The organism is Ruminococcus sp. YE282 (genome assembly GCA_900101355.1).
Classification (GTDB): domain Bacteria; phylum Bacillota; class Clostridia; order Oscillospirales; family Acutalibacteraceae; genus Ruminococcoides; species Ruminococcoides bromii_A.
Map to the genome: position 1 here is coordinate 1 of FMUV01000020.1, position 43,705 is coordinate 43,705.

The following is a 43,705-nucleotide window of genomic DNA, read 5'->3' on the forward strand; positions in this document are numbered from 1 at the left end:
AAGTTTTTCCACTCGCCGTTGCCCTTGTCCCAAGCGCCTTCTGCCATTACATAAACCTTGCCGAGTTCAACCTTAAGGTCTGCTGTCTGGTTCCAAACGTCTGACCAGTTGTTCTCTGTTGTTGCAGGGTTCGTTCTTGTGAAGATGATGTTTGTATATCCGTCAGGAACTACTACTGCATATACGTTGTCAGCATACTTTGTAGCGCTAACCCATGTATTGCCGTTGTCATTCCAGAGGTAAGCTGCAAAGCGAGCATTTGCCTGAGCCCAGTTTGCATTAACCTGGAGATATGTTGTGTTTGCAGGAGCTGTTGTTGGAGCTACTGTTGTAGCCTCTGTTGCAGGAGCTGCTGTTGTCTCAACCTGTGAAGTTGATGTTGACTGATTGTATGTGCTCCATTCACCATTGCCTTCATCCCAAGCACCCTCAGCAATTGTGTAGAGGTTTTTGCCGTCTGTTGGAATTGAAAGGTCAGATGTCTGATTCCACTTTGTATCCCAGTTGTTTTCTTTTGTTGCTGGGTTCATTCTTGTGAAGATTACCTTGTTGTAACCTGAAGGAACTGCTACTTCATAGTAACCGTCTCCATCAGTGTCGGTAGCATCTACCCAAGTGTTACCGTTGTCGTTCCACAAATAAGCAGCGAAACGAGCGTTTGCCTGTGTCCAATTTGCATTGGGCTTAAGATAAACAGTTGTTGTACTGCTATCTGTTGCAGCTGATACGCTTACGCCTGTAACGCACATGCTGAATACCATAACTACGGCTACAAGCAAAGCTGTCAGCTTTTTGAATGAAGTTGTTTTCATTCTAAAATCTCCTCCTAAAATATTTTTGGCTTTTTACAGTCCTAAGCCTATTATTATTATACAGCTTGTGTATTTCCAAAACAAGTCTTAAAAATTTACAATCTTCGAGATATTTAATTTCCAAATTATTGTTTGTTTCAACGTACGATATTAAAATTATCACAATATATATTTTCTGTAATCGAATAATATGGTAAAAAGTATATTTATGATTTTTCTATCAAAAGCAGAGCGTTTTTGACGGAATTTCAGTTTATTCAAATTAATTAAAATAAGATTTTAGTTTTCGGCGTATAGACGTATATCTGTATATAAATAAAATAAATTCTGAAAATTACCAATACACAACGATATATAATCAAATCGGAACACAAAACAACGGCGGCTGCAAAAAGCAGCCGCCGTTAAACAATTGATTAAATTTTCAGGAATTAAAACACATTACTTGAAGTCTTCGCCAACACGTCCTGTGTTTTTACCTGAAGAAAGATACATACTTATAAGTGTTGCGTCAATAACAGTAACCTTTCCATCGCCATCAACATCTGCAAGTTTCTCCTGAAGTCCTGTAAACTTATTCATATCTGCGATATACTTCTGGATACTTGTAGCATCGGTAATATCAATCTTACCGTCAAGGTTAACGTCACCGTAAACATATTCAATGCCGCTGTAACCGCCTTCGTAAATCAAAGTGCTTGTATCAATAGCAGTTGTATAATCACAAATCTTACCGTTTCTGATAACAGCTTCTTCTGAAGACTGGTCAATCATATGAGTCTTGCTGTCAAGGTTTCCGATTGTCAGATAATCAACGCTAAGGTTAACTGATGTATCGCCCTTTCCGACAACATCAAATGTTACAGAAACAAATCCAACCTTGTCACCGTTTGATGACTTAAGCTTGTTAAGTGTCAGCGATGTGCTGTTGCCCTTGATTGTTCCTTCTGACGGAACATTTGCGTGTCCGCCGTTAGTTACGCAAGGCATAAAGTTTGAAACGTTCTGATTCTTAGACTCGTTATACTTGAGTATGCTTGGATCATATGTGAGTACCCACTGGTTATTTTCCATACTCTTATCAGACTTGATATAGTATGTAACTGTAATAGTATCTGTATCTTTGTCAAATGTCTGAGTATATGTTGGGAAGAAGTTTGACTTTGCAGTAACAGTCAATTCTTCGCTTTCATTATACAATCCCTTGTATACGCTTGTCTTTGCATCAACTGCTGTCTCATGACCGCAGATTGTGCTGTTGTCAACAATAATTTCATCTTCATTTGCTGAATTTGAAATTGTGAGATATTCAACATCAAGATTTACTGATGTATCACCTGAACCGATTACATCAAATGTTGCAGTAACAAATGCAACTTCCTTGCCGCTTGCTGATGTGAGGCTGTCAAGAGTATAGTTTACATTATTACCGTAAATTGCACCGCTGATAACATTACCGTCTTCATCAGTTGGATTGAGATTTGCATATGTTCCGCTTGCGTTAGGCATCAAGAACTTAACATTGCTGTTCTTCTCTTCATTGAAGCTTAAAACATTAGGATCATATGTAAGTTTCCACTGGCTGTTAAGCAAGCCCTTTGTAGATTTGAGATAGTAGGTTACGGTAACTGTGTTTGTAGCTGCATCGAACTTCTGTATTGAAGCAGGGAAGAAGTTTGATGTAGCATTTACAGTAACTCCCTCAGAACCCTGTGTAGGTCTTGTAGCGTCAGTTGACGGCTGAGTTGAAGTTGGCTGTGGTGAAGTAGGCTGAGTTGAAGTTGGCTGTGGTGAAGTAGGCTGCGGTGTGGTAGGCTGAGTCGGACGATCGCCGCTTGTTATGTTGCCCTTTGACATATTGTATGAATATGCTGCAGAAGAAATATTGTTTCTTACTGCCTCAACCTTAATTGTAGTAGATGAGGTCAAAGCTGTTGTTGTTACCTGGTATTCACCTGTAACATCGTCAGCATCTGCCTTATAAGTGTTAGAACCGATTGTAACTGTTACAGCTGCACCCGGAGCAACATATCCTTTGATTGTGCTCTGACCAACAACTGCATAAGAAAGTGTTGGTGTAGCAAGCTTAAGACCTGCTTTTGCAGATTGAAGTTTAGCGATAGCATCTTCAATAGCCTGCTCGTCTGCTTCGTCACCCTGTGCAATAAGTGCGTCAACAGAAGTCATAAGTGAGCTTACATTACTCCAGCTTGCTGCTGTATAATCGTTGGATGACATAATTTTAACTTCTCTTGCTTCTTTTCTGAGAAGTGCCATGCCGCTTAACGGCTGTTCGTTCCTTGTAAGCTTATATGTGGTGCAACCTGCGTCTGTAATTTCAATTGTTACATCGCCTGATACATCAGTGATATCAGCAGTTTGTCCTGCATTGCTTCCGATGTTAGCAATTACATTTACTGATTTCTTATTCGGAATTGTAACAATATAATTGCCGTTTTCGTCCTTTTCTGTTGGCTTTGTTCCCGGCCAAGCTCCAAGGAGTGCAGTGTCTGTATCATCCCATACATATAAATACGGAACTGTGTTGCCATAAGGCTTGAGGCGAATTGTAACGCTCTCATCCGTTGGTTCTGAAGGATCTCCGGAACCTGTTGAAATAGTCTTTACATTCTGATAAGAACCGTCTGTTACTTCAAGAGTAGTCTTGCCGTTTAAGTTGGTCAAGTTCTTGCTCTGTGCGCCGCTGCCGTTGTTAAGAACAACACTATATGATTCTGTTGTGTCAAGTTCGATATAATAGTTGCCGTCTGCATCCTTAGATGTAAGTTTTGTTCCCGGCCAAGCTCCGCAAAGAGCTGTGCTTTCGCCTGTCCATACATATGCATACGGTGCGGAACCATTCCAAGTCTTAACTGTAAGCACTGCTTTTTCAGGAGGAGTTGTTGGTGTTGTAGGATCTTCAACGTCACCCTGAGCAACCTTTTGGAAGCTGAAGCTTGACTGTGAAGTTCCTCTGTCATTTGTTGCTTCGAAAGTAACTTTAATTGTATCGCCTTCGTAAGCTGTGTCACCGATTGTAATCTTGTCGCCGTCTTTAACAATAAACTTGTTGCCGCCGTCGATTGAGCATTTTGCTGTTTCGCACTCTTTGAGTGAAACTGTAAGAGTCTGAGTACCTGCAAATTTCGATTCGCCCTGTACTGACATAAGCGGTCTGCCGTCAGGCTCCTGAATAAGGATTGTACCGTTTGCACCGCTGTTGAATGTTACCTTGCCGCCGCTAACCTGTGCTGAAGACTGGTCATATGCGTTTACAAGGAACTGGCCGTCTGACCAAAGTGAAGAAACGTCAACTGTAACGCTCTTATTTGAGCTGCATCCGATAACGCCTGCAACCTTATCTTTTACGCCGTTCTTGTTGTATGTTCTGCCAAATGCTACGCCGTTTGTTGCAGAAAGCTTGGAGTTTGCGCCGGCACCGACTGAAACGTGGTTTTTACGGAAAGTGCCAACCTTCTGCCAATGCTCAAGAACATTTTCATCAAGGCTGTCCCAGTTCATATCGCTTCTGAGTGAGTGACCTGAACCGCCGTATCCGTCGAATGCAACGCCTGAGTACAACGGACGGTTTGACTCATCACCGTAGTAAATCTGTACTCCGCCCGGAAGAAGAAGGAATGCAGAACCGTTGTAAATCATTGTCTTTTCATCTCCGCGAGCAAGTGTCTCGTCGTGTGAAGAGATAAATGAAAGTGCATTAAAGCCCTCTTTTGTGTTAATGCTGTCAGCATATCCCTGATATACGTCAGCAATCTTTGAACTGCCCAATCCGCCGGCACCGCAGGTTGAGAAGTTAATCATAGAGTCGAATCCGCCCTCTGAATAATATGCGTCATAACCTACGCCGTGCTCCCAAGCTTCACCTGTCATCCAGAAGTCTTCCTTCCAGTTAGCACCCGGCTTGTTAGGATTGTTCTGTCTCCATGTTTTAAGAGCTGATACACAAGCAGTTTTAAGTTTATTCCAAGATGACTTTTCAACGTGCTTTGCAGTATCACAACGGAAACCGTCAACACCGTAATTTTTTACCCATTCAGCAAGCCATGTTGAAAGGTAACCTGTAACTGTGTTTGAGTTGCCGTACTTAGATACTTTCTGATTATATGTACCCTCTTTTGTCCACTTTGTCTTTAAGAGCTGTGGAATTGAAACTGATTTTGTCTGCTCAGTTCTAAAGTCTGGAAGACCTTCAAGTGACCGTGTAAAGTCGCTTCCGTCTGAATCTTCCGAATAACCCGGAAGTCCGCTGCGGATCCAGTCATTTCCCCACCATCTGCCCCAATCGGCAGCTGATGACTTAAAGTCAATGTGGCTGTTTACTTCGCTTACACCGTTGAGCTTATACTTAAAGTCTGAAGCGCCGCTAAGCAATGTACCAAAGTTATACTCTTCCATATCCTTTACGGTGTTATAACCTGAGTGGTTCATAACTATATCCATGATAACTCTGATGCCGTGCTTGTGTGCAGTATCAACAAGAGTTTGAAATTCCTCGGCAGTACCGAAGTTTTTATCTGTTTCGGTATAGTCAAGAACATAGTAACCATGGTATGAATAGTGTGCAAATCCCTTACCGGAATCGCAATATCCGTGAATCTGCTCATAAGGAGCCGAAATCCACAAAGCATTTACGCCGAGGTTATCAAAGTAACCTTCCTCTATTGACTTTGTTACACCTGCAAAGTCACCGCCGTGGAATGTACCGGGATTTGTATCCCATCCTGAAAGAGGATTTCCGTTTGCGTCAGTAGCTCTGCCGTATGAGTGGTCGTTTGAAGTGTTTCCGTTTCTGAAACGGTCTGTAAGAAGGAAATATACTGTTGCATTATCCCATGTAAAGCCATCCTCCTCAACGACCGAACCGGCTGCGGTAGATGACAGCGAAACTGCGTTATCATCAGTTATTTCAGCTGCACCTGCTGTTGAAAACGCGAAGGAAACGCAAGTCAGTAGTGTGCACAGTGTTAAAAACACACTCACACATCTTAAGACTCCATTCTTCTTCATGTGTTTTTCTCCTTTCAAAACTTCTAAAAATATGCACGAAATATGAAAAATTTTTTCCGTACGTTTCAATCTTAACACATATAAAAGATATTTTCCACAAATTTTGTAAAAAATTTTAAAAACGGCATACTCACCAATAATTGCCAAGTCTTTTTATGCATAATTACCTTGCATAAATAAACACCTAAATTTGACATAACAAAACGTGCAAAAGCTAAAAAGCCATTGCACGCTTCATTTTATATTATAAAAATATAGTATTATATACAATATATATGCATAAATATCAAATGTTCTTCTTTATTGTACTCAAAGCTCCCTTTTCTATCCTGCTGACCTGTGCCTGGGAAATTCCTATTTCATTTGCAACTTCCATTTGTGTCTTGCCTCTAAAAAACCTGAGTGAAAGAATCTTCTTTTCTCGATCAGAAAGATTTGTAATTGCCTCCTTGACTGCAATTTCTTCAAGCCATGTGGAGTCGTCGTTCTTATCGCCGATTTGGTCCATAACATAGATAGTATCGTTTCCGTCCGAAAAAACAGGCTCATAAAGCGAAACAGGTTCCACAATCGCTTCTAGCGCAAGAACAACCGTCTCTTTCGGCACTTCCATAATTTTTGCAATTTCCTCAACTGTCGGTTCTCGGTTATTCTTTACGGTCAACTGTTCCTTTATCTGCATTGCGCGATATGCCGTATCACGCATTGAGCGCGAAACCCTGACGGAATTGTTATCACGCAGATACCGACGAATTTCACCTATTATCATCGGTACGCCATAGGTAGAAAACCTAACGTCAAGTCCCGGATCAAAATTGTCAATCGCTTTTATAAGCCCTATTACTCCAACCTGAAACAGGTCGTCCGGGTTTTCTCCTCTGTTGGTAAATCTCTGAATAACCGACAACACAAGCCTGAGGTTGCCGTTTATCATTTTATCACGGGCTATTTTTTTCTCCTTTTCACTGCCTGTCTTGATTATATTAAGCAGTTCACGCTTTTCGCTTTCTTTTAACAACTTTAACTGAGAAGTATTTACTCCGCAGATTTCTACTTTTCCGTTCTGCACAACAAAACCCCCAAGCAATAATCTATGATTAAATTATTGCCCAAAGCGGGAATTTTATACTATGCATAATCAAGCCAAGTATAAAAAAAGCAAAACCTCCCTGAAATTCAGAGAGGTTATAATCCAATAAAACTGTTAAATTTACTGTTTATTATGCCGAAACAAGGGCACTCATTAAAAATACCGAACCTATTCCGCAACAAAGACCCAAAATCATTCCTGCAATTACATCTGTAAGATAATGTACCCTTAAGTATATTCTTGAAAATCCGATTAATATTGCAAGTACTAAAATAGGCAAAAACGTTATAAGCCTGCATCTCAAAAGAGCAACACCGACAACCGCAAACGAAGCGGTTGTGTGACCTGACGGAAATGAATAAAACCTTGGACGATCGATAAGCTGTTCGTCATCGCCAAGGTTGTGGCACGGTCGCACTCGCTTGACAATATGCTTTATAATAATTTCTCCCATAAGGTGAGCTATTGCAAGCGCTAAAACAAAGTTAAGTCCGGTAAGCCGCCAATCTGGGTGAACAAGGAACGGTATACAGACCATCCACCATATAAATCCTATATTTGCCGAGCGTGAAGCTACTATCATTATTTTATTGAGTACAGGTTTATGGATTTTGCCAATTTTCTCAAGAACCCTGTTGTCAATGTTCTTAATTCTGCCAAACATAAACATTACTCCCGTAAATATATAAAAAAAACTTTTTATTCAATATTAATTTAATTATATCACACGGGATTAGATTTGAACAGAGTTTTTTGCAAAATGTTAATATTTGTTAAATTTAACGAAATCTGATGTTCAACAAATGTGCAATTGACGGTATACTGCTTCCCTGCCAGCTTGTGGTTGGGCTCATAAGTGCACCGGTTGCCATAAAGAGGATGTTGTTCAAAGTTCCGCTTTTTACTTCGTTTAATATTTTTGAGCAGAAAACAGAGCCTGCGCATCCACATCCCGAACCGCCTGCGTGAACATCCTGTTTTTTTCTGTCAAAAATCATAAGTCCGCAGTCGTTGTGTTTTTCTTTAATATCGTAACCGTCTATCGAAAGCAAATCATACAGCGAGAGACTTCCGACCTCTCCCAAGTCGCCTGTTAAAATCAGGTCATAGTCATCCGGCGATGTGTGAGTATCAACAAAATAATCCTTTAATGTCTGTGCAGCGGCAGGTGCCATGGCGGCACCCATATTATTCGCATCTTTAACACCCAAATCTACTATTCTGCCAACAGTAGCCTTTGCAACACACGGTCCCTTTTTGTCATTCCTAAGCACACAGCTTCCCGCACCGGTTACTGTCCACTGAGCAGTAGGAGTACGCACTCCGCCGTATTCAAGAGGAAAACGATACTGACGTTCCGCAGAGCAAAAGTGAGATGAAGTAACGCACATTGCAATATTAGCTGCCCCGCTTTCAACAAACACAGAAGCCATAATCAACCCCTGAGCCATTGTTGAGCACGCACCGTATTGACCGAGATACGGAATATTAAAATCAAGAAGTCCGAAACTTGAACCAACGCATTGGTTTAACAAATCCCCGGCAAAAATATAATCAACCTCGTCTGCCGTTACCCCGCTTTTTTCAAGAGCCAGAGAAACCGCCTCGGTTTGGAACTGACTTTCTGCCTGTTCATAGGTGTCCAATCCGTCATAGCTGTCAAAAATTAATTTGTCAAAACAATCGCCCAAAGGTCCCTCGCTTTCCTTTTTCCCGGCAACGGAAGCGTAACCTATAATTGTTGGCATTTCTTCAAAACCGATAGTTCTTGCACCAATTCTTTTAATCATAAAAAACTCCCTTTCGCTAATATTATCTGCGAAAGGGAACGTTTTATTTATTAATTTTTTATTCAGATTAGCCTGTGTGTGACGGCTCGTCCGGCTCGGATTCTGATGATGATTCACTATCAGGCTTTGATGAGGATGACGATGAAGATGACGAGGAATTTTCGGAATTTGATTCCGAGCTTGACGAAGAATTATAATTTGTATCGTTAGAGCTTCTGTTATCTGAACTGCTGCTGTGCGAAGAACTGTCCTCGGTTTTTGCACCGGAATCATTGGCTGCGTCAATAAATACTACGCCGTACTCGTTATCATAAGTTGATGAACCGAGAGACTCACGGTCAACTTCCTGACCGTCTTTATAATATACTCTCCAAGCCTTAACCGAATAGCTTGAGCTGCCTTGGTCGGTAAGCTTGTTTTCAGTCTTGATTGTGTCGTATGAACTTGACTTATATCCCCAAATAGAAACGGAAAGCGTTGAATCCACTACCTTACATTCCATAAACATCTGATAGTCGGTAGGATTTGACAGCTTCAAATCAAGGTTTGGATAATCAATTGTTGCGTCAAGTCCTGTCGGAACATAAGAGGAAGCCCATTTGTGACAATATCTTTCTTCAACCTCCATATTTGCTCTGATTGCGGCATTATATATAGTAGAGCTTGACTGACAGATTCCGCCGCCGATACCGTCAACCAACTTTCCCTCGGAAATTACGTGAGCCGACTTATATCCGTTTGACTCCAAATTGGAGTCACCCGTGCAGGCGTTAAATGACCATGTATCACCCGGGTCAATAACAGATCCGTTGCAGGCTTCAAGCGAAACCTTCATATTTGAAGTTCCGTTTGCAGTATTGGTCGAGTGCGTTTCATATGTTGCAAGCTTTACAACATTTTTCTTGATGTCTGCCACCGTTATGTCGGCGTCGATTGATTCGGTCTTTGCAACAATTCTGTATTCGCTGCCTTTGCCGCTCAAAGCACCGCTCAGCTGATTGTTAAGGTCATCGGAGTCAATCTTAAGCCCCTGAACAGCCTCGGTATATTCAAAACGATCGTCTGAATATGGGTGAAACTTTGAAACATAAGCGTTTGTCGCCTTTTTTTGATTGCTGTCTGCAATTTCATTGGCACGTGCTTTTACAGAATCAGCATCAACGGTTGCAGTAACCTCATAAGTCATTTTCTCGGTAGAATCCGTTGACTTGCTTTCTTTGTTAAGGGAATCGCTTTTTGCTTTTTCAAGAATTTCATCTATATTAAAAGTATATGTAAAATCGTCTTGGGTAAGCGCAGTATTTTCTCCGTCAATATCTATATTAATGTTTTTGGGATTAACAAAACTCTTTTCGCTAAGCTGAAGAAGCGCCTTAGCCTGTTTCATATTTTTGCCAGCAAGCGAAATACCCGAAACATACACATTGTCTCCGAATTCAAACTCCTTAACCTGGGTTTCGCCTGTCTGTCCTTCCCCTGTTTTTACCTGCATAACGCAAAATCCCACAATACCGGCAATAATAACTATGACGGCAAGCGTAGTGGATGTTATTGCAGCTATTCTTTTATTCTTTTTGTTTTTTGCGGCAATATGATCTTGTAAAGGCGTGTTCTTTTTAGCCTTACCGCTTGAAATATCTACCATATCATCATCTTTGACATATATAATATCATCATGATAACCGTTTTTCAAAATACCCACCTCTTAACCGAAAATGCATTTTATATTCAAAAGTATACAATAAACCTATTTTCTATATTATTTTATATTCTACTATAAATCTTTCTAAAAATAAAGTGGTAAATTAAAATAAAATAAATTAACCAGAAAAATTTTTTTGCATATTTTATCCGCATCATAAAAAGTAATATACCCCTCCCGCTCAGAATTGCCCAAGGTTTTCCAACAATAATACAAAAATAACCATTGAAATATTATTCCAATATTAGTATAATAATATAACCGATTGAAAGGAAGTTTAATTCCCGATGAATATTCTAATATTTACTGCTTCTACCGGCGGCGGTCATAAACGTGCCGCTGCTGCAATTGAAGATAAAATCAGAACCATCAGTCCGGCAACTACCGTCAATGTTGTTGACGCACTTGAAAGCATTGGAAAAGCCTACAACAAAACCGTCTGCGGCGGATATCATTTTATGGCTACCAAAGTCCCGAAATTTTACGGAAAATGCTATAAAATCACCGACAGAAAAACTTTGATGTTCAAAGGTGTTATGAAATCAAACACTATGATGTCAAATAAACTCCTTAAAACAATTCAAAAATACTCCCCAGATGTTATTATAATATGTCATCCGTTTGTCACAACTATGATTTCAAAGCTGCGTGCGGAGGGCAAAACAAACGTAAAGGCAATCGGTCTTATAACCGATTATGATTCTCACAGAACTTACTTTGTACCTAACATTGACGCATATGTTGTTGCCGAGCCGTATATGGCAAAAAAGCTTGAGTCTGACTACGGAATTGACAAATCACGCATATATCCTTACGGCATACCTGTTTTTGACAAGTTTTCACACCCGGTACTTTCAAAAGAAGAAGTCTGTCGGCGTGAAGGTCTTGACCCGAATCTACATACTATCCTGCTTATGGCAGGCTCATTCGGTGTAAACAGTGTTGCCAAATTTTATACACAGCTTGCAAAAGCTCAAACAAACGCCCAGTTCATTGTAATAACCGGACGAAATAAGCGTCTGTATGACCATCTTCAAAGGCTCGAAGAAAGGCTCGGTTCGCTCAGCAACACAAAGCTTTTATATTTTGTTGACAATGTTGAAGATTATATGCATATTTCGGATTTGATTGTCACAAAACCGGGAGGACTTACGGTTACCGAAAGTTTGGCATGTCGTCTTCCCCTTGCCATTTACAGCGCTTTCCCCGGGCAAGAACGTGACAATGCCGATTTCCTTATATCACAGAATGCGGCAATCAAGCTAAATCCCGAACACGGTTCGGAACAAATTTTCGACCTGCTTAATTCTCCCGAAAAGCTTGAAGAAATGAAAAAGAACTGCGAAAAACTTTCAATTCCAAATTCAGCGGAAAATATATTTAAACTTGCACGAAAGTTATATAACGAAAAATAAAATATTTTCAGTCAAAGCTCCCCTTAACGGCATAGCCGCTAAGGGGATTTTTATTCATTTTCGGTGAGTCTGATTGCAACTGCTGTCATATCATCTTCCCTCTCACCGTTTCTGCGCTTCATAGCTTCATCAACAACAGCCTGAGCCAAATCCTGTGTGCTTCCCTCGTTCCAGGACTTTATCAGCCTTTCAAGCCATTTGTCATCACCTGTTATCACACCGTCTGACACCATAACAACTACATCTCCCGTTGAAAGATTAACAGTTTCGGTTGAAAATTTTATGCCGCTCAGTATTCCTGCCGGAAGCGAGGGCATCTCTCTTTTTATTATCCTTGTGCCCCGTTTTATATACGTAGTGGGCGCACCTGCTTTTTTCAAAGTCAGTTTTCCCGAAAACAAATCTATACCTGCAACGTCAACGGTTGACAAAGATTCATCTTCACTTTTTATCATCAGTGCGGAATTTACTATCTGCAAAGAACTGTCGGGAGTTAAACCAGAACGCAAAAGCCTTCCCATTATGGAAACAGCCATATTGCCGTCCACAGCCGCACGGCCGCCCGTACCCATACCGTCACAAACCAAAGTATAGGTGTTGCCAAATCCGTCGTTAAAGTAGTCAAGGCAGTCTCCGCACAGCTTGCCGTTGTTTGCAATGTGCTGGTCCGAACCGATTTCAACATCATACACGGGCATTTCACACATTGCAAGCCTAGTGCGGTTGCCCTCGTTTACTACCGTTGGCAGGTCAAATCTTCGTCCGCAGCATTTGGACACCTCACGCATTACAGTGCTTTTTGCAATTTTTCCGTCCGCCTTAACATTAATTTCAACATTCATTCTACCGTTTTCGCATACAAGGCACACACATTCGATTACACTTATTCCAAGTTCTTCAAGCGCAGCCGTTATTCGATCTGCACAATCACTGTCGCACCTCATAGAATACTTAAATTCCTGTGACAAGTCATTAAGAATGTCGCTTATTCCCGAAAATTGTCCCGCAACCACACCCCTAACTTCGGCAACACGCTGCTGAGCCTCAAGTGCAGAAAGATACTCGCGGTAGTTCTTGTTCATGCTGTCTGCAATTTCGCCTTTTTTGCAACAGTTCTTCACAAAAAGCTGTCCCACATCATTTTCCGTAAGCCTGCCGTTTGCCGAAAGTACGTTCTCAAGTCTGAAAAAATCATCTTTGGTAATATTTTTCTCGTGCTCATAGCAGTAGGTTCTCAAGCCACAGCCTGCACAAACGTCTTTTGCCACATTTTCACAAACCCAGTCAAAGGTGGGTGAATAGAGCTCTTTTAACCTGTCAGATACTTGGTTTACATCATTCTTAACATTAAAAATCGCTTTTGAAACAAACCCTAGCCGCATTACAACATTTTTTCGCAAAGCCTCCCCTAATGAAGCGTTCTTTTCATTTGAAAACACCGGAGAAATTATGTTGCCTACTTCCTTTGGCAGCAGCATAAATACAACGGAACCGATTAAACTTTCTATAAATACAGAAGCAAGCGAGGTGTTTCCGCCAAATGCCAGACTCATTACGGAATTTGCTATAACAAATGAAATTGCACAGCCAAATTTTCCTATGGGTGCAAACAATCCTGCCATCAATCCGCCAAAGGCGAAACCTCCGCAGACAAATCCCTGCGTTCTGCTTGCGATGCTGAAAATTGCACCGGTTGAAACTCCGCTCACGGTACCTCCGTTTACTCCGCCGTATCTTGCACACAAAAGCACAATTATAACCGCAATTATTCTGCCGAGAGATATGTTTTCATAAGTAATGCTGCCAAAGGCAAGAATAAGTACACATCCGGTCATAACAAGGCTTGCGCTTTCCTGTTGGGTATATGCCGTAAGACTGCGTTTTTCCTGAGAAAGCCTTACCGTAACACCGATAAAGTATGCCGCCGCTGCCGCAATCACGGCTTCTATTACACAATCGGCAAAACTTGAAAGTGTACTTGTACTTCCGAACAATAACGCCGCACCCGTTGCAAGAATGGGAACAAACGCCGTAATCGGTGCAAAAATACGGCTTTGGCTTATACGTTCAATACTTCCAAACAACCATCTTATTCCGCCGATTGTCACTATAACGGCAAGATAACGAAAGCTGTCCCTCGGATTTAACAAAACATAACCTAACGCCGTACCAATCAGCGACGGGAAAAGGTATTTTTTCGGAGCAGCTGCGGCAAATGAAGCACCAAACGGGGCAAGCGTACCGAGTACCGCTCCTCTTGATATTACAATACCGCATAAAAAGTATGCCGCATACCATAATGCATTTTTTGTAAATTCAAATTGTTTTTGTCTGTTTGTTCTCTTTACGGTTTTAAGGCTATCCATAATTTCAACTTCCTTTTAAATTTTCGGGCCGATTCCGATTAAAGGATGGTCGGCACTCAGCGTTAATATGTCTATATTATAGATTCTGTTTTGCAATCGTTTTGTCGTTGTATGGATAAACCTTTTTAAAAGCTTTTGTAGAAAATCAGTCAATATCTGAAAAACAGTAAACACAAAAAATTATTATATTGTATATTAAGAAGTTTTGAACTATAATGTAATTATAAAACTGAAAGGATTTTTTATATGGTAATAATGTCGGTAGACCTTGGAAAATCAAGAACGGGAATTGCAGTTTGCGACAAGACAGAATTTCTTGCGTCACCATATACTGTTATTTTTGAAAAATCACCGAATAAACTGCCCGAAAAGGTCGCACAAGCCGCAAAAGAAGTCAAAGCGGAGCTGATTGTTGTGGGACTTCCCAAGAATATGGACGGAAGCGAGGGTGAAAGCGCACAAAATGCAAGAGATTTTGCAAAAAAAATTCAATACCTTACAGGACTTGAAACCGTAATGCAGGATGAGCGCGGAACAACCATAACAGCGCATAATTTTTTAAACACCACCAACACAAGAGGAAAAAAGCGCAAAAATGTTGTTGACGAGGTTGCCGCAACAATAATTTTGCAGGATTTTTTAGATAAAAGGAAAAATAAAAATCTTTAAACATACAATATATACTTTAAATAGTATAATAATTTACTTAGAAATATATTTTATAAACATAATAACAAAACGGGCTGTCGAAAGTAATTCCGACAGTCCGTTTCATATAGGAAGTAAAAATGAAATATTGTTATGACCAGTTAAGAGTATCGTTATATACGTTGATATAATCCTGTGCAGAGCGGTCCCAGCTGTTGTCGCTCATCATAGCACGCCACATCAGTTGATGCCAACCTGCGTCATCTTGGATACCCCAAAGCGCACGTCTGACCGCAAGCTGCATATCAGCGGTATAGTAATTTTTGAATGTAAATCCGTTTCCGTAGTTATCCGCACTGTCAAAAACAGAATCTTTAAGTCCGCCTACTTCACGCACAACAGGAATTGTGCCGTAACGCAGAGCTATCATCTGGGAAAGTCCGCAAGGTTCCTGCTTTGACGGCATAAGGAAAATATCCGCACCCGAATAAATCTTGCGGGCAAGCTCAGGCACAAAGCCATGACAGAAACAAAGTCTGCCCGGGTATTTAGCCTGCATATAGTTGAAGTAATCTTCGTATTCCTTGTCGCCGGAACCGAGAATTACAAACTGCATATTCTCAGTATCCATAAGTTCTTCAAGTCCCATTCTCACAAGGTCAAGTCCCTTGTGGGCAACAAGTCTTGTAACCATAGCAACCATCGGAATATCCCAACGCTGTTCAAGGCAAAGTCTTTCCTGAAGCGCACGCTTGCACTCGCCCTTGCCGCTCATATCATCCTTAGAATAGTTGCGGTACAGCTGATAGTCGGTTTCCGGATTATAACTTACCACATCAATGCCGTTCTTAATTCCGCAAAGTTTGTAGTGGCGAAGATTAAGTTCATCGTGAAGTCCGTAACTGTACCATGGGTCCTTGATTTCGGCAGCATAGCTCGGAGATACTGTTGAAACACGGGTTGAGGTTTCAATTGCGCCCTTCATCATGTTAAGTTTGCCGTTCATCTCAAGAATTTTGGTTTCGGAAGCAGGGATTCCAACGCACTCGGTGTTTACTTCCCAACCGTACTCGCCCTGATACTGAATATTGTGAATAGTAAAAAGGCTCTTTATGTTGTAGTACCAAGGTCTGTGTGAATAGAATAAATAATAATACACAGGTACAAGGGCTGTCTGCCAGTCGTTGCAATGAATCATATCAGGATGGAAATCTATATACGGCAGCATTTCAAGAATTGCGCGCGAGAAAAACGCAAATCTCTCGGCATCATCATAATGTCCGTAAAGCGTAGCACGCTTAAAATAATACTCGTTATCAATAAAGTAATATGTGCAATCGTTCCACCTTGCCCAAAACAAACCGCAATACTGATGACGCCATGCAACAGGCACGGTAAAATTAGTAATAAAGTTCATCTGGTTTTTCAAATCCTGCGGAATTGTACCGTAAAGCGGCACAACTATTCGGCAATCCTGACCTTTTCTGCAAAGTGTATGCGGCAAACTTCCCGCAACATCTGCAAGTCCGCCGCTTCCGCAAAACGGATTGGCTTCTGACGCACAATATAAAATTCTCATAATAATTCCTCCGATTTAAACAACAGATTTTTTTGCAATATAAATAGGATAGGATTCAAAGCCCATCAGACTTCGTCCGTCCTTTATAGTAACGTCCTTATCTATTATAACATAGTTAAGATTGGTATTTCTACTGATTTTTGTATCCTGCATAACAATGCAGTTTGAAAGCTTTGCGCCTTCGTCCACAGTTACGCCCTTTGAAATCACACAGTTCTCAACTTTGCCGTTAATAACACAGCCCTGTGCGATAATTGAGTTTTTAACACTGCTCATAAGGCCGTATCTTGACGGAGCATCGTCCCTTACCTTTGTATAAATAGGTCGTTTTTGGTTAAACAACTCGTCCCTGACTTCCTTTTTCATCAAATCCATATTAAATGAAAAATAGTCGTTAATTGAACTGATTGCGGCGCAATAGCCCTTGTTTTCATATGCGTATACTCTGAATCGTCCCAAAATGCTTTGAATAAGTCTTTTGGCGTCAAGCTGATTAAGACTTATTGCACGTCGGATTTCCTCAAGCAACAAATCTTTTTTTACTAAAATCGTACCGTAAACCTGATTAACCTCATAATCAATGTTCTCGGGCTTTAAAAACACCTGACTTACCCTGCCGTCGCTTTCAACGTTGATAGTCAGCGGACGCTCGTAACCGTTTGGAACAATTCCTCTTTTATAAACCAGGGTAATATCCGAATCATGCTTTGAATGAAAATCAAACAAGCCGTTATAATCAAAATTTGTCACAACATTGCCGGGTGAAAGCAAAACATAATCTTCACGGCTGTTCTCAATATATCCGTGCATATTATATATGGTTTCAACATGATTTGAAAATGTTCTGCCGTTATACGGCGTCAATATGGTAAGATTACTCCTTCTCTTTGACAAATCATATGCGCTGCCCGAACCGACATGATCCATAAGTGACATAAAATTGCTTTTGGCGATAATTCCTACATTATTCACACCGGAATTTGACATATTTGAAAGCACAAAATCAATCAGCCTGTACTTTCCGCCGATTGGAACACTTGCGGTGGTTCTGGATGCTGCAAGTTCGGGAATTTTATAGTCAAGCGTATCTGCAAAAACAAATCCGAGCACGTCATTACTTCTCATCTGCCGACACCTCCGTATCGCTGTCAATCATTTCTTTTGCTTTGACAACCGCATTATCGTCAATCTTGGTATTTGCCCCGATAACGGCTATTCCCCACTTTTCTTTATCTTCAACCTCTTCGGGACGTTCTCCGACCTTTGCGTTTTTGCCGATAACAGTATTTTCGGCAACTATCGCAAACTGAACGTTTGCGCCGTCCTCAATAACCGCTCCCGGCATAATTATTGACGAATTTACAGTTGCGTTTTTGCCGATTGTAACACCTGCAAAAAGTATTGAAAACTCAATATTGCCGTAAACGTTACAGCCGTCGGCAACAAGCGAATTTTGTATAACAGCGTCGCTCGACACATAGTGCGGCGGCATCATCGGGTTGCGTGAATAGATGTCCTTAAGGTCAAGAGTCACATTTGGATCAAGCAAGTCCATATTTGCTTCCCAAAGGCTGTCAATTGTTCCAACGTCTTTCCAGTAGCCCTCAAACGGATATGCAAACATTCTTTCGCCTGCATTAAGCATTGCCGGCAAAACATCTTTTCCGAAATCGTGACTTGAATCTTCTTTTGACTCGTCGTCAACCAGGTATTTTTTCAGCTCTTTCCAACTGAAAATATAAATACCCATTGAAGCATTTGTGCTCTTGGGGTGTTTTGGCTTCTCATCAAATTCATAAATCTCTCCGTCAGCCTTGGTATTAAGTATACCAAAGCGTGAGGCCTCTTCAAGCGGAACATCAATTACCGCAATTGTGCAAGCGGCATTCTTCTCTTTATGATATTCAAGCATCTTGTTATAATCCATTTTATAAATATGGTCGCCCGACAAAACAACGACATATTCCGGGTCATAACGCTCAATATAATTGATATTTTGATAAATTGCATTTGCCGTACCGGAATACCAGTCGGCACCCTGAATAGCCTGATAAGGGCTAAGACAATTTACTCCCGAATGCATTCCGTCCAAATCCCACGGTTGTCCGTTTCCTATGTATTCATTAAGCACAAGCGGCTGATACTGGGTAAGAATACCAACAGCCTCAATGCCTGAGTTGACACAATTTGAAAGGGGAAAATCAATAATGCGATATTTTCCTCCGAACGGCACTGCCGGTTTGGCGAGCTTTTTTGTCAGAACACCAAGGCGTGAACCCTGACCTCCTGCAAGAAGCATTGCCACAACTTCCTGTTTTGGAAACATCTTAATATACCTCCAATTATATATAATTAAGTAAACACCGATTAAACTATATGCATTAACGTTACATTTAAAACCTAAAAGTAATGCTGTGAGCAATTATCATATGAATTTATTCGGTGGTTACGCAAATAAAATCAATCTGTTTTTTCGGCAAGTTTTAAATATATAACGCTCATTGGCGGAAGCGTCAGGCTCAAGCCCTGATTGCAGCCGTGTATCTTCATTTCAATCGGCTCAATATTTTTGCCGTTTGTAATTCCCGAACCGCCGAACTCTTCCGAATCGGAAGAAAATACCTCGTCGTATTTTTTGTTTTCAGGAACGCCGATATAATATTTTTCGTGCTTGACCGGCTGAAAATTGCACACGGCAATAATGTCGCTGCCGTTGCTGTCTGTTCTTTTAAAAGCGATAACGCTGTTTGTATAATCATCGTGATGTATCCAGTCAAAGCCTTTCCAGCTTGAATCAAGCTCATAAAAAGGCTTATTGGAAACATAAAATTCGTTAAGCTTTTGGAAAAACAGCTTTAACTTCATATGTTTTTCATAGTCAAGCAAATTCCATTCAATGGCTGAATTTACATCCCATTCGTCGAACTGACCTATTTCATTGCCCATAAACACAAGTTTTTTGCCCGGATGAGCGTACATATATGTAAAGAAAGCCCTCACTCCCGCAAATTTTTGGTCGTAATCGCCGGGAATCTTATTAATGAGCGAACCCTTTCCGTAAGACACTTCATCATGTGAAATCGGAAGCAAAAAATGCTCGGAAAACGCATAAAAGAAACTGTACGTCAGGTTGTCATGATTAAACGGTCTCCAAAGCGGGTCAAGCGACATATAGTGCAGCATATCATTTGTCCAGCCCATATTCCACTTGTAATCAAATCCGAGTCCACCCTCTTCAACGGGGTGGGTAAGCTTAGGCCATGATGTGTTTTCTTCGGCAAAAGTAAGTGCCTGAGGTTTAAACAGATGCAAAGCTGTATTTAATCTTTTAACAAAGTTAATTGCTTCAAGGTTTTCCTTTCCGCCGTACCTATTAGGAGTCCATTCGCCATCGTTCTTGCAATAGTCAAGGTAAAGCATAGAAGATAATGCGCCGACTCTAAGTCCGTCAAAGTGGAACTTTTCAACCCAAAACATTGCAGAGGAAATCAAAAAGCTGAGTACTTCGTTGCTTGCATAGTTGAACAGGCAGGTTCCCCACGAAGGACGTTCGCCAACCTTAGGGTCTTCGCTTTCAAACAAAGCCGTACCGTCAAATCTGGCAAGGCCATAGGAATCTTTCGGAAAGTTTGACGGAACCCAATCCATAAAAACTCCGATATTTTCGCTGTGAAGCTTATCAACAAAGTACATCAGTCCGTCAGGCGCACCGTATCTTGAGGTTGCGGCAAAGTAACCCGTAACCTGGTAGCCCCAGCTTTTATCATACGGATATTCCATTATCGGCATAAGCTGAACGTGTGTATAGTGCATCTCTTTAAGATACGGAACAAGTTCATCAGCAAGCTTCCGATAATCAAAGAAGTTGCCGTCAGGGTATTTTCTCCACGAGCCGATGTGAATTTCATAAATATTCATCGGCTCATTTTGTGAGTTACTTTCTTTGCACCTTGAATACCATTCATCGTCAGTCCAATTATATTTATCAATGTTAAATACTTTTGAAGCATTGTCGGGACGTGACTCTGCGTGAAAAGCAAATGGGTCAGACTTCATTATTTTTTCAAACCACGGAGTCTCAATACAATATTTATATGTATCAAATTCCTTGATTCCTTCAATAAACAATTCCCATTCGCCGTCGCCGATTTTGTACATATAATGCGAATTTTTATCCCAATTATTAAAATTTCCAACAACAGCCACGCTGAGTGCATTTGGCGCCCAAACTCTGAATACAACGCCGTCCCTGCCGTCCCAGTTTACGAGGTGTGCTCCAAAAAAATCATATGCACGTACGCTGTCGCCGTCATGAAAAAGTCGCTGAGCGTTTCGGTCCTCGTTCAAGCTGTAATTCATATATTCAACTCCTCGGTTAAAATATTTCTAAAATTAATAAATTATTCCTAATTTATATAATACCAAAAAAATATGTGGATTTCAAGCAAATTCAAAAATTACTATACTAATTTTTCGTGTATTTTTTATAAAACTTCACTAAATTTTACAAAATCTCAGTTTTTAATATATTATTACACAAATTTTTCGTAAGAATCATCACTGTAATTACAATATTTTATCCTTTTAACCTGTTAAGAACAAATTATTACCATAAGCAGCAACTTCTTGTTTAGAGGTTAGATTTTCAGCAAACAGCATAACAAGTTTGTAAAGTAGCATTTGCCTTGCCAAAAAGAAAATGTACGGTTTTACATCTTAATTTTAGCAAACAAAAAGAGCTGCCCTTGCGGACAGCTCCGATATACTGAAAGTTAATTTTAATTAACCGAGTTCAGCAAAGTATTTGATTGTTCTAACCATCTGGCTTGTGTATGAGTTTTCGTTATCATACCAAGAAACAACCTGAACCTCGTAAAGGTCGTCGCCAACCTTGTTAACCATTGTCTGAGTTGCATCAAAGAGTGAGCCGTACTTCATACCGATTACATCAGAAGAAACGATTTCGTCCTCGTTGTAACCGAATGACTCGTTTGCAGCAGCCTTCATAGCAGCGTTGATAGCTTCAGCTGTAACGTCAGCCTTCTTAACAACTGCTGTAAGGATTGTTGTTGAACCTGTCGGAACAGGAACACGCTGAGCAGAACCGATGAGCTTGCCGTTGAGTTCAGGAATTACAAGACCGATAGCCTTTGCAGCACCTGTTGAGTTAGGAACGATGTTAGCAGCACCTGCTCTTGAACGTCTCTTGTTGCCCTTTCTCTGTGGACCGTCAAGAATCATCTGATCGCCTGTGTAAGCGTGGATTGTTACCATGATTCCGCTTTCGATAGGAGCGTAATCGTTAAGAGCCTTAGCCATTGGAGCGAGGCAGTTTGTTGTGCAAGAAGCAGCAGAAATAATCTTGTCTTCTTTTGTAAGAACTTCGTTGTTTACATTGTAAACGATTGTTGGAAGATCGTTGCCTGCAGGAGCAGAAATAACAACTTTCTTAGCGCCGGCATTGATGTGAGCCATAGCCTTTTCTTTTGAAGTATAGAAACCTGTGCACTCCAAAACAACGTCTACGCCAATCTTGCCCCAAGGAAGGTTGTTTGCATCTGGCTCTTTGTAAATCTGAAGAGTCTTACCGTCAACTGTGATTGTGTTAGCTTCGTCATCAGCTGTTACTGTGTGAGCGTCATCACCGATTTTGCCTGCATAGCCACCCTGTGCTGTATCATACTTAAGAAGATATGCGAGCATTGAAGGCTTTGTAAGATCGTTGATAGCTACTACTTCGTATCCTTCAGCACCGAACATCTGTCTGAAAGCAAGACGACCGATACGGCCAAAGCCGTTAATTGCAACTTTTACTGACATAATTAAAATTCCTCCTAATATTTGAGTTGATTTTATTATATTACATTTTTTTAGTTTCTTCAATAGTTTGACAAACATTTAACAAAAGTTTTTTCAAATTTCACAAAATACACAAAAATATCTTCCTGAATTTCTAAATTTAGGTCACTTTTTCAAAGCTTGCCGTCAAAATAGCCACACTTAATTCATAATAACAATATTGCTTTGTGATATAAAGATACTTTTTCTTGACAAAGCACCTGTTTTATTATAGAATAAATATTAGAATTCCGTTTTTATGGGCTTCTGCAAAAAGCAGTATATTTTTTGCTTTTTGTCATTTTTTAATCAGACTCTTTATAGAGCCGTTATATTATAGATATTTTTTATTAATTTTACAGCTTATTGACAAATATTAACAAGCGATATTGATAAATGCATTTCTGTAATATTTCTCATAATATTCAGAAAACGCAGAGAATTATTCACTCGTTTGCGGTTTTATGCGCCTTATTTGATTTTTTATGCAGTTTTGGTGTTTGGCGCAGTTTATAAGTATGTCGGCTGTTTTGAATGGCATTTTGACTTTATTTGCTTTATATCTTATAAAAAATATTATCATAAACACATTTATTTAAAATTAAAACTGAATATCTTGTAACGGCACCTTAAAGGTTTTTTGATTGGGAATTACTATGGAATTAACAGAAACTGAACAAAGGAGGTGTCAAAAATGCAGTTATTCGTTGCAATAATCTGCATTGTTGCTGCATTGGTTGTCGGCGGTGTAGTCGGTGTTTTTACCGGTATCAAAGTAAGAAAAAACACTGCGGAAAAGGAAATCGGCAGTGCTGAAGAAGAAGCAAAGAGAATTGTTTCCGAAGCTATTAAAACCGGCGAAGCCAAGAAAAAAGAAGCTGTTCTTGAAGGCAAAGATGAAGTTCACAAGTTCAGAACCGAGAGCGAAAAAGAAATTTCCGAAAGACGCAAGGAAGTTCAGCGACAGGAACGCCGCGTGCAGCAAAAAGAAGAATCGCTTGACCGAAAGCTCGACCATATGGAGCAAAGAGAAGAAAAGGTCAACAAAAAGCTTAAAGAAGCTGATGAAAAACTTGAAGAGATTGAGGCTCTCAAGAAAAGTCAGTTTGAAATGCTTGAAAAAATTTCGGGTTATACAGCCGAGCAGGCAAAGAGCTATTTGCTTTCTCAGCTTGAGGATGAGCTTGTTCACGAAAAATCCGTTAAAATTATGGAGTATCAGGAACAGCTCAAGGAAGAAGCCGATGATAAGGCAAGAAATATTATCTCTCTTGCAATTCAAAGACTTGCAGCCGACCAGGTTGCCGAGGCTACTATTTCGGTAGTACCTCTTCCTAATGATGAAATGAAAGGTCGCATAATCGGTCGTGAGGGCCGCAACATCAGAGCAATTGAAACTTTGACAGGTGTTGACCTTATAATAGATGACACACCGGAAGCAATTACGCTTTCGTGCTTTGAACCTGTCAGACGTGAGGTTGCAAGAATTGCGCTTGAAAAGCTCATCTCTGACGGACGTATTCATCCGGCAAGAATTGAAGAAACCGTTGAAAAGGCAAGACGTGAGGTTGACGCAACCATTAAGCGTGAGGGTGAAAGAGCCGTGCTTGAAGCCGGAGTTCACAACATTCACCCCGAAATTGTCAAATTGCTGGGCAGACTTCGCTATCGTACCAGTTACGGTCAGAATGTTCTTAACCACTCTCTTGAGGTATCATACCTTGCAGGAATGATGGCAAGCGAACTCGGACTTGACCCGACAATTGCAAAGCGTGCCGGTCTTTTGCACGATATAGGCAAATCAATCGACCACGAAGTTGAGGGTACTCACATTCAGATCGGCGTTGATATTGCAAGAAAATATAAGGAAAGCGACGCAGTTATCCACGCTATTCAGGCTCACCACGGTGACGTTGAGGCTAAAACAATCGTAGCCTGTCTTGTTCAGGCTGCCGATGCAATCTCAGCAGCACGCCCGGGTGCAAGACGTGAAAATGTAGAAAACTACATAAAACGTTTGCAAAAACTCGAAGAAGTTGCTTCTTCATTTGACGGCGTTGACCGTACATTTGCAATTCAGGCAGGCCGTGAAGTTCGAGTAATGGTTAAACCGGAAATTGTTAAGGACGAACGTATGGTTCCGCTTGCAAGAGAAATCTGCAAGAAGATTGAGGAAGAACTTGAATATCCGGGACAAATTAAGGTTAATATCATTCGAGAGAGCAGAGCTTCGGATTTTGCTAAATAAAAAATAACGTAATAAAAATACCTAATGCAGACAGTTTTAAATCTGCATTAGGCTTTTTTATGCTAAAAAATAGTATCCTTGTTCAAACATTAAATTAAAACACAAAACCGGGACTGAATCCAGCCCCGGTTATTTTTTATAATATTAACCTGTTATCAGATTAAGTCTGACTCATCAGCAATCGGAACAGGTTCGGAAGCAGCATCAGCCGATGAATTGCTTTCAAGCTGAACACCTGCATATCTCTGCATACCTGTACCGGCAGGAATTACCTTACCGATAATTACGTTCTCTTTAAGACCAACAAGGGGGTCTACCTTGCCCTTGATTGCGGCGTCGGTAAGAACACGTGTTGTTTCCTGGAACGAAGCAGCGGACAAGAAACTGTCTGTTGCAAGTGCGGCCTTGGTGATACCGAGAAGCATCTGAGTAAACTGAGCCTCACGGAGTCCGTCTTCACCTGCGGCAATGCGCTTTTTAATCTGTTCGTTCTCATAGAGAACCTCGTTCTTATCATAAACCTGACCCGACATAAAGCCTGTGTCGCCTGCATCGTCAACTCTGACCTTACGCATCATCTGACGAACGATAACTTCAATGTGTTTATCGTTGATTTCAACACCCTGTAAACGGTAGGTACTCTGAACTTCCGAAATCAGGTAGTTCATTACAGCCTCAGGTCCGAGAATGTCGAGAATATCGTGTGGATTTACAGCACCATCGGTAATCTTGTCACCTTTCTTAAGTTGCTGTCCCTCCTGAACTTTAACACGGAATCCAAATGGAATCAGATAAGTTCTTTCATCGCCTGTTTCCTTATTGAAAACTACTGCGTGACGGGCATTTTTAATTTCTTCAAAACGAACCTCACCGTCAATTTCTGTGATGATTGCAAGGCTCTTAGGTTTACGTGCCTCAAACAATTCCTCGACACGCGGAAGACCCTGTGTGATATCTTCTGCCGAAGCAACACCGCCCGTATGGAATGTTCTCATTGTAAGCTGTGTACCGGGCTCACCGATAGACTGTGCGGCAATGATACCAACTGCCTCACCGACAGTTACAGGCTGACGGTTTGCAAGGTTTGAACCATAGCACTTTCTGCAAGCACCGTGTTTTGCACGGCAGGAAAGTACCGAACGAATCTTTATGCTTTCAACGCCGGAATTTACAATAATATCAGCATCCTGCTCATTCATCATCTTATCCTTTGAAACAAGGACATTTCCGTTTGAATCGCAGAAATCATCAAGCAGATAACGACCGATAAGTCTTTCGTGCAAACCTTCGATAACGTTGTTTTCGCCTGCTTTAATATCAAATATTTCAAGTCCTTCGGTTGTACCGCAGTCCTCTTCACGGATAATAACTTCCTGTGAAACGTCAACAAGACGACGTGTAAGGTAACCTGAGTCGGCGGTACGAAGAGCCGTATCGGCAAGACCTTTACGGGCACCACGAGATGAAATAAAGTATTCGAGAATGTTAAGACCTTCACGGTAGTTAGCCCTGATAGGAATTTCAATTGTTTTACCTGAAGTATTGGCAATAAGTCCGCGCATACCTGCAAGCTGACGAATCTGGCTCATACTACCACGAGCACCTGAATCAGCCATCATGAAGATTGGGTTATAACGGTCAAGGTTCTTCTGAAGTGCGTCGGTTACATCGTTTGTAGCCTTTTCCCAGATACGAAGAATCTCATCATAACGTTCTTCGTTGGAACGGAGACCCATCATATATTCATCACGAATCTCGTCAACTTCCTGCTCGGCTTTTGCAATAATCTCTTTCTTTGCTGGCGGAATAACCGCATCACAAACGGCAACGGTAATTGCGCCCTTTGTTGAGTATTTATATCCCTGAGCCTTGATTGAATCAAGCATAAGGCTTGTTCTTGAAGTTCCGTTGATTTTAATACATTTATCAATAATCTTTTTAAGTCCCGACTTGCCTACAAGGAAATCAACTTCAAACTTGAACTTGTTTTCAGGAATGCTTCTGTCAACAAATCCCAAATTTTGAGGAATCGGGTTATTGAAAATGATTTTACCGATAGTTGTATCAACAAGAGCCGACTGCATTTTGCCGTCAATCTCCATCTCACGGCGAACCTTGATTTTTGAGTGAAGCTCAATTACGCCGGTCTGATATGCCATCATAACTTCATCAACGTTGCGGAATACTTTGCCCTCGCCACGCTCACCGTCTTTGTCAAGAGTGAGGTAGTAAGAACCAAGAATCATATCCTGAGTAGGAACAGTTACAGGCTGACCGTCTGACGGTTTGAGCAAGTTGTTGGCAGCAAGCATAAGGAATCTTGCCTCTGCCTGAGCCTCTGCGGAAAGCGGAACGTGAACAGCCATCTGGTCGCCGTCAAAGTCGGCGTTATAAGCTGTACAAGCAAGCGGATGAAGCTTGAGCGCACGGCCTTCAACAAGTACGGGCTCAAATGCCTGAATACCGAGACGGTGAAGTGTAGGCGCACGGTTAAGCAATACAGGGTGACCCTTGATTACAACTTCAAGAGCGTCCCAAACGTCGTCTTTTGCACGTTCAACAGCTTTTCTTGCTGATTTAATATTCTGTTCAGCCTTTGTTTCAACAAGGCGTTTCATAACAAACGGCTTGAAAAGTTCAAGTGCCATTTCTTTAGGAAGACCGCACTGATACATTTTAAGTTCAGGACCGACAACGATAACCGAACGTCCGGAGTAGTCAACACGTTTTCCGAGCAAGTTCTGACGGAAACGTCCCTGTTTACCCTTTAACATATCAGAAAGTGACTTAAGCGGACGGTTGTTAGGACCTGTTACAGGTCTGCCGCGTCTGCCGTTATCAATCAAAGCGTCAACAGCTTCCTGCAGCATTCTCTTCTCGTTGCGGATAATAATCTCAGGCGCATTAAGCTCAAGGAGCTTTTTAAGTCTGTTGTTTCTGTTGATAACTCTGCGGTAAAGGTCATTAAGGTCGGAAGTTGCAAAACGTCCGCCGTCAAGCTGAACCATAGGACGAATATCCGGCGGAATTACCGGAACAACGTCAAGAATCATCCATTCAGGACGGTTGCCGGAAAGTCTGAAACTTTCTACAACGTCAAGTCTCTTAAGAAGTCTTACACGCTTCTGACCCGAAGCGGTTTCAAGCTCTTCTTTAAGCTGTGAGGACAATGCCTCAAGGTCAATTTCCTCAAGGAGTTTTTTAATTGATTCAGCACCCATACCCGCTTTGAAGTCGTCCTCATACTTCTCGCGCATATCGTTGTATTCAGCCTCTGAAAGGCACTGATATTTTGAAAGGTCACGGCAGTCGCCGGGATCTGTTACTATATATTGTGAAAAATAAAGTACATTTTCAAGGAGCTTTGGAGAAATATCAAGCATAAGAGCGATTCTTGACGGAATACCCTTAAAATACCAGATGTGAGAAACAGGAGCTGCAAGCTCAATGTGTCCCATACGCTCACGTCTAACCTTTGAACGTGTAACCTCTACGCCGCAGCGGTCGCAGATTTTGCCCTTAAAACGAATCCTTTTATACTTTCCGCAATGGCACTCCCAGTCCTTTGTAGGTCCAAAAATACGTTCGCAGAAAAGACCGTCACGCTCAGGCTTTAATGTACGGTAGTTAATGGTCTCAGGCTTTTTTACCTCGCCGTATGACCAAGCTCTGATTTGCTCAGGGGAAGCAAGTCCGATTTTAATTGAGTCAAAAACATTATTATCTATCATTGCGCTGCCTCCTTACATTTCGTCTCCGCTTAAGTCATCAAAGTTGAACAAATCGTCATCGTTATCAGCTTCTTCATCAGCAAGCGAATCGTCAAACATATTGCCGTCTTCGCCGCCCTCATCAAGGGTGTAGCCGTCCATAGAAGTCATTACGCTGTCTTCTTCAAACTCTGACGGTTCTGTTGCGTCTGCAATTTCTTCATCCTCGTCAAACTTCTGCTTAATGTCAATTTCTTCGCCGTCTGCATCAAGCACACGAACGTCAAGCGACAATGACTGAAGTTCTTTGATAAGAACTCTGAATGATTCCGGGATTCCCGGAGCAGGAATGTTCTGTCCTTTAACGATAGCTTCATATGTTTTAACACGGCCAACAACGTCATCGGACTTAACAGTAAGAATTTCTTGAAGTGTATAAGCGGCACCGTAAGCTTCAAGTGCCCAAACTTCCATTTCACCAAAACGCTGACCGCCGAACTGAGCTTTACCGCCCAAAGGCTGCTGGGTAACAAGTGAGTAAGGACCTGTACTTCTTGCGTGAATTTTTTCATCAACAAGGTGATGCAGCTTGAGATAGTACATATAGCCTACTGTTACAGGGTTATCAAAGCGTTCGCCTGTTCTGCCGTCGATAAGCCATGTCTTACCGTCTTCGCTGTATCCTGCGTCTTTCAAAGCGGCAAAAATGTCCTGCTCGTGTGCGCCGTCAAATACAGGCGTCATAATCTTCCAGCCAAGGGCTTTTGCCGCATAGCCGAGATGAACCTCAAGTACCTGACCGATGTTCATACGTGAAGGTACGCCCAACGGGTTAAGAACGATGTCAAGCGGAGTACCGTCAGGAAGGAACGGCATATCTTCAACAGGAAGTATTCTTGAAACGACACCCTTGTTTCCGTGACGACCTGCCATCTTATCGCCTACGCTGATTTTACGCTTTAATGCAAGATAAACTCTTACAACCTTGTTTACACCCGGCTGAAGTTCGTTGCGGCTTTCTGCACGGGTAAATACCTTAACATCAACAACAGTACCGCATTCTCCGTGAGGAACACGAAGAGATGTATCTCTTACTTCTCTTGCCTTTTCGCCGAAAATAGCTCTCAAAAGTCTTTCCTCGGCAGTAAGCTCGGTTTCTCCCTTAGGAGTAACCTTACCGACAAGAATGTCGCCTGCCTTAACGTCGGAACCAATCTGAATGATACCGTCTTCGTCAAGGTATTTGAGCATATCCTCACCAACGTTCGGAATATCTCTTGTAATTTCTTCCGGACCGAGCTTTGTATCTCTTGCCTCTGTATCAAATTCTTCAATATGAATTGAAGTATAAACGTCGTCTCTTACAATTTTTTCGCTGATAAGTACAGCATCCTCGTAGTTATAACCTTCCCAAGTCATAAATCCGATAAGCGCATTCTTACCAAGTGCAATTTCGCCGTTGCTTGTTGCAGGGCCGTCGGCAAGAACTTCGCCTTTCTTAACACGCTGACCGCGTGATACAATCGGATGCTGGTTAAAGCAGGTACCCTGGTTTGAACGCAGGTACTTGATTACTTCGTAATCCTGAACCTTACCTGAGTCATACTGAACGCGTATATTTCTTGCGTCAACGCTCATAACAACACCGTCGTCCTCTGCAAGTATACAAACACCGGAGTCTGTTCCTGCCTTGTATTCCATACCTGTACCGACAATCGGAGCATCTGCCGTAAGAAGCGGAACTGCCTGACGCTGCATGTTCGCACCCATAAGAGCACGGTTTGCGTCATCGTTTTCAAGGAACGGAATCATCGCGGTAGCAACAGATACAACCATCTTAGGAGATACGTCCATATAGTCAAATCTTTCGGCAGGAAGCTCGACAAATTCGTCACGGTAACGTCCTACTACTCTTGAATGAACAAATCTTCCGTTTTCATCAAGCGGTTCGTTAGCCTGGGCAACATAGAAGTTGTCTTCCATATCGGCTGTCATATAGGTAACTTCATCGGTAACAACGCCTGTTTCCTTATTGATTTTACGATAAGGAGCCTCGATAAAGCCGTATTTGTTAATCTTTGCAAAAGATGCAAGATATGAGATAAGTCCGATGTTAGGACCTTCAGGAGTTTCGATTGGGCACATACGACCGTAGTGGGTGTAGTGTACGTCACGAACCTCAAATCCTGCACGGTCACGGGAAAGACCACCCGGACCAAGGGCTGAAAGACGACGCTTGTGAGTAAGCTCTGCAAGCGGGTTTGTCTGGTCCATAAACTGTGAAAGCGGTGAAGAACCGAAAAATTCTTTAATTGCCGCAGTTACAGGACGAATATTTATAAGCGAATTTGGAGAAAGTGAATCCATATCCTGTGACTGGGTTGTCATTCTCTCTCTTACTACTCTTTCAAGTCTTGAAAAACCGATTCTGAACTGGTTCTGAAGAAGTTCGCCGACACAGCGGATACGTCTGTTGCCCAAGTTATCAATATCATCGGTATTGCCTACACCGTGTGCAATACAGTTAAGATAGTTAATAGTAGCAAAAATATCTTCAACGGTTATGTGGTTAGGAACAAGCTCAGGCTCACGGTCTGTAAGCATTTCCTTAAGTTCTGCCTCGTCCTTAGCTTCGTCGAGAATTTCACAGAGAACGTCAAAACGAACATTTTCTTTAATTCCGCACTCTTCCTCGGCGTCGAAGTCAACATACTTTTTAATGTCAACCATTCCGTTTGAAATGACCTTAACGATTGTGTCATCAGAAGCCTTTACAAATGCAACCGATACGCCTGCATTTTCAATCTCAAGAGCTTTTTGCTTTGTGATTTTTTCATCTCTGAGAGCCATTACCTCGCCTGTGCGCGGATTTGCAATCGGCTCTGCAAGCACCTGGTTCTCAAGACGGTTTGCAATACCGAGTTTTTTATTATACTTATATCTGCCGACTCTTGACATATCATATCTGTTAGGGTCAAAGAATAAATTATTGATATGATTCTGTGCGCTGTCAACTGTCGGAGGCTCTGACGGACGAAGTTTTTTATAAACCTCAATAAGACCTTCTTCAATATTTGAAGCGGAGTCTTTTTCGATAGTAGCCTTCATACGCTCATCATCGCCGAAATATTCAAGAATTTCAGCGTCTGTGCCAAGACCCAAAGCTCTGATAAACGATGTTACGGGAAGTTTTCTGTTTTTATCAATACGAACATAGAAAACGTCGTTTACATCAGTTTCATATTCAAGCCACGCACCGCGGTTAGGAATTACGGTTGTTGAATAAAGTTCCTTACCGGTTTTATCGTGGTCCATTTTATAATAAACGCCCGGGCTTCTTACAAGCTGAGAAACAATTACACGCTCGGCACCGTTGATAACAAACGTTCCGCTTGGCGTCATCAGCGGAAAATCGCCCATAAATACGTTGCTTTCTTTGATTTCACCTGTCGATTTGTTGAGCAGGCGGGCGGTAACTCTAAGTGCGGCTGAATATGTTGCGTCACGCACCTTACACTCAATAACGCTGTAATTCGGATGATCAACATCAAGTTTGTAATCAACAAAATCAAGCACAAGATTATCCTGATAATCGGTAATGCCCGAAACATCCTTGAAAACTTCCTTGAGTCCTTCCTCGAGGAACCATCTGTAAGATTCCTTCTGCACCTCGATAAGATTCGGCATATCAATAACTTCTTCAATCTTGCCGAAGCTCATTCTTTCGGTGTTGCCAAGCTTTACGGGTTTGACATTAACCATAGGCGTATCACTCCTTAAACATTTTGAACAATCGGGGTTTCGTTCTGCCTTAATATGCAATAAAAAAACATCTTGACACCAAGTTCATTTTGTGATAATATCCCTTTGTTGGAAGATATTTTTTAAAAAATATTGCATACCGTCGGTATATATCCCCATTATGGTACATTTTACAATTGTATATTCCCATAGGGCGATTGTCAAGGTGTTTTTTGAAAAAATTTATAAAAATTTTAATATTTTAAACAGTTTTTGAATTTTACTTCTCTCAAATAATTATTTTTGATGAGAATTATTTTTTTAAGAACAAAAGCAACGCCCGACAACGTGTACTGATTAGGTGGTGCACATATCCGGAAAATTAACCCAATAATTGTATGATATAAAATGAATATCAGAAACAAAAAGCAACATAAAATACTTAATCACATAACATCTGCAAAATGTTCTCATTATATTTAAACATAACCGCAGCACCGACAGTAATTGATTTACAAATAACAACTTTTATGATATAATCTATTGAGTTTTTATTTTAAATGATTTTGATTTACGGAGCACATATGGCAATATACAAAATTGCGGATTTAAATATAAAAATCGACCCTAAATACAGTTCCACTCTTGAACGCCTTAAACCGTATCTTGTAAGTGAGAATGTTTTTGACATTGAAATCATAAATTCCGACAGCGAAATCGCAGACTTTGCAAAAACCTCTTCTTCTCTATGCACAATGGAACTTGCGGAAAGCTTTTTGATTCTCAACAAGCTTTGCGTTGAGATTTTTGAAAACTTTAACGGATTTTTCTTTCATTCCTCAAGCCTGATGATAGACAACGAAGCGTATGTCTTTACGGCAAAAAGCGGAACGGGTAAATCCACCCATACTGCGCTTTGGCGCAAGCGGTTCGGCGATAAAGTAAAAATGATTAATGACGACAAGCCTATCATTCGTAAACACAACGGAAATTTTTATATTTACGGCACTCCGTGGATGGGCAAATCTGAAATCGGAAGCAATGCAAAAGCTTTGGTAAAGGCTGTTTTCGTGCTTGAAAGAGGAACCGAAAACTGCGTAAAAAGGGTTTCTGTCGGAGAAGTTTTCGGCAGTCTGCTTGAAGCGACGCTTGTGTTTCACGAAAAAGATAAAATGATTCGTCTGCTTAATATGTTTGACGAGTTCTTCTCTTCAACTCAGCTTTTTAAATTAAAATGCAATACGGATATTTCGGCGGCGGAAGTCGCCTATAATGCGGTAAATTCTGCAAAGGACTTGATTATATGAACCTGAATGAAGTTGTTTCGGTTAAAAATATGCGTGAAAGCGACGCACACACGATTGCGGAACATACAACCTCCGCCGAGCTTATGCACAGAGCCGCTCAGGGAATTTTTGATGCGGTTCAATTCAACGGCAAGGTTGCAATTGTCTGCGGAAAAGGCAATAACGGCGGTGACGGCTATGCCCTTGCCTGCATACTTCTTGAGCACGGCATAACTCCGACTGTTTTCAGAGTATCCGACAAATTTTCGCCCGACGGGCTATACTATTATAAAACAGCCGTTTCGCACGGAGCCGAGGAAGCCTCGCTTGCCGTTCCGGCTGCACTAAACGGATTTGATATTGTTGTTGACTGCCTGCTTGGAACCGGATTTTCGGGACCCGTAAAAGATGAAATTCAAAACGCCATTGAACAGATTAACGCATCGGGCGCATATGTAATCAGCGCCGACATTAACAGCGGCATCAACGGCGACACAGGCGTTGCGGAAATTGCGGTAAACTCCGACCTGACGGTTTCAATCGGAGCATACAAAACAGGAATGTTTTTGAACGACGCACCGTATTTTATTGATAAACTTACAAATGCCGATATAGGTATACATATTTTAAGGGAAGAATACAAATTGATTGACTTTGAACACCTGCATATGTTTGAAGGCTACGGCTCCTGCGTTATGACAACCGAGGAGTTTTTTGAAAAAACAGGCTATTCGCCCGAAACATGCAGCATAGCGGAATGTATTGCACAACTCAGCCGTGACGAGCGAAAAACCTATGTTGTAAAAACCGAACACTCGGCTGTAATCGCCGACTTAAAGTATGTTTATTTTTGTGCCGACTACATAAAATAGCAGTGAAAGGAAGATAATATGAGGAATTTCTTGCAAAAAATTACAATATTTATGCAGGGCAGATACGGAACAGACACACTCAACAACTGCCTTACAGTCCTGTTTTTTATTATCTGGTTTGTAAAGATTTTCATATTTAATCGTTTGGCAAGGCTTATTATTCTGGCATTTCAAATTGCATTACTTGCACTTATATTATTCCGAGCACTTTCACGCAACATAACGAAGCGGAGCGCAGAAAACAGAAAATTCGTTCCCGTATACAATGCCGTTAAAAACTGGTGTCAGCTCACTTGGAAAAAATTCAAGGACAGAAAAGAATACCGTTATCTCAAATGCCCCGTGTGCAAAGCTCAGCTGAGAGTAAAAAATCAAAAGGGCGTTCATACCGTTCGCTGCCCACGCTGCGGAAGCGAATTTGAGAAGAAAATATAATGCGGTAATTAACCGAAATTATTAGCGCTTATCCGTCTTTTGCGGCTTGACTTTTGATTGTGTTGCCGTTATACTTTATATACATTTATAAGAGTGTATCTTTACACTCGGAAAGGATACGACTATGGCTGACGAAAAAAACATTGAAGAATTTGAAAACGAGGACGCCTTGATTACTCTTGTTGACGATGAAGGCAACGAAGTTGAGTTTGAATTTCTTGACGTTGTTGAATACGAGGGCGAAGAATATATAGTTCTTATTGAAAATGACGAAGATGCAGATGAGGTTGTCATCCTCAAAATCAATCCGATTGATGACAACACCGAGGAATATGTAAGCATTGACGATGAAGACTTGCTCCAAAAGTTGTTTGACATCTTTAAGAAAAAGTACGAGGGCGAAATCAATTTTCAGTAATCAATTATCATAGCACAAATCACTCAGGGAGGAGCTTAATCAGAAGTATCCTCCCTGATTTTGAATTTTTGGACGCAATCATCGTAGGCATTGTTATGTATATTATAATGTTGTTGTTGGGAAGCGGACTCTTTGGGTTAAACAAACTCGCGCACAAGAAACACAAAAACAAAGGTTAAAGATAATGGCGGTATAACAACTTTATGTGTTATACCGCCATTGTTTTGCGTAAATTATGCTGTTTATTATTATGATTTTGTCGGGAAGAAAAATCCAACCGTCATATCAAGATAATTCATTCCGCTGTATTCCGGATATTTTTCACTAACCGCTTTTTTCATTTCTTCGGCATTAGTGCATGCATCAGCAATATTCTTTAGATCTTTAAGATAATCAATCTTTGTTTTAACGTCTTTTAACTTTTCAGGTGTGTAATGTGATGTAAGCACAAGGTTAAAATCCTTGCTGATATAATAGTTTAATTTTTCAATAATTCCGTCCGCATGAGAACAGCCTGCAACAATTGAGTGGCAGTCATGTCCGAGCATGTGTGTATAAACGCAGTTAATTTCAGGAATCTCAACGTCAAAAGCCTCTGAATTTGAGGTTATTACAAGCTTAATTCCCGCAATCTCAAAATCGCCGTCATCAAGGATATTATCTGCATTGCATATAGACGCATCAGAAATATCTCCAAATGTTGTTTTAAAATTTGCTACCAGCGCAGCTCCGCCGCCGTTGCTGTTATAAGCAACGGATGAAGCAGTACCGTAAGCAGGAACATCGGGCAAAAACGATGCACCGGCACCGTGATAAGCTACCAGCTTTGCAACAACATCAATGTTTTCTTTTTCAAGATACTCTGTAAGCTCTTTAATATTATCGTAAAAACATGGCAACTCAATTACAATACCCTTTGAATTTTTTGTGATTATAAAGACCTCGTTATCTATAAAATCATTTGTTTTATATGCGTACAACTTTACTTCACCAAAGTCATATACACAAACTTCACCTTTGTTCAGCTTAACTGATTTTGCTGTGTTTTTATCCATAATAAAAATCTCCTCTATTGTACAAATATTGCAATTTGGGAGGCGGCCGTTTCCCTCGGCTCTTGTCTATATTATACTTGCTGTCTGCACAATTGTGAAGTACGCACAATATTGTGGCATAGTTACCTGAGAGAAACTATTGCATACTAATGCCGTTTTTCACTGTTTTGTATTTTTGTATACTTACTTTCTTTTAGAAACTTGCTTTATATTTTATACAATTATATAATAGAAAAAAGAGTAAAAACAAATGAATGTTATAATAGGAGATATAATTATGACTTGCGAAACTGCCACAAAAGAACTGCCTGCTTGCCCTGTTGAAACCACACTTACCTTAATCGGAGATAAATGGAAAGTGCTGATATTACGCGACCTGCTTAAAGGTACAAAACGTTTTGGCGAACTGAAAAAATCCATTGGAAATGTATCACAAAAGGTGCTAACAGCACAACTTCGTGCTATGGAAGCAAGCGGATTGCTCACACGCACGGTATATGCAGAAGTTCCGCCGAGAGTAGAATACACTTTAACAGAACTTGGACACAGTCTTCACCCGATTCTTGAAGCTATGCAAGATTGGGGAGAAAATTATAAGGCATCTCATTAAAACACAAGAGTTTTTAACACAAATAAGCCGCACCGATTACAGGTGCGGCTATAATAACATATTGCAGATTTAATTTTACTCGCAAACTTAAACATCGGAAAAATTACTTGCGTTTTCCTTCTTTTTGAATCCGTTCGGAATCAAACTTCCGACAAAAGCCGCAAGAAGTATCCACGGAATTATTCGTGCGTCAAAACACAACAACAGCAAAAACGTAACGGCAAGAGGTTTTTTCATGGTAGTGCCAAGCAAACCTGCTGTGATTACCGCCGCACAAAACGCAACATCAAGACCGAACAGCAAGGCTATTCCGTAGCCAATGCTTACTCCGCAAAAGATAACCGGAAAAAAGTGACCGCCTTTCCAGCCTGATTTAATGCACACATTCGTAACAATAAGCTTCAGCAGTCCCGTTACAATAAGCAACCATGGTGCAAATTCACCGAAGCCGTCTTTTATTTCGGTTATTCCCTCTTCCCCGGAAAACATAACAAGAGGAAAATACGTTCCGACGATGCCGAGAATTGCTCCGCCGAGCGTTGTGCTGATTATAACACCGCATTTTCTTCCGATAAACGAGAAAATCTTTTCGGATATTTTAGAAAATACAATAAAAAGAAGTCCGAAAATTGCTCCGAGTAAAGCAAGCGGAACGCCCCACAATCTTTCCGTATTGGTTATATCATAACCGCCGATTCTCGGAAGTCCCATTGTTCCGCCAAATGTTGTATTAAGCAAAAACAATACGCCGACTGCACACAAAACCGCAATAATATTTGAGATGAGTTTTGAGGCACGGGTATTTTCAGGGGCTTCGCTGCTGTCAAGTCTTTCTTCGTTTGCGGCAGCAAGACCAAACAGCGGTGCATAAAAAACCGCGCTTAATGTCGCACTTATTCCTGTCTGCATAAGGTCAGGGATTCTGTTGCGCGCATCTTTCATATGACTGCCTGCCCAATAGCACAATCCGACAATTACCCCTGTGAGTCCTGCTTCAGGACCTATACTGCCGCCAAAAAGAAGCGGAAGCAAAGCTGAAATACAAAGCAAAATCACCTTGTTATATGGGTAATATTTATCCCTCTTGACTTTTTTCATAACTTCGTCAAGTTCGTCGGGAACGGCTTTTGAAAGTTTTTGATATACACCAATCAATATTCCGCCGATTGTGCATACCAAAAGCGGATAATATGAAAAGTTTAAGCCTGACGGGATTTGCTCCCAAATTAAATTGATTCCAAGGCTCATAAGCTTGAGAAACAGCCACACAATAGCCGAAATTACAGCGCCGCTGAATCCACAAAAGATGTAATAGACAAGGTTGTTTGCAAGTGTTTGCTTTTTCATTGCCGACACCTCCGCAATTATCCGTCTTTTTGATTTATTTTGTCAGGAAATCGTAGAAATTCTCAAAACTGCCGTGCTTAAACTTTGAATAATCTCTATCGTTGCGATTGATTATACAATCAGTAACAAGATATGTATCAAATCCGAGTTTTGCCGCACACAAATCTTCGTCAACGTCATTGCCGACCATTATACTGTCATTCGGAGAAATTTTGCACTTCTCACAAATATTTTCAAAATACTTTAAATTAGGCTTGCAAAATCCGGAATTTTCATATACGGTTATATACTCAAAATCATCGGGAGAAACGCCTGCCCATTCAAGCCTTTTATAGGTTGCAACCTTTGGAAAAATCGGATTGGTTGCCGCAATAAGTCTGCCGCCGTGCTGTTTTATATAGTCTATCGACTTTTTGGCGTACGGCGTAACCTGGGTTGCACGTTTTGCATATTCAAATTCATTTTTATAGTAATCGTCAAAAAGCTCGGAATACTGAGTCAAATCTTTTCCGCACACCGATGAGGCGGCTTTCCAAAAAACATCGTGATTATTTTCAACGCCGTCGTTTGTTGACATAGCCTTTAATCCGCCCAAAACGCTGTTTATAAGCACCTGGGGTTCAATTCCGATAGCAGGCGAAGCCTTTTTGCAAAGTGACTTAAAGTAATGCTCGGTAAAATTCTGCATATCCATCGGAAGCAGAGTTCCGTCTAAATCAAAAAGATAGTTTTTATACATTTTCTCACCACTAAAATTATAGATAAATCATTCACATTTAATCGGAGCAATGCTCTTAATTGCTTTCAAAAATCAGAGCTTGCAGCCGATTGCAATCAACGCAAAAAGCGTTAGCTCCTCAGAATTTCAGCGGGATAATTATAACTCACACTGAAAATCCGGATGAAAACTGCCGCCTTAACGGCGGGGAACATTTGCACTATGATTATATATTATTGTGCAAATAATTGCAAGTCCGGACAATTTAAGCTATAATTATTACATCAAATTTACGGAGGAATAATATGAAAATTGTTCTGACAGATTCACAAACGGTTTTTGACAACAAAGTCACCGCCGAGCCGCTCAATGAATTTGGAGAGGTAAAAGACTATGGACTGCTCAGGTATGATGAAATTGCTAATGCAATAGCCAAGGCGGATATTGTGGTTTGCAACAAAACCCTGCTTAACGAAGACACTTTGAAATCAGCCAAAAACCTAAAATATATCGGGCTGTTTGCAACAGGATACAATAACATTGATATTGAATACTGCTCCAAGCACGGAATAACAGTATGCAACGCAGGTTCATACTCAAACAACGCTGTTGCTCAACATACGTTTGCTTTAATTTTAGAGCACTTTAACAACACGGCAAATTACAATCAGTATGTACAGGACGGATTGTGGAAACGAAGCAAAACGTTCTCACCGTTTGTTTACCCGTTAAGTGAACTTGCAGGCAAAACAATCGGTATAGTCGGCTTCGGCAACATCGGCAAAGCTGTCGCAAAAATTGCAAATGCGTTTGAAATGAATGTAATTGCATATAACCGCTCCGAAAAATCAGCTGAAAACGTTAAGTTTGTCAGCCTTGAAGAGCTGATTGAAAGCAGCGATATTGTGACAGTACATTGTCCGCTAAACGCTCAGTCGGAAAATATGTTTAACAAAGAAACCTTTGCAAAAATGAAACATGGCGCATTGTTTGTAAACACAGCAAGAGGCGGAGTTATGAATGAGAATGATTTGTATGATGCGCTTAACAGCGGTCATCTCGGCGGTGCCTGTATTGATACGCTAAAGGTTGAACCAATGGAGCAAAACTGTATTCTTATGCAGGCTAAAAACTGCATAATCACACCGCACATTGCTTGGGCTCCGGTTGAAACACGACTCAGACTTATGGACATTGTAACTTCCAACATAAGGAACTATCTTAACGGAACTCCGACAAACGTTGTAAATCCGTAATTCGGAGGTACTTATGACCGATTTTATTATTTCAGATGAGGGAACAATCGAAATATATGACGGAAAGTGTGAAAATCCTGCCATAAGAATTGTAAACCCGTCTGAATTTGTTGAAAATTATTCGCACCTCAAAGAATTTGATTTGCTGAGTCAAAAAACAAAGCACTGTACAATTTGCAAATCTGAAATTTTAAAAACCTGCATAGCAGGCACAGTAGCTGTGCCAAATCCCAACTTTCCTCGAGAAAAAATCGGAAGCTTCTGTTTTATTGCATTTAACGATATGCTGTTGATAATTGAGGACAAGCCCTATGCCGTAAACCTGATAGAATGTGATTCCGCCGAAACCCCTGTCGGAGCAAGAGGAATCATCGGAATACTGTTTAAGCTTCTTGAAACAATCGTAAACGGAGAACTTGAATTTTTGTATAACACACGAGAAGAGCTTGAAAGGCTTGAGGACACCGTTCTAAATGCGGAAAGATTAACAAAAAAAGATACAACAAAATTTGAAAAAGACTTTTTGCTTTATAAGCGCAAATTATCAGTATTTCAAAGTTTTTATGAACAGCTTGTGGATTTGGCAACCAACATTGAAGAAAATGCTGATATTGACGACCTGCACCAAAAATATGCAGTTTATTTTGAAAAACGCATTGACAGATATTACGACAGTGCCAAAGAGCTTAAAGATTATGTTATGCAAATAGACGATGCGTTTAAATCCAAAATCAATTCCAAACAAAATAATATTATGCAGGTGCTAACGGTAATCACCTCAATTTTTATGCCGCTTACGCTTATTGCGGGCTGGTACGGTATGAATTTCAAGGTTATGCCCGAACTTGCCTGGGATAACGGATACTATATGGTTATCGTCATATCCGTTGTTATTATAATAGGTGAATTGATTTTCTTCAAAATCAAGAACTGGTTTTGAATTTTTTACATCCCAACAAACAAAAGCCGGGTAGCATTACGCTGCCCGGTTTCTTACATTCATTATGTTTTATTATCACATTAAAGAGCAAACAAGGTCTGTGTATTCCGACGGATTCTCAATCGGAAGTCCTGCAATCAAAAGTGCCTGATAATACAAAACCTCTGCATACTTTTTAGCCTTGTCAATATCTGTCTGAACAAGGTTCTCCATTGCCTTTACAGCCGGGTGGTTCATATTAAGCTCAAGCACACGCTGGGCTTTCATTCCGGAACCGGGTTGAACGGAGTTGAAATATTTTTCCATTTCAAATGAAATTCCGCCCTTTGCGGTCAGGCAAACAGGATGTGAAACGAGCTTCTTTGATGCAGTTACTTCACTTACCTTATCGCCGAGAGTCTCTTTTACAAAAGTAAGCAAAGCTGAGCTGTCCTTTTCGTCCTCTTTGCTCTCTTCATCGTTTTCAATTCCAAGGTCATCATTTGCAGCAGAACAGAACTTTTTATCCTTATACTGCATAAGAGTCTGGAAGGTAAACTCGTCTGTTTCTTCTGTGCAATACAGAATTTCATATCCCTTTGAGCGCAGCAATTCAGTCTGTGGCAATGCGTCAATCGCAGCAATACTGTCACCTGTTGCATAATAAATAAACTTCTGTTCTTCTTTCATTCTGTCAACGTATTCGGAAAGAGTAACAAGCTTCTTCTCGGTTGAAGAATAGAACATAAGCAAATCCTGGAGTTCTTCCTTATGCATTCCGTAGTCTGAAACAACACCGTACTTTAACTGTCTGCCAAAAGCGGCAAAGAACTTTTCGTAGTTTTCGCGCTCGTTGTTTAGCATTGCAGTAAGCTCGTTTTTGATTTTCTTTTCAATATTCTGTGCAATTGTCAAAAGGTGACGGTCATGCTGAAGCATTTCACGGGAAATATTCAGCGAAAGGTCCGCAGTATCAACAATACCTTTTACAAAACGGAAGTGTTCGGGAACAAGCTCTTCGCAGTTATCTGTGATAAGCACTCCGCTTGAGTAAAGCTGAAGACCTTTTTTGTATTCCTTTGTATAGTAATCATACGGAGTTGACGACGGAATAAACAACAGCGCTTTATAGGTTACAACACCCTCAACCGAAGTAACAATTGTATGCAGAGGCTTGTCCATTGTCATAAACTTTTCGCTGTAAAATTTGTCGTACTCCTCCTGAGTAACATCCTTTTTGGGGCGCTGCCAAATCGGAATCATACTGTTAAGAGTTTCTGTTTCGGTGTAATCCTCATATTCGGGCTTATCGCTGTCCTTGGTTTCCTCTTTGACACGGCTGTGCTTCATATCCATCTCAATCGGATAGCGGATATAATCAGAGTATTTCTTAACAAGTTCCTGAATCTTATACTGTTCAAGGAACTGGTCGTAATTCTCTTCATCGGTGTTATCCTTCATCTCAAGAATAATTTCAGTACCGATACTGTCCTTTTCAATTTCCTTGATTGTGTATCCGTCAACGCCGCTTGACTGCCAACAATAAGCAACGTCAGAGCCGTATTTCTTAGTATTTACCGTAATCTTTTTCGCAACCATAAATGCCGAGTAAAATCCGACGCCGAACTGACCGATTATGTCAATTTCATCCGGCTTTTCAGCCATATCCTGTTTAAATCTGTATGAACCGGATGAGGCAATTGTACCAAGGTTGTTTTCAAGATCATCCTTATCCATTCCGATACCGTTATCCGTTATAGTGAGCGTACGGTTTTCCTTATCGGCTTTTAGCGTGATTTTAAAATCACTGCGAGTCATACCGAGTTTGTCATCGGTAAGCGAAATAAAGCACAATTTGTCAATTGCGTCACTTGCATTTGAAATTATTTCACGAAGAAAAATTTCTTTGTGTGTGTAAATAGAGTTAATCATTAAATCAAGAAGTCTTTTTGACTCTGACTTAAATTGCTTTTTAGCCATAAGTATCCTACTTCCTTTTCTGATTTTAATTCATATTTGGGTATTCCTTAAAGTTATATTATACTACAATATGGCTATATTTTCAACAGACAATAAATTTGATATATGATTTAATCTAAGTTTATTTCCTGTTAAATATTTTTTTGTTTGTCAAAAAGCAAAATATCTCAAATAAAAAAGTAATAATTAAACAAATAGAGGATTTAAAAATTAGAGAAGCGGATAGTATGAAACTCAAATCAATTGATTTAAATATAGTATACAAAATCATGGAAATTACTAATAAAGTAGCAACTTCAAAATAAAACACGTTTTTAGGCTTAAATACCGCACTAAAAATTATATCTATAGAAGATAGCACACAAGAAACACAAAAAAGCAATATATATATAAAAGTCGTATCCCTGAAAAGCAAATCAAAGAAAGGAAGTTCTTCTAATTTGCTAACTGTCTGGATATTTATTGAAATTGATATCACATTGATTATAAAGGTAGTAACAGTAGCAATAATTGATAATATTGTAATTTTAAATAGTATGTTTATTTTTGAACTGCTCCAAATTGTACGGACAGTACAAAAACAGACCAAATGGTAGAAAATATTAAATTTTAAGCAACATACTGACATCGCTTTTCAAGTGGTGTCAGTTTTGTTTTGAGTTGAATTCTATGGTTGTTGTAGAAATGAATATACTCACTTAAGATGAGGCGTGCCTCCTCATAAGTTTTGAGCTTGGTTCTGTAAATACATTCGGTTTTGAGAATTGAAAAGAAATTTTCTGCTAAAGCATTGTCATATGGGTTACCACGTCTTGACATTGAAGGCGTAATGCCGTAAGATT

Annotated in this window: 29 protein-coding genes; 10 read left to right on the forward strand and 19 right to left on the reverse strand. The window is 40.6% G+C overall.

Annotated elements, in window-relative coordinates; genetic code table 11:
- The 6 genes from BLP46_RS07640 to BLP46_RS07665 form a co-directional block, all read right to left on the reverse strand.
- Positions 1–812, reverse strand: an 812-nt coding sequence (locus BLP46_RS07640) for a hypothetical protein (protein ID WP_143000468.1), incomplete at its 3' end; no start/stop codon positions are given.
- 441 nt (positions 813–1,253) lie between these two features.
- Complete coding sequence (locus tag BLP46_RS07645; RefSeq protein WP_143000469.1) at positions 1,254–5,840, reverse strand: alpha-amylase family glycosyl hydrolase; 4,587 nt, start codon at positions 5,838–5,840, stop codon at positions 1,254–1,256.
- A gap of 286 nt (positions 5,841–6,126) precedes the next feature.
- Positions 6,127–6,909, reverse strand: a complete 783-nt coding sequence (gene sigG / locus BLP46_RS07650; RefSeq protein WP_092977851.1) for an RNA polymerase sporulation sigma factor SigG — start codon at positions 6,907–6,909, stop codon at positions 6,127–6,129.
- Between the two features lie 151 nt (positions 6,910–7,060).
- The gene (locus BLP46_RS07655) at positions 7,061–7,594 is read right to left on the reverse strand and encodes a phosphatase PAP2 family protein (RefSeq protein ID WP_167669217.1); all 534 of its coding nucleotides are present in this window, start codon (positions 7,592–7,594) and stop codon (positions 7,061–7,063) included.
- A gap of 115 nt (positions 7,595–7,709) precedes the next feature.
- Positions 7,710–8,720, reverse strand: coding sequence for a stage V sporulation protein AD (spoVAD, locus tag BLP46_RS07660; RefSeq protein ID WP_092977855.1), 1,011 nt, complete (start codon positions 8,718–8,720; stop codon positions 7,710–7,712).
- 67 nt (positions 8,721–8,787) lie between these two features.
- Positions 8,788–10,413 (reverse strand): VanW family protein, encoded by a 1,626-nt coding sequence (locus tag BLP46_RS07665; RefSeq protein WP_092977857.1) that lies wholly within the window; start codon positions 10,411–10,413, stop codon positions 8,788–8,790.
- A gap of 296 nt (positions 10,414–10,709) precedes the next feature.
- On the opposite strand from BLP46_RS07665, the gene BLP46_RS07670 reads away from it, so the two are divergent.
- Entirely contained in the window at positions 10,710–11,837 is a 1,128-nt protein-coding gene (locus tag BLP46_RS07670; protein WP_092977859.1) for an MGDG synthase family glycosyltransferase, read from the forward strand.
- A gap of 50 nt (positions 11,838–11,887) precedes the next feature.
- Here the strand turns inward: BLP46_RS07670 and BLP46_RS07675 are convergent, their stop codons facing one another.
- On the reverse strand, positions 11,888–14,203 hold the full coding sequence (locus BLP46_RS07675; protein ID WP_092977861.1) for a SpoIIE family protein phosphatase: 2,316 nt from the start codon (positions 14,201–14,203) through the stop codon (positions 11,888–11,890).
- Between the two features lie 246 nt (positions 14,204–14,449).
- Here BLP46_RS07675 and ruvX point away from each other — a divergent pair, with 246 nt between their 5' ends.
- A complete protein-coding gene (gene ruvX, locus BLP46_RS07680; RefSeq protein WP_092977863.1) occupies positions 14,450–14,872 on the forward strand; it encodes a Holliday junction resolvase RuvX in 423 nt (140 codons plus the stop codon).
- Positions 14,873–15,002: 130 nt separating this feature from the next.
- Here ruvX and BLP46_RS07685 read toward each other — a convergent pair whose 3' ends face one another.
- The 5 genes from BLP46_RS07685 to gap all read right to left on the reverse strand — a co-directional run bounded on the left by BLP46_RS07685 (position 15,003) and on the right by gap (position 22,250).
- Positions 15,003–16,430: a glycogen synthase gene (locus BLP46_RS07685; RefSeq protein WP_092977865.1), complete on the reverse strand. Its 1,428-nt coding sequence runs from the start codon at positions 16,428–16,430 to the stop codon at positions 15,003–15,005.
- A 15-nt stretch (positions 16,431–16,445) separates the two neighbouring features.
- Positions 16,446–17,555 carry a glucose-1-phosphate adenylyltransferase subunit GlgD gene (gene glgD, locus BLP46_RS07690; RefSeq protein WP_092977867.1) on the reverse strand — a complete coding sequence of 370 codons (1,110 nt, stop codon included), beginning with the start codon at positions 17,553–17,555 and terminating at the stop codon, positions 16,446–16,448.
- Positions 17,545–18,756 (reverse strand): glucose-1-phosphate adenylyltransferase, encoded by a 1,212-nt coding sequence (locus BLP46_RS07695; RefSeq protein WP_092977869.1) that lies wholly within the window; start codon positions 18,754–18,756, stop codon positions 17,545–17,547. Before BLP46_RS07695 ends, glgD begins: the two co-directional genes overlap by 11 nt.
- 134 nt (positions 18,757–18,890) lie before the next feature.
- The gene (gene glgB, locus BLP46_RS07700; RefSeq protein ID WP_092977871.1) at positions 18,891–20,789 is read right to left on the reverse strand and encodes a 1,4-alpha-glucan branching protein GlgB; all 1,899 of its coding nucleotides are present in this window, start codon (positions 20,787–20,789) and stop codon (positions 18,891–18,893) included.
- A 423-nt stretch (positions 20,790–21,212) separates the two neighbouring features.
- On the reverse strand, positions 21,213–22,250 hold the full coding sequence (gene gap, locus BLP46_RS07705) for a type I glyceraldehyde-3-phosphate dehydrogenase (protein ID WP_092977873.1): 1,038 nt from the start codon (positions 22,248–22,250) through the stop codon (positions 21,213–21,215).
- Between the two features lie 712 nt (positions 22,251–22,962).
- On the opposite strand from gap, the gene rny reads away from it, so the two are divergent.
- Entirely contained in the window at positions 22,963–24,516 is a 1,554-nt protein-coding gene (gene rny / locus BLP46_RS07710) for a ribonuclease Y (protein ID WP_092977875.1), read from the forward strand.
- Positions 24,517–24,671: 155 nt separating this feature from the next.
- Here rny and rpoC read toward each other — a convergent pair whose 3' ends face one another.
- Both rpoC and rpoB read right to left on the reverse strand, forming a co-directional pair.
- Entirely contained in the window at positions 24,672–28,247 is a 3,576-nt protein-coding gene (gene rpoC / locus BLP46_RS07715) for a DNA-directed RNA polymerase subunit beta' (protein ID WP_092977877.1), read from the reverse strand.
- A 12-nt stretch (positions 28,248–28,259) separates the two neighbouring features.
- Positions 28,260–31,988: a DNA-directed RNA polymerase subunit beta gene (gene rpoB, locus BLP46_RS07720; RefSeq protein WP_092977879.1), complete on the reverse strand. Its 3,729-nt coding sequence runs from the start codon at positions 31,986–31,988 to the stop codon at positions 28,260–28,262.
- Between the two features lie 563 nt (positions 31,989–32,551).
- Between rpoB and BLP46_RS07725 the strand changes: the two genes are divergently transcribed.
- The 4 genes from BLP46_RS07725 (at position 32,552) to BLP46_RS07740 (ending at position 34,978) form a co-directional block, all read left to right on the forward strand.
- Positions 32,552–33,274 carry a hypothetical protein gene (locus BLP46_RS07725; RefSeq protein WP_092977881.1) on the forward strand — a complete coding sequence of 241 codons (723 nt, stop codon included), beginning with the start codon at positions 32,552–32,554 and terminating at the stop codon, positions 33,272–33,274.
- Positions 33,271–34,125: an NAD(P)H-hydrate epimerase gene (locus BLP46_RS07730; protein ID WP_092977883.1), complete on the forward strand. Its 855-nt coding sequence runs from the start codon at positions 33,271–33,273 to the stop codon at positions 34,123–34,125. The genes BLP46_RS07725 and BLP46_RS07730 overlap by 4 nt, the downstream gene beginning before the upstream one ends.
- 18 nt (positions 34,126–34,143) lie before the next feature.
- Entirely contained in the window at positions 34,144–34,560 is a 417-nt protein-coding gene (locus tag BLP46_RS07735) for an MJ0042-type zinc finger domain-containing protein (protein WP_092977885.1), read from the forward strand.
- A 124-nt stretch (positions 34,561–34,684) separates the two neighbouring features.
- Positions 34,685–34,978 (forward strand): DUF1292 domain-containing protein, encoded by a 294-nt coding sequence (locus BLP46_RS07740; RefSeq protein WP_092977887.1) that lies wholly within the window; start codon positions 34,685–34,687, stop codon positions 34,976–34,978.
- Positions 34,979–35,226: 248 nt separating this feature from the next.
- Here BLP46_RS07740 and BLP46_RS07745 read toward each other — a convergent pair whose 3' ends face one another.
- On the reverse strand, positions 35,227–36,033 hold the full coding sequence (locus tag BLP46_RS07745; protein WP_092977889.1) for a hypothetical protein: 807 nt from the start codon (positions 36,031–36,033) through the stop codon (positions 35,227–35,229).
- Positions 36,034–36,310: 277 nt separating this feature from the next.
- On the opposite strand from BLP46_RS07745, the gene BLP46_RS07750 reads away from it, so the two are divergent.
- A complete protein-coding gene (locus BLP46_RS07750; RefSeq protein ID WP_092977891.1) occupies positions 36,311–36,643 on the forward strand; it encodes a winged helix-turn-helix transcriptional regulator in 333 nt (110 codons plus the stop codon).
- Between the two features lie 87 nt (positions 36,644–36,730).
- On the opposite strand, the gene BLP46_RS07755 is transcribed toward BLP46_RS07750, so the two are convergent.
- The gene (locus BLP46_RS07755) at positions 36,731–37,990 is read right to left on the reverse strand and encodes a chloride channel protein (protein ID WP_092977893.1); all 1,260 of its coding nucleotides are present in this window, start codon (positions 37,988–37,990) and stop codon (positions 36,731–36,733) included.
- Positions 37,991–38,024: 34 nt separating this feature from the next.
- Positions 38,025–38,729, reverse strand: a complete 705-nt coding sequence (locus tag BLP46_RS07760) for an HAD family hydrolase (protein WP_092977895.1) — start codon at positions 38,727–38,729, stop codon at positions 38,025–38,027.
- Between the two features lie 284 nt (positions 38,730–39,013).
- Between BLP46_RS07760 and BLP46_RS07765 the strand changes: the two genes are divergently transcribed.
- Together BLP46_RS07765 and BLP46_RS07770 are read left to right on the forward strand one after the other, a co-directional pair.
- Positions 39,014–39,964, forward strand: coding sequence for a D-2-hydroxyacid dehydrogenase (locus tag BLP46_RS07765; protein ID WP_092977897.1), 951 nt, complete (start codon positions 39,014–39,016; stop codon positions 39,962–39,964).
- A gap of 13 nt (positions 39,965–39,977) precedes the next feature.
- A complete protein-coding gene (locus BLP46_RS07770; protein WP_092977899.1) occupies positions 39,978–40,904 on the forward strand; it encodes a CorA family divalent cation transporter in 927 nt (308 codons plus the stop codon).
- A gap of 75 nt (positions 40,905–40,979) precedes the next feature.
- On the opposite strand, the gene htpG is transcribed toward BLP46_RS07770, so the two are convergent.
- Together htpG and BLP46_RS07780 are read right to left on the reverse strand one after the other, a co-directional pair.
- The gene (gene htpG, locus BLP46_RS07775; RefSeq protein ID WP_092977900.1) at positions 40,980–42,863 is read right to left on the reverse strand and encodes a molecular chaperone HtpG; all 1,884 of its coding nucleotides are present in this window, start codon (positions 42,861–42,863) and stop codon (positions 40,980–40,982) included.
- 609 nt (positions 42,864–43,472) lie between these two features.
- Positions 43,473–43,705 (reverse strand): IS3 family transposase (locus tag BLP46_RS07780; protein WP_143000470.1); only part of this gene is annotated, 233 nt, incomplete at its 5' end.

Coding starts and splice junctions, on each gene's coding strand:
- gap (WP_092977873.1), bottom strand. CDS start 22,250: ATGTCAGTAAAAGTTGCAATTAACGGCTTTGGCCGTATCGGTCGTCTT.
- rny (WP_092977875.1), top strand. CDS start 22,963: ATGCAGTTATTCGTTGCAATAATCTGCATTGTTGCTGCATTGGTTGTC.
- rpoC (WP_092977877.1), bottom strand. CDS start 28,247: ATGATAGATAATAATGTTTTTGACTCAATTAAAATCGGACTTGCTTCC.
- BLP46_RS07750 (WP_092977891.1), top strand. CDS start 36,311: ATGACTTGCGAAACTGCCACAAAAGAACTGCCTGCTTGCCCTGTTGAA.
- BLP46_RS07755 (WP_092977893.1), bottom strand. CDS start 37,990: ATGAAAAAGCAAACACTTGCAAACAACCTTGTCTATTACATCTTTTGT.
- BLP46_RS07675 (WP_092977861.1), bottom strand. CDS start 14,203: ATGGATAGCCTTAAAACCGTAAAGAGAACAAACAGACAAAAACAATTT.
- BLP46_RS07740 (WP_092977887.1), top strand. CDS start 34,685: ATGGCTGACGAAAAAAACATTGAAGAATTTGAAAACGAGGACGCCTTG.
- BLP46_RS07745 (WP_092977889.1), bottom strand. CDS start 36,033: ATGGATAAAAACACAGCAAAATCAGTTAAGCTGAACAAAGGTGAAGTT.
- ruvX (WP_092977863.1), top strand. CDS start 14,450: ATGGTAATAATGTCGGTAGACCTTGGAAAATCAAGAACGGGAATTGCA.
- BLP46_RS07655 (WP_167669217.1), bottom strand. CDS start 7,594: ATGTTTGGCAGAATTAAGAACATTGACAACAGGGTTCTTGAGAAAATT.
- BLP46_RS07760 (WP_092977895.1), bottom strand. CDS start 38,729: ATGTATAAAAACTATCTTTTTGATTTAGACGGAACTCTGCTTCCGATG.
- BLP46_RS07725 (WP_092977881.1), top strand. CDS start 32,552: ATGGCAATATACAAAATTGCGGATTTAAATATAAAAATCGACCCTAAA.
- BLP46_RS07695 (WP_092977869.1), bottom strand. CDS start 18,756: ATGTTTCCAAAACAGGAAGTTGTGGCAATGCTTCTTGCAGGAGGTCAG.
- rpoB (WP_092977879.1), bottom strand. CDS start 31,988: ATGGTTAATGTCAAACCCGTAAAGCTTGGCAACACCGAAAGAATGAGC.
- spoVAD (WP_092977855.1), bottom strand. CDS start 8,720: ATGATTAAAAGAATTGGTGCAAGAACTATCGGTTTTGAAGAAATGCCA.
- BLP46_RS07770 (WP_092977899.1), top strand. CDS start 39,978: ATGACCGATTTTATTATTTCAGATGAGGGAACAATCGAAATATATGAC.
- BLP46_RS07735 (WP_092977885.1), top strand. CDS start 34,144: ATGAGGAATTTCTTGCAAAAAATTACAATATTTATGCAGGGCAGATAC.
- htpG (WP_092977900.1), bottom strand. CDS start 42,863: ATGGCTAAAAAGCAATTTAAGTCAGAGTCAAAAAGACTTCTTGATTTA.
- BLP46_RS07765 (WP_092977897.1), top strand. CDS start 39,014: ATGAAAATTGTTCTGACAGATTCACAAACGGTTTTTGACAACAAAGTC.
- BLP46_RS07670 (WP_092977859.1), top strand. CDS start 10,710: ATGAATATTCTAATATTTACTGCTTCTACCGGCGGCGGTCATAAACGT.
- glgD (WP_092977867.1), bottom strand. CDS start 17,555: ATGAGAAGTAATGACGTGCTCGGATTTGTTTTTGCAGATACGCTTGAC.
- BLP46_RS07645 (WP_143000469.1), bottom strand. CDS start 5,840: ATGAAGAAGAATGGAGTCTTAAGATGTGTGAGTGTGTTTTTAACACTG.
- glgB (WP_092977871.1), bottom strand. CDS start 20,789: ATGAATTACAGCTTGAACGAGGACCGAAACGCTCAGCGACTTTTTCAT.
- BLP46_RS07730 (WP_092977883.1), top strand. CDS start 33,271: ATGAACCTGAATGAAGTTGTTTCGGTTAAAAATATGCGTGAAAGCGAC.
- BLP46_RS07685 (WP_092977865.1), bottom strand. CDS start 16,430: ATGAGAATTTTATATTGTGCGTCAGAAGCCAATCCGTTTTGCGGAAGC.